The following is a 57,109-nucleotide window of genomic DNA, read 5'->3' as shown; positions in this document are numbered from 1 at the left end:
GATCACCAGACTGTACTGACTGGTTTGGATCAGACTCTGCGCCTCGGCCGCGGTTGACGCGCAGTCGCAGGCATAATTTTCACTGGTAAGTGCCAGCGTTAATCCCTGCCGTAAAAGTTCATCATCTTCAACTATCAGCAGTTTCATCGTCTGGCACTTCTCCGTGGTTAATTATTTTGGTAGATATCCCTGTAGAGACGGCTTTCAAAGCGCACCAGCGGCGCACGCCGTGTACGTTGATCTTCAGGGGGAACAGCATAGCCTGAAAGGAACTGCACAAAGGCCATACGCTGTCCGCTGGCTGTGGTGATGAAACCTGCCAGATTATATACGCCAGACAGTGAACCGGTTTTTGCCGATACTTTGCCGTCGACACCCGCTTCATGCAGACCACCGCGGTACTGTAAGGTTCCGTCATGGCCAGCTAAAGGCAACATCGAAATAAAATCTAATTCTTTATCGTGCTGGGCAATATATTGCAGCACCTGCATCATTGTGGCCGGTGACAATAAATCATGGCGTGAAAGGCCGGAGCCATCAACCTGAATCGAGTTACCCAAATCCACGCCTGCTTTCTGACGCAAAATTTGACGGATAGCATCTGAACCTGCCCGCCATGTTCCCGGTACGCCAAAACGCTGATGACCAATCGTACGGAAGACCGTATCAGCGATCATGTTGTCTGATTTCTTAAGCATCTGATGCAGCAAATCATGCAGGGGCGCTGATTGCGTTTGCGCCAGAACCGTACCTGCTGGTGTCGGCTGGGTTTGACGTTTCAGGGTGCCGTCAATCTGGATATCTGCCTGCAACAGCTCATCTTTAAGAATCGCACCGGCATAACTGGCACCATCCTGAATAGCAAAAGCCAGTGGCAGAGGCTCGCTGCGTTGAGTCAGACAACCAGTGAGTGTATATCGGTTGAATTCACCCGGGACGACATCCAGTTCGCAATACTGCGCATCCGGAGAGCCTTTTGCCAGTGTGCGGACTTCACTGAACATATGCACTGGATAATAAGAGGCTACGCGAATAAACGCGTTCTCGTCAGGTTTAGGCGCGCTATAGAGAGATACCGAGAAACAGTTTCTGTCGACAATTGCGGCTGCTGGGGGAGCGCTGAAGCACTGGGTGATATCGTTCCATGGCCATCCGGGAGCTTTGTCATGGCTTGCAAACACTGAGGTGTTAATGACCACATCGCCAGTGATTTCTTTGACGCCCTGTTTTTTCAAAACAGCGACCATATTCCGAATATTCTGGCGTTTCAGGGTCGGGTCACCAGAAAACCGAGCGACCAGATCTCCCTTGAGAACTCCGTCAGAAACAGAACCCGATGTTTCTAGTGTAGTGGTGAAACGGAAATCAGGCCCCAACTGCAACAGCGCAGCCAGCGCCGTCAGAATCTTCATAGTACTGGCAGGCAGTGCCATCTGGGTACCGTGATAATCGATCACAGGCGCAGGGGCGCCAATTTTCTGTACCAGCACCGCCAGATTCGTGCCATCAGGCAGATATTCTGTGTAATTTTCGATCTGAGCCGCATTTGTATTCAGAACAAACGCGCATGCTAATCCACTGACAATTCGTAAAAAACGCATTATTTTGAGTAAAGGCTCTGAGTAACGGCAGGATAATGTGGTGCCATACTACGATGCTACGAACCAAGGCGCAACGTGGCTGAAAGTAAACGATGATCCTCAAGGAACTCTACGTTAAAATACGAATCAAACTGCGAAATGATTCCTGGCCTGGTGGCAACGCCGGGTGAGGTTTTTTTTGTTTTTCGCCAGAGAGTCGGTCAGAAGAACTGGCTTAATTTCTTACCTGATTCAATCAGGACGGTGTTTACCGAAAGGACCAAGTTAGAGGTAATAAATATATGAAACCGATTCCGATGACGTTACGTGGCGCAGAAAGATTACGTGAAGAACTGGACCATCTGAAGAGCGTCCGTCGCCCGAAAATCATTTCTGATATCGCGACCGCACGTGAGCATGGTGATTTGAAAGAGAATGCTGAATACCATGCTGCGCGTGAACAGCAGGGTTTTTGTGAAGGCCGTATCCAGGAAATCGAAGCTAAGCTTTCGAATGCTCAGGTTATTGATGTGACCAAAATGCCCGAAACCGGCCGCGTCATTTTTGGTGCGACAGTGACTGTGATGAACCTGGACACTGAAGAAGAACAAAAATACCGCATCGTGGGTGATGACGAAGCAGATTTTAAGCAAAATCTGATTTCTGTGAATTCCCCGATTGCCCGCGGTTTGATTGGCAAAGAGCAGGATGATGTTGTTGTCATCAAAACGCCTGGCGGCGATGTTGAGTTTGAAGTATTGAAGGTCGAATACCTCTAAAATCTGCATTAAAAAGGGCGAAACGTGATGTTTCGCCCGATAATTCTCACATTCATGCAGTGAATTGCTTCACAGTAAATTGAAAACTAAAGTAAAAAGGCCTGCTCAGACCTTCCCCTGAACGTGATTTCGTGGCACCTTTCCGAAAATCTACAGCGCTTTTCGTTAAACCTTAATGGATTAACGCGGTAAGATAATTTTGCGGTCTTCGGTGGAAGGGCGATAAAGTACCAGCATATTGCCGATGACTTGCACATTACACGCCTTGGTTTCACGCACAATCGCGTCTACGATCAAAGACTTCGTTTCGCGTTCTTCTGCCGCGACTTTAACCTTGATCAGTTCGTGATGTTGCAGCGCCTGTTCGATTTCGGCGAGCACACCCTCAGTCAGCCCGTTGTTGCCCAGCATAACAACCGGTTTCAGGGGATGCGCGAGGCCTTTCAGGTACTGTTTTTGTTTATTGTTAAGATTCATCGTCTTTTTTGCTTAAGTTGGGATTGAAAACGGGTCATTCTACCGCCATCTCATGTATATCACCAACCCGGACTGCTTCGGGGAGGGAATAATACTGACTTAGCCATAGACGTCATGATGCTAACAGCTTGTTCCAAAAGCTCTAACTCAGGGTGGTTGGAAAACTATATGGTTACTAAATAATGTCTAATAAAAAGCGTTCTGCAAGTTCCAGTCGCTGGTTGCAGGAACACTTTAGCGATAAATATGTGCTACAGGCACAGAAAAAAGGGCTGCGTTCCCGTGCCTGGTTTAAACTTGATGAAATACAGCAAGGCGATAAGCTGTTTAAACCGGGTATGACGGTGGTTGATTTAGGAGCAGCTCCTGGTGGTTGGTCACAGTATGTGGCGACGCAGATCGGTAACAAAGGGCGAATTATTGCTCTTGACCTTTTACCTATGGATCCTATTGTTGGAGTCGACTTCCTTCAAGGGGATTTTCGTGATGAATTAGTTCTCAAAGCGCTGCTTGAACGCGTGGGAGAAAGTAAGGTTCAGGTGGTCATGTCCGATATGGCCCCTAATATGAGCGGTACTCCGGCAGTCGATATTCCAAAATCGATGTATCTGGTTGAATTAGCATTGGATATGTGTCGGGATGTATTAGCACCAGGCGGAAGTTTCCTGGTGAAGGTGTTTCAGGGAGATGGCTTTGATGAATACCTGCGGGAAATTCGCTCCCTGTTTACGAAGGTGAAGATTCGTAAGCCAGACGCTTCCCGAGCACGTTCGCGAGAAGTGTACATCGTAGCGACAGGGCGGAAACTGTAGTTCCCTAACGCTGTTTGTTAACACAGTTGTAATATGAGGTTAATCCCTTGAGTGACATGGCGAAGAACCTGATCCTCTGGTTAGTCATCGCAGTTGTATTGATGTCTGTATTTCAGAGTTTTGGTCCCAGCGAATCTAATGGTAACAAGGTAGATTACACTACCTTTACAACCGAAGTGGCCCAAGACCAGGTCCGTGAAGTACGTATCAATGGACGTGCGATTGACGTTATCAAAAAAGACAGCAGCAAATACACAACCTATATTCCGGTTAATGATCCTAAATTGCTGGATACGCTGCTGAGCAAAAACGTAAAAGTTGTTGGTGAACCGCCTGAACAGCAGAGTTTCCTGGCGACTATCTTCATTTCATGGTTCCCGATGCTGCTTCTGATTGGCGTCTGGATATTCTTTATGCGACAGATGCAGGGTGGCGGTGGCAAAGGCGCAATGTCCTTTGGTAAAAGCAAAGCCCGCATGCTGACGGAAGACCAAATCAAAACTACGTTTGCTGACGTTGCAGGTTGTGACGAAGCGAAGGAAGAGGTGAGCGAGCTGGTTGATTACCTGCGTGAACCAAGCCGTTTCCAGAAACTGGGCGGTAAAATTCCTAAAGGCGTTCTGATGGTGGGTCCTCCGGGTACGGGTAAGACCTTGCTGGCTAAAGCCATTGCCGGTGAAGCCAAAGTCCCGTTCTTTACGATTTCGGGTTCTGACTTCGTTGAAATGTTCGTCGGTGTGGGTGCATCACGTGTCCGTGACATGTTCGAACAGGCGAAGAAAGCGGCTCCATGTATCATCTTCATCGATGAAATTGACGCCGTTGGCCGTCAGCGTGGTGCAGGTTTAGGCGGTGGTCATGATGAACGTGAGCAAACCCTGAACCAGATGCTGGTTGAGATGGATGGTTTCGAAGGTAACGAAGGTATTATCGTTATTGCCGCGACCAACCGTCCGGATGTTCTGGACCCTGCGTTGCTGCGTCCGGGCCGTTTTGACCGTCAGGTTGTTGTCGGCTTGCCAGATGTCCGTGGCCGTGAACAGATCCTGAAAGTTCACATGCGTCGTGTTCCGCTGGCGACAGATGTTGATGCTTCTGTGATTGCCCGTGGTACACCAGGATTCTCTGGTGCTGACCTGGCTAACCTGGTCAACGAAGCTGCACTGTTCTCTGCTCGTGGTAACAAACGTGTGGTGTCGATGGTCGAGTTCGAAAAAGCCAAAGACAAAATCATGATGGGTGCTGAGCGCCGTTCCATGGTAATGACCGAATCGCAGAAAGAGTCCACTGCATATCACGAAGCGGGACACGCCATCATTGGCCGCCTGGTTCCTGAACATGACCCAGTGCACAAGGTGACCATTATCCCTCGTGGCCGTGCATTAGGTGTGACTTTCTTCCTGCCCGAAGGTGATGCGATCAGCGCCAGCCGTCAGAAACTCGAAAGTCAGATTTCTACCTTATATGGTGGCCGTCTTGCTGAAGAGATTATTTACGGTGTGGAAAAAGTGTCTACCGGTGCGTCTAACGATATCAAAGTAGCCACGTCGATTGCCCGTAACATGGTTACGCAGTGGGGCTTCTCAGATAAATTAGGTCCGTTGCTGTATGCGGAAGAAGAAGGCGAAGTCTTCCTCGGTCGTTCAGTCGCGAAAGCTAAGCATATGTCTGATGAAACCGCCCGTATCATCGATCAGGAAGTTAAGTCTCTGGTTGAACGTAACTACGTTCGTGCGCGTACTCTGCTGATGGAAAACATGGATATCCTTCATTCAATGAAAGATGCCCTGATGAAGTATGAAACCATCGATGCACCGCAAATTGATGACCTGATGAACCGTACTGAAGTTCGCCCGCCAGCTGGCTGGGACGATGCTAACGGCAAAAACGGTAACAGCAACTCCAATGACGGCGGTACGCCAAAAGCGCCAACGCCTGTCGACGAACCTCGTACGCCGAATCCTGGCAACACGATGTTTGAGCAATTCAGCGGCAAGTAAGAGGCTGATTGGAAAATAATGCTGATGACACTCAACCCCGGGCTTGCCCGGGGTTTTTTATGCGTGCATTCTTTGCCTCGGAATTTGAAAAGCCTTTATTGATTGATCAGAAGGGACGTGATTTATGCACCTCACAGCCAGAGAGTCCAGATTGGATCTCACTTTCCCCCAGGTTATGGGGATCCTGAACGTTACCCCCGACTCATTTTCCGATGGCGGGCGACATAACACGCTTGATCTTGCTCTCAGACATGCTCAGGCAATGGTTGATGCAGGCGCGACAATTCTCGACATCGGTGGTGAATCGACCCGCCCTGGTGCAGCAGAAGTCAGCGAAGATGAGGAACTGGCCCGTGTGGTGCCGGTAGTCGAAGCTATTGCGCGGCGTTTTGATGTCTGGATCTCCGTGGATACCTCAAAAGCCGCCGTGATCCGTGAAGCGGCAAATGCGGGCATGCATCTGATCAACGATATCCGTTCACTTCAGGAGCCCGGTGCGCTACAGGCTGCGGCCGAAACGGGTTTACCTGTTTGTCTGATGCATATGCAGGGTGACCCCAAAACGATGCAGCATGCCCCGCATTACGACAATGTCGTTGCGCAGGTGGATCAGTATTTTTTTGAGCAAATTGCCCGTTGTGTTAAAGCCGGCATTGCGAAAGAAAAATTGTTGCTCGATCCGGGCTTCGGTTTCGGTAAAAATTTGGAGCATAACTATCAGTTGCTCGCACGGTTGGCTGATTTTCATCACTTTGGCATGCCATTGTTAGTGGGGATGTCGAGGAAATCCATGGTGGGGCAACTTCTGCATGTTTCTCCTGAGAAACGGGTTACCGGAAGTGTTGCTTGTGCTGTGATCGCTGCCATGCAAGGTGCTAAGATCGTGCGTGTACATGATGTAAAAGAAACCGTTGAAGCGATGCGTATCGTGGAAGCGACACTTTCTGCAAGGGATAAAAACTAATTATGAGCAACCGTAAATACTTTGGGACAGATGGCATCCGCGGAAAAGTGGGCGATACCCCGATTACCCCTGATTTTGTTCTGAAACTAGGCTGGGCGGCTGGCAAAGTATTAGCACGCCACGGTTCGCGTAAAGTGATCATCGGTAAAGATACCCGCATTTCGGGTTATATGCTGGAATCAGCGTTAGAGGCAGGGCTTGCTGCTGCAGGTTTATCGGCTTCTTTCACCGGCCCGATGCCAACGCCTGCCGTGGCTTACCTGACACGTACTTTCCGTGCAGAAGCGGGCATCGTTATTTCAGCCTCGCATAATCCTTACTACGATAACGGCATTAAGTTTTTCACAATCGACGGGACTAAATTACCTGACGAAGTGGAAGAGGCGATTGAAGCTGAGCTTGAAAAACCACTGACATGTGTTGAATCTGCCGAACTGGGTAAAGCCAGCCGCATCGTGGATGCCGCCGGTCGTTACATCGAATTCTGTAAAGGCACATTCCCGACAGAACTGAGTCTGAACGGTCTGAAAATTGTGGTCGACTGTGCCAACGGCGCTACTTATCACATTGCACCTAGCGTTTTGCGCGAATTGGGGGCAAAAGTCATCGCTATCGGCTGTGAGCCGGATGGGATGAACATCAACGAAGAGTGCGGCGCAACGGATGTCCGTCAGTTGCAGCAGCGTGTTCTGGCTGAAAAAGCAGATGTCGGGCTGGCTTTTGACGGCGATGGTGATCGCCTGATCATGGTTGATCACGAAGGCAATAAAGTTGATGGCGACCAAATCCTCTACATCATTGCGCGTGAAGGGCTTCGTCAGGGCCAGTTGAAAGGCGGTGCTGTCGGCACGCTGATGAGCAATATGGGCCTCGAGCTGGCCTTAAAGCAACTGGGCATTCCCTTTACCCGTGCGAAAGTAGGTGATCGCTACGTACTGGAAAAAATGCAGGAAAAAGGTTGGCGGATCGGGGCTGAGAACTCAGGCCATATCATTTTGCTGGATAAAACCACTACCGGTGATGGCATTGTGGCAGGTTTGCAAGTGCTTACCGCGATGGTGCGCAATCATATGAGCTTGCATGACCTGTGCAGCGGCATGAAATTGCTTCCGCAGATCCTGATCAACGTCCGTTTTGCTGGTGAACATGATCCGCTGGAATCCGATGAGGTTAAGCAGGTCACGGCTGAAGTTGAAAAGCAGTTAGCGGGCCGCGGTCGGGTGCTGTTGCGTAAATCAGGTACCGAACCTCTGCTGCGCGTAATGGTCGAAGGGGAAGATGCCGAACTGGTGGAAAAACTGGCCAACCGTATTGCGGATGCCGTCAAAGCGGTCAAAGCGTAAGCCGATAAAAAACGGTAAATTTTCGGTGAGTTTCTCGCTGCCGGACCTCCTGGCAGCATGTTTTATCCCGATTTGCCGTTTTTTTCCGCAAACGAACAGTTTGATGAAAATTGCCCTTGCACGGTAATACGGCTTTGGTTAGTATTCACACCCGCTTCAGTGGGTCCTTTGATGACCTGCTAAATGGTGAGAAGCAATTGGCATGCGGTGAACCCGCGAGGATACAGGTACTACTATGTACGACGCTCTTCTGGTGATTTTCCTTATCGTAGCAATTGGGCTTATCGCTCTGGTTATGCTGCAACAAGGTAAAGGCGCTGATATGGGAGCCTCTTTCGGGGCAGGTGCTTCTGGCACATTGTTCGGTTCGAGTGGTTCCGGTAACTTCATGACCCGCATGACCGGCGTTTTGGCAGCATTGTTCTTTATCATTAGTTTGATTCTCGGGAACATGAGCACCAATAAAGGCCAAAAAGGCAGTGAGTGGGAAAACCTGAGTCAGCCAGCTAAAACTGAGCAGACGACTGCACCGGCAGCTCCAGCAGCGCCTAACAGTGACGTTCCTCACTAAGCAGTAAACTTCTTATCAAAGAAGCTAAGTTTTCAAACAGTGGCTTATGCTTGGACAGTATAAGCGATTGTGAAAAAAAAGAGTGCCGAGGTGGTGGAATTGGTAGACACGCTACCTTGAGGTGGTAGTGCCCGAATGGGCTTACGGGTTCAAGTCCCGTCCTCGGTACCAATCTTTATGATAATTTGCTTTTTAGCGGTTATCGGCGTAGTATTTGCCACGTTTTCGGACGCGGGGTGGAGCAGCCTGGTAGCTCGTCGGGCTCATAACCCGAAGGTCGTCGGTTCAAATCCGGCCCCCGCAACCACTTTCCCTAAGTGTTTATTTCAAATAGACTTTCAGTATCTTCCTGTGATGTTCTGCAGCTTCAATTTGAAAACAACACTTCGCGAAAGTTGTACCGAAGCCGCTATGCGGCGAATAGGGTCCAGTTGCATAAAGCCCCGATTTATCGGGGTTTTTTGTTATTTGGCAACAGAATCACTGGGCTATTTAGCCCTTTTTTTATGTCTTGGGGGTGGGCTTGTCCACATTAGAACAAAAATTAACAGAGCTGATTACAGCACCAGTCGAGGCACTTGGCTTTGAGCTGGTGGGCATCGAGTTCGTTCGGGCTCGCCAATCGACGTTGCGCATCTATATTGATAGTGACGCCGGGATCAATGTTGATGATTGTGCTGATGTCAGCCACCAGGTGAGCGCTGTGCTGGACGTTGAAGATCCAGTCACTGTCGCCTACAACCTGGAAGTTTCCTCTCCAGGCCTTGATCGTCCTATGTTCACCGCTGAACATTATCAACGTTTTCTTGGCGATGAAGTCAGTGTTGTTTTGCGCATGGCAGTGCAAAACCGCCGCAAATGGCAAGGCATCATTAAAGCTGTCGAAGGCGAGATGATCACGGTGACAGTGGAAGGGAAAGATGAAGTGTTCGCACTGAGCAACATCCAGAAAGCGAACCTGGTACCCCACTTTTAAAGAGTTTGGAAGAGGCAACTAGGATGAACAAAGAGATTCTGGCTGTTGTAGAAGCAGTTTCTAATGAAAAATCCCTCCCGCGCGAGAAGATTTTTGAAGCGCTGGAAATTGCATTATCAACGGCGACCAAGAAAAAATACGAGCAGGAAATCGAAGTCCGCGTCAGCATTGACCGCAAAACAGGCGACTTCGATACTTTCCGTCGCTGGGTAGCAGTCAACGAAGTGACTCAGCCGACCCGTGAAATCACCCTCGAAGCTGCACAATACGAAGATCCGTCAATCGACCTCGGCGGATATATTGAAGATCAAATTGAGTCGGTCACTTTCGACCGCATCACTACGCAGACTGCTAAACAAGTTATCGTACAGAAGGTACGTGAAGCAGAACGCGCGATGGTGGTTGATCAGTTCCGTGAGCAGCAAGGTGAAATTGTTACTGGCGTCGTTAAGAAAGTTAACCGTGACAGTATTGCGCTGGATTTAGGCAGCAACGCTGAAGCTGTTATCCTGCGAGAAGACATGCTTCCTCGTGAAAACTTCCGCTCCGGCGACCGTATTCGTGGGGTGCTGTATGATGTTCGCCCTGAAGCACGTGGTGCTCAGCTGTTCGTCAGCCGTTCACGAAACGAGATGCTGATTGAACTGTTCCGCATCGAAGTGCCGGAAATTGGCGAAGAACTGATCGAAATTAAAGCGGCAGCTCGTGATCCGGGTTCCCGTGCAAAAATCGCTGTAAAAACTAACGACAAACGTATCGACCCGGTCGGTGCTTGTGTCGGCATGCGTGGTGCACGCGTTCAGGCCGTTTCCAGTGAACTGGGCGGTGAACGCATTGATATCATCCTTTGGGATGACAATCCTGCGCAATTTGTTATCAACGCAATGGCACCGGCAGACGTCGCTTCCATCGTAGTTGATGAAGATAAATGCACCATGGATATCGCCGTTGAAGCCAGCAATCTGGCACAGGCGATTGGCCGCAATGGCCAGAACGTGCGTTTGGCCTCCCAATTGTTGAAACAGCATCGTGGTGATGACAAGTGGGAACTGAACGTGATGACAGCAGACGACCTGCAAGCCAAACATCAGGCTGAGGCACACGCTGCGATTGATACCTTTACCAAATATCTGGCCATCGATGAAGATTTCGCCACGGTTCTGGTTGAAGAAGGTTTCTCTACGCTTGAAGAACTGGCTTACGTGCCAGTTAACGAACTACTTGAAATCGACGGCCTGGATGAAGACACCGTGGATGCGCTGCGCGAACGTGCGAAAGAAGCGCTGACCACACTGGCTTTAGCTCAGGAAGAAAGTCTCGGTGACAAAAAGCCTGCTGACGATCTGCTTAATCTGGCGGGTCTGGAACGTAGCATGGCATTTAAACTGGCTGCACAAGGGGTTTGTACGCTGGAAGATCTTGCCGAGCAGGGTGTCGACGATCTGGCTGATATTGAAGGTCTTACTGACGAGCAGGCTGGTGAACTTATCATGGCCGCGCGCAATATCTGCTGGTTTGGCGACAACGCGTAATAAACTGTAGCAGGAAGGAACAGCATGACAGATGTAACTGTAAAATCGCTGGCGGCAGAGATTCAGACTCCGGTAGATCGCCTGGTACAGCAATTTGCTGATGCAGGGATCTCGAAGTCCGAAGCTGACTCTGTGACCCAGCAAGAAAAAGAAACTTTATTGTCGCATCTGAATGGTGGAAATTCAGGTGCGTCAAACAAACTGACGTTACAACGCAAAACGCGTAGTACACTGAATATTCCGAGCACCGGCGGGAAGAGTAAATCGGTGCAAATCGAGGTCCGCAAGAAACGCACTTATGTTAAACGTGATATGACCGAGGCAGAACTTGCCCAGGCCGAAGCGGAAGAGCAGGCGAAGCGTGACGCGGAAGAACAGGCACAGCGTGCAGCAGCGGAGCAAGCCCAGCGCGAAGCTCAGGAAAAAGCCAAACGCGCCGCCGAAGAGCAAGCTAAACGTGAGGCCGCTGATAAAGCTAAGCGTGATGCAGCGGAAAAAGATAAAGTGACCAACCAAAATACCGATGAAGTAACTAAACCAGCTCAGGCAGAGAAAGCACGCCGTGAAGCTGAAGCCGCAGAGCTGAAACGCAAAACGGAAGAAGAAGCCCAGCGTAAGATTGAAGAAAACGCCAAGCGCATCGCAGAAGAGGCCCGTAAAATGGCTGACTCTGGTGTCTGGACTGAAGCTACTGCACCAAGCGAATCAGAATCTGCTGACTATCATGTCACCACTTCTACCCATGCTCGTGCTGCTGAAGACGAAAATGACGCCAAAGTTGAAGGCGAACGTCGCAGCCGTACTCGCGGTGGCAAAGCAACCAAACAGAAAAAAGGCAACAAGCTGTCCGAATCTAAAGCGGATCGCGAAGAAGCCCGTGCTGTTGGCCGTAACGGTAAAGGTAAGCGTAAGCCAAGTACCTTACAGCAGAGCTTTAACAAGCCTGTTGTTGCCGTGAACCGTGATGTTGTAGTGGGTGAAACCATTACTGTTGCTGAGCTGGCAAACAAAATGGCAGTTAAAGGTTCTCAGGTCATCAAAACCATGATGAAACTGGGCGCCATGGCCACCATCAACCAGGTCATTGATCAGGAAACTGCTCAACTGGTTGCAGAAGAAATGGGTCATAAAGTTATCCTGCGTCGTGAGAACGAGCTGGAAGAAGCGCTGATGAGCGATCGTGACACGGGTGCTTCTGCAGCCGCTGAGCCACGCGCTCCGGTTGTGACCATCATGGGCCACGTTGACCACGGTAAAACCTCATTGCTTGACTACATTCGTTCAACGAAAGTGGCAGCAGGCGAGGCCGGTGGTATTACCCAGCATATCGGTGCTTACCACGTAGAAACCGAAAACGGCATGATCACCTTCCTGGATACTCCGGGACACGCCGCGTTTACCTCAATGCGTGCTCGTGGTGCTCAGGCAACGGATATCGTTGTACTGGTTGTTTCTGCAGATGATGGCGTGATGCCACAAACCATCGAGGCCGTACAGCATGCGAAAGCTGCTGGCGTGCCAATCGTGGTTGCAGTGAACAAAATTGATAAGCCAGATGCTGATCCGGACCGTGTTCGTACCGAACTGTCTCAATACGGCGTTATGCCGGAAGAGTGGGGCGGCGAATCTCAGTTCATCCACGTTTCTGCAAAAGTCGGTACCGGTATTGACGATTTGCTGCAAGCTATCTTGCTGCAAGCCGAAGTTCTGGAACTGAAAGCAGTTCGCACCGGTATGGCAAGCGGCGTTGTGATCGAGTCCTTCCTGGACAAAGGTCGTGGCCCGGTTGCTACCGTACTGGTTCAGGAAGGTACGCTGAACAAAGGCGACATCATTCTGTGTGGCTTTGAATACGGCCGTGTCCGTGCGATGCGTGACGAAATGGGGCGTGATATTACGTCTGCGGGTCCTTCTATCCCTGTCGAAGTACTGGGTCTGTCCAGTGTACCGGCTGCGGGGGATGAAGTTACCGTTGTACGTGATGAGAAAAAAGCCCGTGAAGTTGCTCTGTATCGTCAGGGTAAATTCCGCGAAGTTAAACTGGCTCGCCAGCAGAAATCTAAACTGGAAAACATGTTTGCGAACATGACTGAAGGTGAAGTTTCTGAACTGAACATCGTTCTGAAGTCAGACGTTCAGGGTTCTTGTGAAGCGATTTCCGATGCATTGCAAAGCCTTTCTACTGACGAAGTTAAAGTTAAGATCGTCGGTATGGGTGTCGGTGGTATCACTGAAACTGATGCGACACTGGCCGCTGCTTCTAACGCGATCATTCTGGGCTTCAACGTCCGTGCAGATGCTTCTGCCCGCCGCGTCGTAGAAAGCGAAAGCCTGGATCTGCGTTACTACTCTGTCATCTATAACCTGATTGACGAAGTCAAACAGGCGATGAGCGGTATGTTGGCGCCAGAATACAAACAGCAAATCATCGGCCTGGCTGAAGTTCGTGACGTGTTCAAGTCACCTAAATTCGGTGCTATCGCAGGTTGTATGGTGACTGAAGGTATGATCAAGCGTAACAACCCAATCCGTGTACTGCGTGAAAACGTGGTGATCTACGAAGGCGAACTGGAATCCCTGCGTCGCTTCAAAGATGACGTTGCTGAAGTGCGTAACGGCATGGAATGTGGTATTGGCGTTAAGAACTACAACGATGTGCGTACTGGTGATGTGATCGAAGTCTTCGAAATCATCGAGATCAAACGTACTATCGCTTAACGTTTGCGAAGTAGCTGATATCCAGATGGGGGCCTTGCGCCCCCTTATTTATCTGGAGCAAGTGAGGAGAAAAGCATCATGGCAAAAGAATTTAGCCGTACTCAACGTGTCTCCCAGGAGATGCAAAAAGAAATCGCCATCATCTTACAGCGTGAAGTCAAAGACCCGCGCGTAGGCATGGCGACAGTTTCAGGCGTAGAAGTATCACGCGACCTGGCGTATGCCAAAGTGTTCGTCACCTTCCTGGACGTGCTGACGACTGACAATCACGATCCTGATCGTGTCAAAAATGGCATCAAAGCTTTGCAGGACGCGTCAGGTTTCATCCGTACCCTGATCGGTAAAGCGATGCGTTTACGTGTCGTACCAGAACTGACTTTCGCTTACGACAACTCTTTGGTTGAAGGTATGCGTATGTCCAATCTGGTGACCAATGTCGTGAAGAACGATGCTGAACGCCGTTCAGCTGCAGGCGATGACGAGGAAGCATAATGAGTCGCCCACGTCGCCGCGGCCGTGACATACACGGCGTTCTGCTACTGGACAAATCTTTAGGCTTGTCTTCTAACGATGCCCTGCAAAAGGTTAAACGCCTTTATAACGCTAACCGCGCAGGCCATACCGGTGCGCTCGATCCTTTAGCCACCGGTATGCTGCCGCTGTGCCTGGGTGAAGCGACCAAGTTTTCCCGGTTCCTGCTTGATTCTGACAAACGCTATCGCGTGATTGCCCGCATGGGACAACGTACGGATACGTCAGACGCCGAAGGTGCCATCATTTCCGAACGTGAAATGACTTTCACTCAGCAGCAACTGGACGACGCACTCGACAGTTTCCGCGGAGAAACTCAGCAAATTCCTTCCATGTATTCAGCATTGAAATATGAAGGGAAAAAACTGTACGAATATGCACGTCAGGGCATCGAAGTCCCGCGAGAATCACGCAGCATTACCGTGTATGAATTGCAGTTTATACGCTGGGAAGGCTTTGATGTTGAGCTGGAGATTCATTGCTCAAAAGGCACTTACATCCGCACGATTGTCGATGATCTTGGTGAGAAACTGGGCTGTGGTGCGCACGTGACTTATCTGCGTCGTTTGCAGGTGGCAACTTATCCTTCAGAGCGAATGGTCACTATGGAAAAACTCCATGAGCTGATCGCTCAGGCAGAAGAGCAGGGCATTGAGCCGCGCTTGCTGCTGGATCCTTTGTTGTTGCCGATGGATAGCGCATGTGAAGATTTCCCGGAAGTGAATCTGTTGCCTGTGGTGGCCGGATATGTCAAACAGGGTCAACCTGTTCAGGCATCTGGTGCGCCCGTCAGCGGTATGGTTCGCATCACTGAAGGCGAAGAACGTAAGTTTATCGGTGTAGGAGAAATTGATGATGATGGCCGCATTGCGCCACGTCGTCTGGTCGTTGAATACACCGACTAAGCGCTTTCTGCCCACCTTGCGATCATATATAGCAAAGGGTAGAATAGCGCAGCTTATGCATTGGGTTGCTGAATTAGAGATCGGCACCCGTTTAATTATCTATAATATTTTGGAGTAAGATTATGTCTCTAAGCGTTGAAGCTAAGGCTCAGATCGTTTCCGACTTCGGTCGCGGCACTAACGACAGTGGTTCTACCGAAGTTCAGGTTGCTCTGCTGACTGCTCAAATTAACCATCTGCAAGGTCACTTTGCAGAACACAAAAAAGATCACCACAGCCGTCGTGGTCTGCTGCGTATGGTTTCTCAGCGTCGTAAACTGCTGGACTACCTGAAGCGTAAAGATGTAGCGCGTTACACCGGCCTGATCGAACGTCTGGGTCTGCGTCGCTAATCAAGCGAGTTTCAGTGTAAAGGGGCCAATAGGCCCCTTTATTCTAGGAAGCTCAGCCAAATCAGGGTACTGTATGGCTGCGGTTTCTACTGTTATTCTAAGAACATGAACTTCCGTTACAGATGTTTTCGCGCGGCTAATGAGAGACTTTATTACCACATTGCCAGGTATATAAGGATTGTCATTAGTCGCGAGAATGTAGTGAGAAGCTCGGATATTTATCGGCGTGAACTGCTGTCATAACAGCTGCGCGTCATACAAAAGGACATTACATTGCTTAATCCGACTATTCGTAAATTCCAATACGGCCAGCACACCGTTACGCTGGAAACTGGCATGATGGCTCGTCAGGCAACTGCCGCTGTTATGGTTAGCATGGACGACACCGCGGTATTCGTTACCGTTGTTGGCCAGAAAAAAGCTAAACCAGGTCAGAGCTTCTTCCCGCTGACTGTTAACTATCAGGAGCGTACTTACGCTGCTGGTCGTATCCCGGGTAGCTTCTTCCGTCGCGAAGGCCGTCCAAGTGAAGGCGAAACACTGACTTCACGTCTGATTGACCGCCCGATTCGCCCGTTATTCCCGGACTCTTTCCTGAATGAAGTTCAGGTTATCGCGACGGTAGTTTCTCTGAACCCACAAGTTAACCCTGACATCGTTGCGATGATCGGTGCGTCTGCTGCCCTGAGCCTGTCTGGTATTCCATTCAATGGCCCGATCGGTGCTGCACGCGTTGGTTACATCAACGATCAGTATGTTCTGAACCCAACCGCAGATGAGCTGAAAACAAGCCGTCTGGACCTGGTTGTTGCCGGTACTCAGGGCGCGGTTCTGATGGTTGAGTCTGAAGCTGAAGTGCTGAGCGAAGATCAGATGCTGGGCGCAGTGGTATTCGGCCACGAACAACAACAAATCGTTATCGACAACATCAACTCACTGGTTGCTGAAGTTGGTAAGCCGAAATGGGACTGGCAGCCAGAAGCGGTTAACGCAGAGCTGCACGCTCGCGTCGCTGCCTTGTCTGAATCCCGTCTGGGTGATGCGTACCTGATCACCGAGAAACAAGAACGTTACAACCAGATTAATGTGATCAAAGCTGACGTTGTTCAGGCTCTGCAGGCTGAAGACGAATCCCTGGACGCTGGTGAAATCTCTGACATTCTGGGCAGCATCGAGAAGAATGTGGTTCGTAGCCGTGTGCTGCGTGGCGAGCCGCGTATTGATGGTCGCGAAAAAGACATGATCCGTGGTCTGGACGTGCGCACTGGCGTTCTGCCACGTACTCACGGTTCTGCTTTGTTCACCCGTGGTGAAACTCAGGCGCTGGTCACTGCCACTCTGGGTACTGCGCGTGATGCACAGAACCTGGATGAGCTGATGGGCGAGAAAACTGACAGCTTCCTGTTCCATTACAACTTCCCTCCGTACTCAGTAGGTGAAACTGGGATGGTGGGTTCGCCAAAACGTCGTGAGATTGGCCATGGCCGTCTTGCTAAGCGTGGCGTGCTGGCGATGATGCCAAAACCAGAAGACTTCCCGTACACCGTACGTGTGGTTTCTGAAATCACTGAATCCAACGGTTCATCTTCAATGGCTTCTGTTTGTGGCGCATCTCTGGCCCTGATGGACGCAGGTGTTCCGATTAAAGCCGCTGTTGCGGGTATCGCAATGGGTCTGGTTAAAGAAGGCGAAAGCTTTATCGTTCTGTCCGACATTCTGGGTGACGAAGATCATCTGGGCGACATGGACTTTAAAGTGGCCGGTAGCCGCGACGGTATCACCGCGCTGCAAATGGACATTAAAATCGAAGGTATCACCCGCGAAATCATGCAGGTGGCTCTGAATCAGGCTAAGGGTGCACGTCTGCACATTCTGGGCGTGATGGAACAAGCTATCAGCATTCCACGTGGCGATATCTCTCAGTTTGCTCCGCGTATCCACACCATCAAGATCAGCCCGGACAAAATCAAGGACGTGATCGGTAAAGGTGGTTCTGTGATTCGTGCGCTGACCGAAGAAACCGGCACCACGATCGAAATCGAAGATGACGGTACTGTGAAAATCGCAGCCACCGACGGCGAGAAAGCGAAATACGCTATTCGTCGTATCGAAGAGATCACTGCTGAAATCGAAGTTGGCCGTATCTATCAGGGTAAAGTGACCCGTATCGTAGACTTTGGCGCATTTGTTGCCATCGGCGGCGGTAAAGAAGGTCTGGTGCATATTTCTCAAATCGCTGACAAGCGTGTAGAGAAAGTGACTGATTACCTGCAGATGGGCCAGGAAGTTCCGGTTAAAGTTCTCGAAGTTGACCGTCAGGGTCGTGTGCGTCTGAGCATCAAAGAAGCTACCGCACCTTCTCAGGACGAAACAACTGAGCAACCTACAGCAGAATAATCTGTAACAGAAGTTTTACAGCTCCTTTCCATTTGGGAAGGAGCTGTTCGTCTCACGGACGCAGGACGCGTTTGTGTTAAGCAAGCGGATGACAGGATGTTCATCCAATGTTTGTCTCCGGGAGTAGAAATGAAGCCTTTCTTGCGCTGGTGTTATGTTGCGACAGCACTTATGTTGGCAGGATGCAGCAACCATGATTGGCGTAAAAATGAAGTTCTGGCGATTCCGTTGCAGCCGACGTTGCAGCAGGAAGTCATCCTGGCACGCATGGAACAAATACTTGCCAGTCGGTCATTAACCGATGATGAGAGAGCACAGCTATTATATGAACGCGGTGTGCTGTATGATAGTCTCGGGCTAAGAGCACTGGCGCGAAATGATTTTTCACAAGCGCTGTCTATTCGTCCTGATATGCCAGAAGTTTTTAACTACCTGGGGATTTACCTAACGCAGGCAGGCAATTTCGATGCTGCCTATGAAGCGTTTGATTCTGTACTAGAGCTTGATCCAACTTACAACTACGCGCGTTTGAACCGAGGTATCGCCCTGTATTACGGTGGCCGATTCTCGTTAGCGCAGGATGATCTGCAGGCGTTTTATCGAGACGATCCAAATGATCCCTTCCGTTCGTTATGGCTTTATCTTGCGGAGCGAGAAATCAATCCAAAGAATGCCGACGTAGCGCTTCAACAGCGTTATGACAAAGCGGACAGAGGGCAATGGGGATGGAATATCGTCGAATTCTACCTGGGCAAAATCAGCGAATCTACGCTGATGGAACGCCTCAAGGCAGAAGCAACGGATAACACTTCGCTCGCTGAGCATCTCAGTGAAACTGACTTCTATTTAGGTAAACATTACCTAAGTCTGGGGGACAAGAACAGCGCCGCGGCACTGTTCAAACTGACGGTAGCTAACAACGTCCATAACTTTGTTGAGCACCGCTATGCATTGTTGGAATTGGCGCTTTTGGGCCATGAGCAAGACGACCTATCAGAATCGGACCAGCAATAGCTGACGACACCAATCAGCCTTTTAATCATGGTATTTACCATTTTTAAGCGCCTTAACGGGCGAGGGTTGCTTTGTTCGTTTTATAATCTAATTTGAGCCGGTTCACACTTTTCAATGAAAATGACTGAAAATTTTCTCGACGAGTTATGTAGACTGGCTGCCATTATTAATGAGGCACGTGTACATGACTACTGAGTTTGAAACCTCTTTTGCTGACCTGGGGCTGTCTGCTCCGATCATTTCTGCCCTTACTGATTTGGGCTACGAAAAACCTTCACCAATCCAGGCTGAGTGTATTCCTCACCTGTTAAGTGGCCGCGACGTTCTGGGTATGGCTCAGACAGGTTCCGGTAAAACAGCCGCATTCTCTTTACCGCTGCTGCACAATATTGATGCTTCACTGAAAGCACCACAAATTCTTGTTCTGGCACCTACCCGCGAACTGGCGGTTCAGGTTGCTGAAGCAATGACTGATTTCTCTAAACACATGCATGGCGTGAATGTGGTTGCCCTTTATGGCGGCCAGCGCTATGACGTCCAGTTGCGCGCACTGCGTCAGGGACCACAAGTTGTTGTGGGTACACCGGGCCGCCTGCTGGACCACCTGAAACGCGGCACCCTGAACCTCTCTAACCTGAGTGGCCTGGTGCTGGACGAAGCTGATGAAATGCTGCGTATGGGCTTCATCGAAGACGTCGAAACTATCATGGCGCAGATCCCGGCTGAACATCAGACCGCGTTGTTCTCTGCAACTATGCCAGAAGCTATCCGTCGCATTACCCGTCGCTTCATGAAAGATCCTCAGGAAGTGCGTATCCAGTCAAGCGTGACCACGCGTCCTGACATCAGCCAGAGCTACTGGTCTGTCTACGGTCTGCGCAAAAACGAAGCGCTGGTGCGTTTCCTGGAAGCAGAAGATTTTGATGCGGCGATCATCTTCGTTCGTACCAAAAACGCAACGCTGGAAGTGGCTGAAGCGCTGGAACGCAGTGGCTACAGCAGTGCTGCACTGAACGGTGACATGAACCAGGCACTGCGCGAGCAGACTCTGGAACGTCTGAAAGATGGCCGTCTGGACATTTTGATCGCAACCGACGTGGCAGCACGTGGCCTCGATGTAGAACGTATCAGCCTGGTTGTTAACTACGACATCCCGATGGACTCAGAATCTTACGTTCACCGTATCGGTCGTACCGGTCGTGCTGGCCGTGCGGGTCGCGCACTGCTGTTCGTTGAGAACCGTGAACGTCGTTTGCTGCGTAACATTGAACGCACCATGAAGCTGACCATTCCAGAAGTTGAAATCCCAACTGCAGAAGTTCTGGGCGAACGTCGTCTGGCTAAGTTTGCAGCGAAAGTTCAGCAACAACTGGAAAGCAGCGATCTGGATCAATACCGTGCGCTGCTGGCGAAACTGCAACCTGCAGAAGAGCTGGACATTGAAACACTGGCGGCGGCACTGTTGAAAATGGCACAGGGCGAACGTCCTTTGATCGTTGCAGCGGATCCGGTCTTCAAAAGCCGTCCACCACGTCGTGAATTCGAAGAACGTGGTGACCGCGGTGATCGTGGCGATCGTCGTGACCGTCCGGTACGTAGCAATGATCGTCCTGCACGTGATGGCGACAGCCCACGTCGTGAGCGTCGTGACGCTGGCGAAATGGAACTGTATCGCATCGAAGTGGGTCGTGACGATGGCGTTGAAGTTCGTCACATCGTTGGCGCTATCGCTAACGAAGGCGACATCAGCAGCCGTTACATCGGTAACATCAAGCTGTTCGGTACGCACTCTACTATCGAATTGCCGAAAGGTATGCCGGGCGAGATCCTGTCTCACTTCACCCGTACACGTATCCTGAATAAACCGATGAACATGCAGTTGATCGGTGATGCGGTGCCACAGGCTCCACGTCGTGATCGTCCGGCCGGTGCTGGCGGTGAGCGTCGTGGTAACGGTGCTCCGCGTCCGTTCAACGGTGAACGTCGTGAAGGTGCCCGTGGTACTGGTGCTCCACGTACTTTCAGTGGTGACCGTCGTGAAGGCGCTTCAGCCGCAGGTGACCGTCGTCCGCCAAGCCGCGCACCACGTCGTACTTCTGACGCATAATCTGATTTCAGTTCGCTGATCTTAAGATAATAAAAAACCAGCCTTCATCAGGCTGGTTTTTTTTTCGTCTGCAATTTACGGGGCCGGTTAGCCAATACGCTGCGCTTTAACCAGTTCACCTTGAAGCTGTGAAACAATCTCGAATGAATGCAGGCGTGCCTGATGATCAAAAATCTGGCCGTTGATCATCAGTTCATCGGCTTCGGTTTCACGCAGAATATTTTGCAGACCCTGACGCACCGTTTCTTTATTGCCGACCACCGACATACGCAGCGCATTATCCACGCCAAAACGTTCCTGAGCGGACCATAAGCTTTCGATGTTATCGACCGGCGCAGGCAGTTTGCCCGGCATGCCGCGACGCAAATTGATGAACTGCTGCTGATTAGAGGTGAACATCCGGCGCGCTTCTTCATCCGTATCGGCAGCAATGGCATTGATACAGACCATTGCGTGCGGTTTCTCAAGCTGCGCGGAAGGCTGGAACTTGCTGCGGTAAATCGCTAACGCCTGATACAGCATGTCTGGTGCGAAATGTGAGGCGAAGGCAAATGGCAGGCCGAGGGCCGCCGCCAGTTGAGCGCTGTACAGGCTGGAGCCGAGTAACCAGATCGGCACATGCAAACCCTGGCCGGGCACGGCCTGAACCGGCTGCTGAGGCTGAACATCACCGAAGTACATCTGCAATTCCTGCACATCCTGCGGGAAGTTATCGATTTCACCGGAAAGATGGCGGCGCAGGGCAATCATGGTGCGCTGATCGGTACCCGGCGCACGGCCCAGCCCCAGATCCACACGGTTCGGATAGAGCGTGGCGAGCGTACCGAACTGTTCTGCAATCACCAGCGGTGAGTGGTTTGGTAGCATCACGCCGCCGGAACCCACACGAATCGTTTTCGTCCCACCCGCGATATACCCCAGCAGCACAGAGGTTGCCGCACTGGCGATGCCGGTCATATTGTGGTGCTCTGCCATCCAGTAACGCTGGTAGCCCCATTTCTCGGCATGCTGTGCCAGTTCCAGTGAACACTGGAATGCGCGGGCAGGATCCGCGCCTTGCGGAACCGGTGCCAGATCGAGAACGGAAAGGGGAACGGTGTTTTTATCAGACATAATCGCAGCTCACTCTTAATGGAGGTGAGGGGAGAAAGTATTCACTCCGCTCATAATTAGAACGAGTATTACCCAATGCTGACGTATTGAATACGGCATTTGTGCTCTTAAATGCCGTTTAAACATCCTAAAATCAGATTGAAATAACTTAAACTATCATTTCAGCCAATATGTTGTTTTGTGTTAAAAACGGGCAAACAAAAAGGGTGTCGCACCGATGAGTAAACGAATTTTATTGACCCTCCTGCTGGTCGCCGTTGCGGTTTCTCTGGCGGTGCTGTTTCGGGCGCACAATCAGGATCTCTTGTTACAGGGCGAAGTTGACGCGCCGGAAGTGATTGTGGCGTCGAAAGCTAAGGGCCGCGTCATAGAACGCCATGTGGAACGCGGCGACGATGTCAAAGCCGGGCAGCTATTGATCACCCTCGACAGCCCCGAGCTGATGGCGCAGTTGCGCGCGGCCGAAGCGGCGCGCGATCAGGCAAAAGCCCAGCTTGATCTTTCCGTTAACGGCACCCGTGAAGAAAGTATCCGTAACCTGAAAGCCACGCTGGCGCAGTCGCAGGCGGAATACATTAATGCACGTGATCTTTATAACCGTAATGCCAAAGTGGCGACTAAAGGCTTTATTTCTGCTTCTGATTTAGAAGATTCCCGCCGTGCCCGCGACAGTGCTTATCAGCAGGTATTAGTCGCCAAAGCTAATCTGGATGAAGGCGTCAACGGCGACCGCGTTGAGCAACGTGAAAGCTATGCCGCCCAGTTGCGTCAGGCGGAAGAAGATCTGCTGGAAGTGAAAGCGCAAACCGATGATTTGCAGGTTAAAGCACCGGTTGATGGTGAAGTCGGGCCAGTTCCCGTGGAAGTCGGCGAGCTGCAAAATGCCTCGAGTCCGTTACTGACGTTAGTTCGTCTGCCTGATGCGTATTTCGTGTTTAACCTGCGGGAAGATATTCTGGCGGGCGTGCGTAAAGGCGATAAAGTCCAGATGCGCGTTCCGGCGCTGAATAACCAGATGATCGAAGCTGAAGTGCGCTACATTGCACCGCTCGGCGATTATGCGACCAAACGTGCCACGCGTGCGACCGGCGACTTTGATTTAAAAACCTTTGAAGTGCGTCTGTACCCTGCGAAACCGGTGCCCGGATTACGACAGGGCATGAGCGCGTTGTGGCAATGGAAAGCTAAGTGAGACCGGTCAAAGCGCCGCGCAGTGAAAGGGTAAAAGCCGCATGGCGCTGTTTCAGTCGGGCTTTTACCCGCGAGACCCGGCACGCTTTCCGCAAGCCGGTGATTCACTGGTTGTGCTGGATTTTCCCTTTGCTGCTTTTCGGGCTCATCAGCAGCAACTTTTCGGAAGGCACTTTGCTGGATTTACCGGTTTCTGTGGTCGACAACGATCACAGCCCGCTGTCCAAAACGCTGATCCGTAAACTGGACGCCGGTTCCCATGCGCACGTGCAGGCTTTCGAAGGCGGCTTACCGGAAGCGGAATACCGTCTGCGTACCGCGCAGGATTACGCGCTTTTGTATATTCCCAACGACTTCGAAGCCGACGTGCTGGCTGGAAAACAGCCCAGTGCGGTGCTCTATTACAACGCTTTATTCTATGGTGCCGGACTGTACTCCACTCAGGATTTCAGCGGACTGATCACCGAACTTAACACCCGTTACCGTTCAATCATTGCGACAGAAATGGGCAAAACGCTGCCGTCGCTGGCAAGCGTCGATGTCTCTTATGGCAGCTTATTTAACGCCAGCGGCAGCTACATCTATTACCAGCAATTTGCCGCGACCATTCACCTGCTGCAATTGTTTACAGTAACCTGCATGATCTACGTGATGGCGCGCAGTCAGGCCTTACTCAGCGCGCCTTCTTTCACTCTGGCATTGCTCGGCAAACTCGCACCGTATACGTTGTGTTTCACCACTTTGCTGATGGTGGAAATCGCTATGCTGGTCGGGTTCTTTGACGCACGTGTCAGCGGTAATCCCTTATATATGCTGCTGATCGGTTTTTTCTATGTGATCGCCGCACAAAGCCTTGGATTGCTGCTTTTCACCTTCACCAAAACCACGATCACGGCTTACACCATGATGGGGATTTTCGTCAGTATCGCGCTGACATTCTCGGGAATGGCGGTACCGGTACTGTCGATGCCACTGCCCGCCCGTATTATCTCCGGCATCGAACCCCTGAGTTACGCACTGGCCGCCATGTTTGACGTTTTCCTGCGCGAAGTGTCGGTGCGCGGCATCCTGATGGTGTGCTGCATCCTGCTGGTCTATCCGCTGCTGACCAGTTTGCTGGTACGTAAACGCCTGTATATGCGGATGAAACAACAGGAGCCAGGACAATGACCGGTCGCGAATGGGTTAAAACCTGGTGGAAAACCTTCGGTAAAGTGCTCACCGGTTTGCTCGATAAACCGATGTGGATGATGTTGCTGCTTTCACTGTGCGTGATGAGTCTGGTGTATGCCAACCGTACGGTGTGGGATTTGCCCGTCGCGGTGATCGACCAGGATCACAGCACCGCCAGTCGCATGCTGGCCCGTCAGCTTGATGCGGGATCGAAAATTGCCACTGTCGCTTATGACAATCTGGCGGAAGCGGAACACGATCTGGCGCTGCGAAAACTGTTCGCGGTGATCATCATGCCGGTCGATCTGGAGAAGAAGATCCTCGCCGGACAAAACATCGTGATCCCGGTGTACGGCGATGCGACTAACCGGCTGGCAAACGGGCAAATCCAGCAGGATGTGCTCGCGGCGTATCAGTCGATCCTCACGCAGTACAATACGGATTTGCTGCTCAGTAACGGTTTCAGTGAGCGTCAGGCCAGCGTGGTGCTTTCGCCGATCCTCGGCCAGTCGCTTGACGTGTTTAACCCCGGCATCAGTTTTGCCGCGATTATTTTCCCCGGCTTGCTGGTGATGTTATTGCAGCACTCGCTGCTGATCGCCAGCGTGCGTGTCAGTATTGTGCTCAATAGCGGGCCTGCCGGGAAACCTTCGATCCCGGCTTTTCTGGGGGGGATTTCAGCGCTGATCCCGGTCTGGCTGTTTCTGTCGATCGTATTGTTTGTGCTGTGGCCGTGGGTATTGGGTTACCGGCAAACGGCCACCATTCCTGAAATTTTGCTGCTGACCTTCCCGTTCCTGCTGGCGGTTCTGGGCTTAGGAAAACTGGTGACGGAATGCCTGCGCAGCGTGGAGCTGATTTACCTGACGCTGGCCTTCCTGACTACGCCAGTGTTCTATATTTCCGGTACCATCTGGCCGTTGCAGGCGATGCCCGCGTGGGTTCGGGCCATTTCTTCGATGCTCCCTTCAACGTGGGCGACTAAAGCGATTGCCGGTGTGAATCAGATGGGATTGCCGTTTAAAGACGTTGGTGGCGACATTATGATGCTGCTGATCCTCTGCGTGTTTTACACATTCATCGGCATTGCTGTGGGCATGCTGCGCGATGGTGTCCGGCTGCGCGCGATGTTTCGGCCGAAGCATCCCCGCGCATAAAAAAAAGGGATATGACCGCAACGTCATATCCCCTTTTAATTTTGTCTGCGTGCGGTTACTGACGCAGTTCCAGTCCGGCGACGCGCTGCCAGTAGCCGTTACAGTCGGCTTTATCGGTGAGCGTCAGCGGATGCAGACCACGTTCGTTAGTACGAAACGCTTCGAGTGTGGCGAGCGTGCCGATGGTTTCCGGCGACAGACGCACAATATCCACCAGTCCCTGCATAGACGTCAGTTCATTGCCGAGGTTATAGCAATACCCGCTCTGCGTCTGAATGCCGTTGAGCACGAACACTTGCTGATTTTCCTGAGACAGCATTTTGCGGCCCTGCGGATAATTGATGCAGCAGGTTTCACATTCATCCTTCGCCCGGTTTTCTGAGCGTGCGGTAAAACAGCGCGCCGAATACGCCAGCGGCAGATGTCCGTAGGACAACACTTCCACTTCAAACTTATCGCGGATGCCCAGATCCTGACACTGGTTCAGCAGGTTCACCAGCCAGTCGCGGGAAAGCTCGACCGGCATACACCAGCGCACCATGCCCTGTTTTTGCAGGATTTTCAGCGTGACCGCGTTATAGCAGTTCAGCGCATGGCCGACGACAAACGGCAGGTTACGCTCAGCCGCCATATTCACCGCGCCGAAATCATTGGCTTCCAGCAAAAACTCGCCATTCTCCACATAACGTTTCAGTTCGTTAAGCTCGGACGGTGCCTGTAACAACGCCAGCGTGGAAATCACCACCTGTTTGCCGGTTGCTGCCAGCTGACGGGCGATCTCCAGCCAGTCGTTCACTTTCATTTCACGGCGTTTAGTACACACATTTTCGCCGAGGTAAATCACATCCGCACTGCTGGCCGCCGCGGCCTGATAAAAATCTTCAACCTGTGCTTTCGGCCAGTAATAAAGGATGGCGCCTAAAGAATATTTCATCATCGTCTCTTCAGTTACTGCCACTTGCGGTGATAGGCACCGAGCGTCGTTTGTGTGCCCTCAGACATGGAACCCAGCGTGTTCATCCAGGCTTCATCGGTTTTGAAGTTTTGCGGATCGGCCATACAGCGGTCGATGGCCGCACGCCATACGCGCGCGACCTGGCTGACGTACGCCGGGCTGCGCTGGCGTCCTTCAATTTTCACCGAGGCAATATTCGCGGCGAACAGTTCCGGTAATAATTCCAGCGTATTCAGGCTGGTCGGTTCTTCCAGCGCATGGTATTTCGCGCCATCCACCAGATAACGACCTTTGCACAGCGTCGGATAACCGGCGTTTTCGCCTTCTTCATAACGGTCGATCAGGACATCATTCAGCCGTGATTCCATGCCCTGTGCGGTCTGTTGCCAGCGCACGAATCGCGCCGGAGAACAGGCACCGACGGTATTTGGCGATTCACCGGTCAGATAAGACGAAAGATAGCAGCGGCCTTCGGCCATAATGCACAAACTGCCGAACGCGAACACTTCCAGCGGCACAACGGTAGTACGGGAAAGCTGACGCACCTGATGCATGGAAAGCACACGCGGCAATACCACACGGGCGACATCAAAGTTGCGTTTATAAAAACGAATGGCTTCGTCATTGGTGGCGGAAGCCTGCACCGACACATGGCGCTCAACGTGGGGATATTTATTCGCCGCGTAATCCAGCATCGCCAGATCTGCCAGAATCAGCGCATCAGCGCCGAGCTGTGCCGCCATATCCACCGCGCGTTCCCAGCGCTGATAGCCGTCAGGATGTGCAAACGTATTGATGGCGATATGCAGTTTACGGCGGTGGCGGTGAACATAACTGGCGGCTTCCTGCAGCTTTTTTTCTGTAAAATTCAGGCCGGCGAAATGGCGCGCATTGGTGTCATCTTTCAGACCGATATAAACCGCATCAGCGCCATTGTCGATTGCCGCTTTCAGCGCAGGTAAATTTCCTGCCGGGCAAAGTAGCTCCATTCTCGTTCCTTACTGCAACCGGTCAGCCAAAGCTGAAAAGTTGGGGTGATGAAAAGCCAGTTGCCGACGTCATTCATTCATCAGTCAGGGCTTTGATTGGTGAACTATTTTAGAGAAGGCAGGGATGCAATATTTTGATTTGAGGCAGTTTCTGCGGCGTTGAAGGGCTTCCCGCCGTCGGGGAGGTTGTACGTGGCGTTTTTCTGTTGCAGTATTTATTGATGTAGACCGCTGAACGTTCCCGGCAATGTGTCAAAATAGGCCGTATAACTGCCTTAAAACTTGCCGAAAAGTTACCGAAAGGAGTAGTGCCAGTGTTGCAAAAACTACGTGCACGTTTGGTCCGCCAGGGCCCATCCCTGTTGAGTGTGCCTTTGAAATTTACGCCGTTTGCGTTGCAGCGTCAGGTTGTGCAACAGGTGCTGAGCTGGCAGCTTCGTCAGGCGCTGGCTGATGGCGAACTGGATTTCCTCGAAGGTCGATGGCTGAAAATTGATGTCAGCGATCTGAATCTGAGCTGGCTGATGTCGGTGGACGAAGGCAAGCTGGTGATCGCTGAACACGGCGAGGCGGATGTCAGCTTCAGCGGAAGTGCCAACGACCTGATCCTGATCGCCGCACGCAAAGAAGACCCGGATACGCTTTTCTTCCAGCGACGTCTGCGCATTGAAGGTGACACCGAGCTCGGTCTGTATGTGAAAAATCTGATGGATTCTATCGATCTCGATACCATGCCGCTGTTGCTGAAAAACGGTCTGCTGCGTCTGGCCGATTTCGTTGAAGCGGGACTGCAGGAGGACCGCGGGTCAAAAACTCCGGTAGCTGAGCCATGTTAATCCGTACTGAAATTCCGGTCGATGCTGCGGGCATAGACCGTCTGCTGCGCGCCTCATTCCCGACCGGCGCAGAAGCTGATCTGGTGCAGGAATTGCGCGAAGATGGTCTCCTGACGCTTGGCGTGGTCGCGACCGACGATGAAGGTGGCGTGGTGGGTTATGTGGCGTTCTGTCCGGTGGATATCCAGGGCGAAGACCGCAACTGGGTCGCGCTGGTACCGCTGGTGGTAGAGCAATCTCTGCGGGGGCAGGGGCTGGGCGAAAAACTGGTATACGAAGGGTTAGATTCCCTGAATGAATTTGGTTACGCCGCCGTCGTGGTATTGGGTGATCCCGCCTATTACAACCGTTTCGGTTTTAAACCTGCTGCCGTTCACGGGCTGCATTGCCGTTGGATTGGTACCGAAGCGGCGTTCCAGTTGTTCACCTTATCAGACGATGCGTTGTCTGACGCCAGCGGGGAAGTGGTTTTCCCTTCAGCATTTAACCGTTTCTGATTTTACTCAGAGGCAGTAAAGGCCGGTTTCCGGCCTTTTTTATTTCCCGCTTTCCGCTAATCCCAGATAATTTTCCAGGCATTCCGGCGCGTTTCTCACCAGCAGCTCTTTCTGCGCCTTACTCAGTTTTTTGACTTTTATTTCCAGCTTTGATGCCAGCGAGCGGTCACCCGCAGGGCACTGGAATGCCAGCTGTAATTCCCCTTTTCCACGCAACGATTTCGCCCCTTTACCCGACTGATGCTGGCCGAGACGCCTCTGCACGTCTGTCGTGATGCCGGTATACAACATCCCGGTGGGGGTTCTCAGCATATATAAAAACCAGTTGGCGGCGGTGGGCATAAGCTCGGGTATGGGAAAGAAAAGGTTGTGTAAGTTTACCCGAAAGGCACAACAGAGTGAGGCAAAACATCGGCATACCGCGTTAAACTGCGAGAAATGAAAATAAGGATCGGCGATGAATAACCCTGATGACCTGAAACATATCCTGAAATTTCTGAAAAAGAACCATGTGCTGGCGCTGTGTGCCTCTGCTGACGGTGAAATGTGGAGCGCTAATTGTTTTTATGTCACCGACGGGGACAGCATGACGCTGTATTTCATGACGGAACTTAAAACCCTTCATGGTTCGCTGATGTCCCGATCGCCCCACATCGTGGGGACGATTGCGCCACATCCGAAAACCATCGCGCTGATTAAAGGCATTCAGTATCGCGGCAAAGCGACCGTTCTTGAGGGTGAGGAAGAAAGCCGTGCACGCAGTCTGTATTGCAAACATTTCCCCGTCGCCATCGCGATGAAAGCGCCGGTCTGGGCGCTGAAACTCAGTCATATAAAAATGACGGATAACGCGCTGGGATTTGGTAAGAAACTGCTGTGGGATCGGCAGTGAGTCTGACTGTCAGCAGTAACAGGAACTGTCTTATAGCGTGATATTCACATTCAGGTAACACTTCAATTCTCTGTATTTGTATGCCGTTATTTAAAAGGAAGTGATATGGCAAAAGCTCTTCTGCTGGGTGGAAGCGGGCTGATCGGGCGGGAGCTTTTACGCCTGCTACAACTGGATCCACGTGTCAGCCGTATTGTCGCGCCGAGCCGCCGTCCGCTACCACCGGGCAATAAACTGATTAATCCGCTGGGCGCGAATCTGACCTCGCTGGTTGTCGCACTCGATGAACCGATTGATTTGCTGTTCTGCTGTCTGGGGACCACGCGTAAACAAGCGGGCAGTGCACAGGCATTTCGGGCAGTCGATTACGATCTGGTGGTCGATTGCGCCAAAGCAGCGCGGGAGCTGGGCGCACGCCATTGTCTGGCCGTCAGCGCCCACGGTGCGGATGCGCATTCGCGTTTCCTCTATAACCGTACTAAAGGGGAAATGGAACTGACGCTGATGCAGCAGGGCTGGCCGTTGCTCACGCTGGTCAGGCCGTCTCTGCTGGTTGGCCAGCGTCATCCGCCGCGCCTGCTCGAACAACTGAGTGCGCCGTTATTCAAAATGTTGCCAGGAAAATGGAAAGCCGTTGAGTCTGATGTCGTGGCAAAAGCCTTGCAGGAACAGGCCTTTAACGCCGGTCTGGGCGGGATCACCGTGCTGGAGTCCGATCAGATTGCCGCCAGCATTGAAGAACTTTAATTGGTGTGATCCGCTGAAGCGGATCCTTGTGATAAGGTATCAGGCAAAAAACGCAAATTTTCTGCCTGCCCGACCTTAAGCCCGATCCCTGTCGATCTTCACAGATATTTTTCCGCAAACACCGCCAGATCTCTGAAGTCTGGCATCCTTTCTTTCAGCGTTTCATGATCCCAGTTCCACCACTGACTTTTCTCGATCCTGGCGATCATATTGTCGTCAAAACGCATGCCAATCTTCTTCGCTGCCACACCCGCGACGATGGAGTATGGCCCGACGTCTTTGGTCACCACCGCCGACGTGCCGATTACTGCACCATTGCCGACGGTCACACCAGGCATCAGCACCGCGTTATGGCCAATCCACACATCGTTACCGACCGTGACGTGATGCTCACGCCGCCAGTCAAAGAAATCCTGATCGTCTTCACCGAGTCCGTACGCCGAACTGCGGTAAGTAAAATGGTGCTGCGCCACACGCTGATAAGTCGGATGATTGCCGGGATTGATCCGCACATAGGTGGCGATTGACACAAATTTGCCGATCGTCGCGTAGAAGATCTGATTGTTTCCGGCAGTGTAGGAGTAATCACCGATCTGCGTTTCTTCGATGATCGCGTTATCTGCAATATGCACATACTGTCCGAGTTGCGATCCGTTCAGCTCGACCTGCTGACCGATTTTAGGCTGGGCGTAATTTTGTTCCTCAGCCAGTGAAAAGGGAGAAATAATGTCTGTCATAGGATCCTTCATCGCGAAGTTACGGAATAAACGGGCACACTGACCGGTAATGAAAGGACAGCCAGAAGATGCTGTAAAGTTTCCTGCAATGCGCCATCGTTGTTTAGCAGATGGCAGCCGGCGGGCAGCGCGCTGGCATATTCTCTGGCGCGCTGAAGACGACAGGCAATTTGCGCCGCGTCTTCGCGCCCGCGCTGCGAAAGGCGCGAGGCCAGCACATCGTCTGAGACCTGTAAACACACCGGCAGCAGGCGCTGACCATAACGCTGACGGGCTTTTTCCAGATGCGCGCGCGAGCCGTTCATGACCACATGACAGCCCAGTTGCATCCAGTGGTCTATCTCAATGCCCACGCCATACCGGCACTGATGCGCGTGCCATTCCAGCGCGAACAACCCCTGCTGGCGACGCTGAAGAAATTCGGCTTCGCTCAGCGCAATATGGTTTTCCGAACCGGCGTCTGCGGGGCGCGTAATATAACGATGTGCCACGGTGACGCTGGCCGGTAAATGCTGGCGCAGGGCGTCCAGCAGACTGTCCTTTCCCGAACCCGAAGCGCCCATCAGATAGAGTAAACGGCTCATTTTTTCTCCCTTGCTGAGTAAGAATTCGGCCTGCTCCCTCCCCTGTGAAGAGGGAGGAGCAAGACTTTTATTCCCTCAGAACACCTGAATGCCCTGACGCCAGACGTTTTGCACGTAGTGATGATCGCCATGCGCCCGTGCCAGCACCAGATCAGCGCGCTTGCCTTCTGCGATTTCACCACGATCCTGCAATCCGAGCGCATTGGCCGGATTACGTGTCACCAGCTTCACCGCCTGCGGCAGGCTGAAAGCGTTATTGTCGTCAGTTGCAATGCGGAAGACCGCATCGAGCAGGCTGGCGGGATAGTAATCGGAAGAGAGAATATCCAGCAGGCCGAGCGAGGCCAGATGGTGCGCCGCGACGTTGCCGGAATGCGACCCGCCGCGCACGATATTCGGTGCGCCCATCAGCACCTGCAAACCGTTGGCGTGCGATGCACGCGCGGCTTCTTCAGTGGTCGGGAATTCGGCGATTACGCTGCCGAGTGCCAGTGATTCTTCAACATGCGCGGCAGTCGCATCGTCATGGCTGGCCAGCGAAATATTGCGCTCGCGGCAGTGTGCGGCAATCGCTTCACGGTTTGGCTGCGCCCAGCGGCGCGAGAGGGCTATTTGCTCTTCCTGATAGTCGTCCATCTGCTCGTCGTTAAGGTTGTACTTGCCCTGATAATACTCACGATACTTCTGCGGTGTGGCGAACTGGCGCTGGCCGGGCGAATGGTCCATCAGCGAAACCAGTGACAGTATTGACGTATCCATCAGCTTCTCGAACAACGGCAATGTGGTTTCATGCGGCAGTTCGCAACGCAGATGCAGCCGGTGTTCGGCGCGGTTCAGTCCGGCATTCTGGCTGTTGATGATGGCGTCGATCATCTTTTGCAGATTATCCAGACGATGCCCGCCGTCGCGCACATCGCCGACAGCGACGGCGTCCAGTACCGTGGTAATGCCGCTGGCGACCATCAGCGCATCGTGGCTGCTCATGGCAGAATGCGCGGGCCAGTCCACTTTCGGTCGCGGCGTGAAAAACTTATCCAGATTGTCGGTGTGCAGTTCGATTAAACCCGGCAGCAACCAGCCTCCCTGCGCATCCAGCGCTTGCGGCAACTGACTGCTGCTGTCTGCGAAGGCGCTGATCACGCCATTTTTCATCTCAAGCGATCCTTCAACAACCTGATCGTCGAGTACCAGTCTGACGTTATTGATGATCATACGGACATCTCCGGCGCCGTTTCCGGGCTCATTTCATACAAACGATCGGCAACACGTTGGCGCACATCTTCATCGTGGAAAATCCCGACTACTGCTGCTCCGCGCGCTTTGGCCTGTTCAATCAGCGTGACCACGGCGGCGCGGTTGGTCGCATCCAGCGAGGCGGTCGGTTCATCGAGCAACAGCACCGGATAATCCACCACAAAGCCGCGGGCGATATTCACGCGCTGCTGTTCGCCGCCGGAAAACGTTGAGGGCGCAAGATGCCACAGGCGTTCCGGCACATTCAGATGGCGCAGCAACGCGCTGGCGCGGGCTTCGCTTTGCGCTTTATCCACACCCAGTTCCAGCAGCGGCTGCATCACCAGATTCAGTGCGCTGATACGTGGGATCACCCGCAGAAACTGGCTGACCCAGCCGACCGTATGGCGGCGAACGGCCAGGATCTCGCGCGCTTCGGCGCTGACCATATCAATCTGCTGACCCTGATGTTCGACCCAAATTTTGCCGCTGTCCGGCAAATAGTTGCCGTATAACGAGCGCAAAAGGGTAGATTTCCCGCTACCGGAATGGCCGTGCAGCACCACGCATTCCCCGGCATCGACCGTCAGGCAAGCGTGGCTGAACACCGGTAATCTGGCGCTGTTCTGGTTATGCAGAACGAAAGTTTTACTGAGATTTTCGACCCTGAGCTTCGTCGTCATTTTGGTCACTCTTTCTCTGGAATTAGATTCAGGACAGCACGGAAGAAACCAGCAGCTGCGTATATGGATGATGCGGATCGTCGAGCACGCGGTCGGTTAAACCACTTTCCACCACCTGACCTTGCTTCATTACCAGCAAACGGTGTGCAAGCAGGCGGGCAACGCCGAGGTCATGGGTGACAATCACCACCGCCAGCTGCATTTCCACCACCAGCGTGCGCAGCAGATCCAGCAGACGCGCCTGAACGGACACGTCCAGGCCACCGGTCGGTTCATCCATAAACACCAGACGCGGATGCGTCACCAGATTGCGGGCGATTTGCAGACGTTGCTGCATCCCACCCGAAAACGTGGTCGGCAGGTCATCAATACGTGAAACGGGGATTTCGACATCTTCCAGCCACTGACCGGCTTTCTTGCGGATATCGCCGTAATGACGTTCACCGACCGCCATCAGACGCTCGCCGATATTGCCACCGGCAGAAACCTGGCGGCGCAAGCCGTCCATCGGATGCTGATGCACCACGCCCCAGTCAGTGCGCAGCAGACGGCGGCGGTCACTTTCTGGCATGTCATACAGCGACTGCGCAGTGGTCTGGCCGTTGTTGTAGATGACCTGTCCTTCCTGCGGCGCAAGACGGGCGGAAATCGACTGCAACAGCGTGGTTTTGCCGGAACCGGATTCGCCGACAATACCCAGCACTTCACCGGGATACAGATTGAATGACACATCGCAAAAGCCTTTACCCGGCGCATAAAGATGGGTCAGGTTATTCACCGACAGCAGCGGTTCGGCGGCGAGATTTAACGGAGTGTTCATCAGCGGTTACCCTCGTTTGAAGCCTGTTGCTCAACCTGCTGAGCACAAAAGTCAGTGTCGGAGCACACGAACATGCGGTTGCCCTGATCGTCGAGCACCACTTCATCGAGATAGCTGTGGTGCGAACCGCAGATCGCACAAGGTTCATCCCATTGCTGAACGGTGAACGGATGATCGTCGAAATCCAGGCTTTCGACTTTGGTGAACGGCGGCAGGGCGTAAATGCGTTTTTCGCGTCCGGCACCGAACAGCTGCAATGCGGGCATCATGTTCATTTTCGGGTTATCAAATTTCGGGATCGGCGACGGATCCATCACGTAGCGGTCATTCACTTTCACCGGATAGGCGTAAGTGGTGGCGATATGGCCGAAGCGGGCGATGTCTTCATACAGTTTCACCTGCATCACGCCGTATTCTTCCAGCGCGTGCATTTTGCGGGTTTCGGTTTCACGCGGTTCGATAAAGCGCAGAGGCTCAGGGATCGGCACCTGGAAAATCAGGATCTGATCTTCCTGCAACGGCGTTTCCGGAATGCGGTGACGGGTCTGGATCAGGCTGGCTTCCACGGTTTTCCCGGTCGTTTTCACTCCCGCGACGCTCTGGAAAAATTTGCGGATCGACACGGCATTGGTGGTGTCATCCGCGCCCTGGTCGATCACCTTCAGCACATCTTTTTCGCCGATCACGCTGGCCGTGAGCTGGATCCCGCCGGTGCCCCAGCCGTAAGGCATCGGCATCTCGCGACCGGCGAACGGCACTTGATAACCGGGGATCGCCACGGCTTTGAGGATCCCACGTCGGATCATGCGTTTGGTCTGTTCGTCGAGATAACCGTGGTTGTAGCCGGTGATCGTTTGGGCTGCATTATTGTTCATTGGCGGAGTCCTGTTCTTTCGCGGCGCGCAGGCGTTTTAACAACTCCAGTTCGGCCTGGAAATCGACGTAGTGCGGCAATTTAAGATGCGAGACAAAACCGGCAGCTTCGACGTTATCGGCGTGGGACAAAACGAATTCTTCATCCTGCGCCGGGCTGCTGATCTGCTCGTTGTATTCACGGGTTTGCAGTGCGCGATCCACCAGAGACATCGACATCGCTTTGCGTTCGGCGCGACCAAACACCAGCCCGTAGCCACGGGTAAAGTGCGGCGGTTTGTCTTCCGGCGCGACAAAGCCGTTCACCATTTCGCATTCAGTCAGCAGGATTTCGCCGATATCAATCGCAAAACCCAGCTCTTCCGGCACGATTTCGACGGTGAGCCAGCCGGTACGGATTTCACCGGCGAACGGGTGATTGCGTCCGTAACCGCGCTGGGTGGAATAACTCAGCGACAGCAGGAAACCTTCATCACCGCGCACCAGTTGTTGCAGGCGCGCTGCACGGGAGGCCGGAAACACCGGCGGCGTACGGGTGATATCTTCCGGTTCGGTGCCGTCATCTTCTTCACGAACTGCCAGTTGCTGATTCGTCAGCAAATCAAACACATGGCCGCACTCTTCCTGCTGGGGTTCATCGGCTATGGGTGTGAACGGCGCTTCACCTTCGGCCAGTAGCGCGAAATCCAGCAGACGGTGGGTGTAATCGTAAGTCGGGCCGAGCACCTGTCCGCCGGGCAAGTCTTTATAAATGGCGGAAATCCGGCGTTCGAGGCGCATCGATTTTGTGTTCAGCGGCTCGCTGGTGGCCAGACGCGGCAAGGTGGTGCGGTAAGCGCGCAGCAGGAAAATGGCTTCAACCAGATCACCGCCGGACTGCTTAATCGCCAGCGCGGCCAGTTCACGGTCGTAAATCCCGCCTTCGCTCATCACACGGTCAACGGCTAAGCCCAGTTGTTGTTCGATCTGGTCACAACCGAGTTCATTTACCCCGGTATTGCCACGGCGCTCGTGCGCCAGCAACTGGTGAGCGGCGGCAATCGCCTTCTCACCCCCTTTAACGGCGACGTACATCAGCACACCTCCACGCGCGTGGTGCGCGGTATGGCAATCAGTTCTTCGCCGCAGGTGAACATAAAGTCCAGTCCCAGCGGGAAACGGTGAGGGCGGTTGAGCAGATAGTCGCGTACGCAATCAGGCAACAGCGGAGAAAGGGTCCGGCTGTTTTCAATACCCGGCCCGCGCAGACGCAGCGGGGTGCCGCCGGTCAGGCTGTCCAGCTGAACAATCACGCTGGTGGCCAGCTCCGGCGACATCTCATCACCGCAGGGGAAAGCCAGCAGGGTGGCGCTGTCGAGCGCCGGATCGGCCAGCGCAAAACTGACAGAGGACGGGTCATCGGTGAGCACTGCGCCGGTATGAAAGCGCAGGTTTTTACGCAGGATTTCATCGTTGAGCGAGGCGCTCAGCCACAGCGGCGTGTCGTTATCGATAAGTGTCAGCAGCACGCAGGCGCTGGCGGAACCTAAAGCGCCGAAACCAGGCATGGCGGGGAGTTGCACGCTGACGCCAGGCTCGCTTAACGCTTTGAGGATACGGCGAAAACTGTACTGCGCATCGGCAACCGGATGTTGAAAACTGGCAACAAGTGACATGAGTTATTCTCCGCGAACCAGAGTAAAGAAATCGACGCGGCTGGAAGCCACCTCGCGGGCGCGTTGCTGGCGGCGTTCCTGTTGCAGCGCGGCCAGAGGCGCTATCACGCGTTTATGCAGCAGTTCATCCATGCCCTGTATTTGCAGCAGGCCGTCAATAACCGCGCACAGTTCGGCGTGCGGTTTATTGCGACCGCTGACGTAGCTGTAGCCGTAGACGCCACCGTCTAACTGAATGACGGCGCGGGTGACAGTCATATCGCCCATCACAAAACGTTTACCGGTTCCGCCCATGCGCCCCTGAAGCTGGGTCAGACCGGTTTCAGCGGCGCGGATGCGCTCAAATTGCGGGGACAAATTCAGCGGCTGCCAGTGGGCGAGCAGCTCATCGGGACGGCTGTGAGCCAGCACCGACATCCAGCGCTGGCGGGTTTGCAGGTGATCCATTCAGTGCTCCATGGTCAGTTCGATCATGTCGGCGCGCGTCAGGCTGACGGAGTATTCCGCCACCGTATCGCTGCCTTCACAAATGTTCAGGGTGCGGACACACAGCAGCGGTGCCTGCGGGACGATTTCGAGTAATTTGCTCTCTTTTGCCAGCGCGCGGCGGGCATTGATGCGGGTGGTGCGGCGGCTGAGCTTTTGCTTAATTTCTTCACGGATAAAATCGTGCAGCGAGCCGTTATGGAAATTTTGCAATGCAGGCCACCAGTCGAGATCGGGCAAATAGTGGTCAATCACACAGACCGGCACGCCGTTAACGCGGCGCAGCGTACGCAGGTGAATAATTGTGTCGCCTTCCTGCCGTGACAGCGCCGCCGCGACGTGATCGGTCGCCGGACGCAGCACCGCCAGCAGACGTTCGCTGGTCGGATGGCTGCCCTGATCCAGCAGGTTCTGGCTGAACCGTGCCTGCGAATGCAGCGGATAATCGTAAGGACGCATCAGCACCAGCGTGCCAATGCCCTGACGGCGTTGCAGCCAGCCGCGATCCACCAGTTCATCCACCGCACGGCGCAGCGTATGGCGATTTACCTGAAAACGTTCGGCAAGTTGTTGTTCCGGCGGCAGATAATCGCCGCAGCGGTAACCGTTACGCAGTTCCTGTTCCAGTTCGGCAGCGATTTGCTGATACACCCTGGCGTGACTGGTCGGATGTCTAGATAAGTTCATCACAATGAATACCTCGCGCGGTAGAAACGGGCAGTAGCAGGGGAAATTTGAAAGCGGTATGAAAGGGTCATGATGCAAACCTCAGTGTGGCGTTGGCATCATCTTGGGCGCGCTAAGTGACAATTGGGTGAAGGTCTGGTTGCAGGAAAGTGAAGAGTTGGAAGACGTCCCGCAGGAATGAAAGCGGGTGATTTACGGGATGAACAGTACAAATTACACTCTGGTTGTCGGATGTATTTTTAAACATTAATTACAAAAGGACTTTGTATGTCAGAAGCACTCAATCGTGAATTCAATGATTTACCTGTTACGTTAATACCCGAAACACCTGCGCAGAAATGGAGGCGTGAAAATCAAAAAGGAATTGAGGTGATAAATAAATACGTCGAAGAACATGGTTCGTTTTCTGATTATCAGCGTGTATTTTAGAAAAGTGAGGGGAGTGATTTCCCCTCTGAAAGCATTAACGCAAATAATGAATCACCTGATTGCCGCTGCCGCGCCAGATAAGTGACGGGTCTTTCAGTTCCTGCACGAACTTCCCGTCGACCAGCACGTTGATTAACGCGGTGACTTCCTGCTGTTCAGCGCTCAGTTCCCCGAGCGTATAACCTGTCCACATCCACACATCTTTGCCAGGGCATTCCGTCTGTACGCGCACTAACAACTGGCGCACCGCCGACAGATTTTGCGGATGCAGCGGATCGCCGCCGGAGAGCGTCAAACCCTGACGCGGGATCACCGTGTTTTGCAGATCGGCGATGATGCGGTCTTCATCTTCCTGCGTAAACGGTTTGCCGGAATCCAGCCGCCAGGTGCTTTTGTTATAGCACCCGCGGCATTCGTGGACGCAGCCGGAAACGAACAGCACGCAGCGTGTTCCCGGCCCGTTCACCACGTCGATTGGATAATATTGATGGAATCTCAAAACATTAACCCAGCTGACCGTTACCCAGATGTTTTATCCGGCGCTTCACTTCTTCCTGCTTACCGGCGTTAAACGGACGCGCATCCGGGCTGCCGAGATAACCGCACACGCGGCGGGTGACCGACACGCGGGAAGGCTCGTGATTGCCGCATTTCGGGCAGGTGAAGCCTTTGCTGGTGCATTCGAATTCACCGGTATAGCCGCAGTCGTAGCATTCATCAATTGGCGTATTGGTACCGTAATACGGCACGCGGGTGTAACTGTAATCCCACACGTCTTCCAGCGCTTTCAGGTTGTGCTGCAGGTTCGGGTATTCGCCGTAGCAGATGAACCCGCCGTTGCTCAGTGGCGGATACGGTGCTTCGAAATCGAGTTTTTCATACGGATTGACTTTCTTCTCGACGTCAAGATGGAAGCTGTTGGTGTAATAACCTTTATCGGTGACACCGGCCACCAGGCCGAATTCGGCTTTATCCAGACGACAGAAACGGTCGCACAGGTTTTCGCTCGGCGTGCTGTACAGGCTGAAGCCGTAGCCGGTTTCATCTTTCCAGCTGTCGGTGGCGGCTTTCAGGCGGGCGACAATCGCCACGGCTTTTTCGCGTAACTGACTGGCATCGAACACGTGGGTCTGATCGCCGAACAGCGCGTTAATGGTTTCATGCACGCCGATGTAGCCGAGCGAAATCGAGGCACGACCATTTTTGAATATGCCGGAAATATCGTCGTCGGCTTTCAGACGCACACCGCAGGCGCCTTCCATGTACAGGATCGGCGCAACGCGAGCCTTGATGCCTTCGAGACGCGCAATGCGGGTCATCAGCGCTTTTTTCGCCAGCAATAAACGCTCGTCGAGCAGTGTCCAGAACGCCGCTTCATCGCGTTTGGCTTCCAGCGCGATACGCGGCAGGTTCAGGCTGATCACGCCGATATTGTTGCGGCCTTCGTGGATCATTTCGCCGTTCTCTTCGTAAACGCCCAGGAAACTGCGGCAGCCCATCGGGGTTTTGAACGAACCGGTGACTTTCACCACCTGATCGTAATTAAGAATGTCCGGATACATGCGCTTGCTGGCGCATTCGAGAGCCAGTTGCTTGATGTCGTAATTGGCATCGCCGGCTTTATGGTTCAGGCCGTCGCGGATGGCAAACACCAGTTTCGGGAACACGGCGGTTTTGCGGTTTTTACCCAGCCCGGCAATGCGGTTACGCAAAATAGACTGCTGGATCAGGCGTGATTCCCACGACGTGCCGAGACCGAAACCGAAGGTAACAAACGGCGTCTGGCCGTTGGCGGTGTGCAGCGTATTGACTTCATATTCCAGCGACTGGAATGCGTCATAACACTCTTTCTCGGTACGGTTACGGGCGAACGCTTCGGCATCGGCAATCTGCCATTCTTCAGCGGTCTGACGATGTTTGTTGAAGCTGGCGGTAACAAACGGCGCCAGCACTTCGTCGATGCGGTTAATGGTGGTGCCGCCGTAAATGTGGCTGGCGACCTGCGCGATAATCTGTGCGGTGACGGCGGTTGCCGTTGAAATCGACTTTGGCGTGTCAATTTCAGCATTGCCCATTTTGAAACCGTGATTCAGCATGCCTTTCAGGTCGATCAACATGCAGTTAAACATCGGGAAGAACGGCGAATAATCCAGATCGTGATAATGAATTTCGCCGCGTTCATGCGCCAGCACCACGTCACGGGGTAAAATATGCTGTTTGGCGTAATGCTTGGCCACAATCCCGGCGAGTAAATCGCGCTGGGTCGGGATAACTTTGCTGTCTTTGTTGGCGTTTTCGTTGAGCAGCGCCATATTGCTTTGCTCAACCAGACCACGGATTTCCTGATTCAGGCGTCCGCGCATTTCACGTTTCACGTCGCGGTCATGGCGGTATTCAATATAGGCACGCGCCAGTTTCTTGTGCGGCCCCGCCATCAGCTGGTTTTCAACCGCATCCTGAATTTCATGGATATCGACGCGCGCCTGATCTTGCAGATTCTCTGCCACAATACGGGCAACCTGCGCGCAATAACCAATGCTGTCGATACCGGCGGCTTCGGCTGCGCGTTGCACCGCTTGTTTGATCAGAACTTCATCGAAAGGGACCTGACAACCATCCCGCTTAATCACGATGGGCTGCATTTTGGTGGATTTTGCGGGTACGGTTTCCTGTCTGTCTGCCTTCACAATGATACTCCTTTTGGACGGATCCCGCGCCCCACAAGGCTTACAGGCCGGTTGTGTGGCATTTGCGGAAAACCGCTATATATTGGGTTGGGTGTGTACTATACACACTAGATGTAGGATCTGCGCGAGCGTTAATTCTCATTTTATTGACCTGAAACAAAGAATTTTTTCGGCGGAGGAATTGATGACCAAATGTAAATTCTGGCCTGAATTTTGCCTGTTGTTTTATAAGGGGATGCATACAAAATAAACGGGTCAGCCACGACTGTGACCGACCCGACAGAAGGGGGAATTCAGACTATCCGGCGAGTTGCCAGAGACATTCGTACGGACGAAGCGTGCCGGAAATGGCAGGCGAGGCGTAATTACTCAGCAGCGTGTTGCCATCTAATTCTGCCAGCGTAAGTGTCTGCTCCTGCCCGCTCAGGTTTGCCACCACGCGCAAGGTTTTGCCTGACGCCTGACGGGTATAACACCACAACTGCGGATGTTCTGGCAGCAAATCCTGATAATCGCCATCGGTCAGTACCGGCAGCGTTTTGCGCAGGCGGATCAGTTGCTGATACAGATAAAATACCGAGTCTTTATCCGCCAGTGCCTGTTCGGTATTGATGTCCTGCGCGTTGTGGCTGACGGAAATCCACGGCGTGCCGGAAGTAAATCCGGCCTGTTCCCCGGCATTCCACTGCATCGGCGTACGCGAGTTGTCCCGTGATTTCCTCGCCAGAATACGCAACAGTTCTTCGTTGCTGCGCCCGTCAGTTTTCAGTTCGGCAAACATATTCAGGCTTTCCACATCGCGATATTGTTCGAGATGTTCAAAGCCCGGATTGGTCATGCCGATTTCCTCGCCCTGATAAATATACGGCGTACCCTGCAGGCCGTGCAGCACCATTGCCAGCATTTTGGCAGACGTCGTGCGCAGCGCGCCTTCATCGCCAAAGCGCGACACAATGCGCGGCTGATCGTGATTACACCAGAACAGCGCATTCCAGGCGTGACCGTGCATTCCCTGCTGCCACTCGCGGAAAATCTGCTTGAGCTGCACGAAATCCGGCGGTGCATCGGCCCATTTTTCACCGTTCGGATAATCGACTTTCAGGTGATGGAAGTTAAAGGTCATCGACAGTTCGCTGCCGTCATTGGCGGCGTAACGGCGACAATGCTCCAGCTTCGTTGAAGACATTTCGCCGACGGTCATCAGCCCCAGCGGCTTAAATACGTCACGGCTGAATTCCTGCAGGAACTCATGAATACGCGGACCGTCAGTGTAAAAGCGCCGGCCATCACCGGCATCGTCGGTCGGGAAATCCTGTTGTTTCGACACCAGATTGATCACGTCCAGCCGCAGCCCGTCGACGCCCTTATCCGCCCAGAACTGGCAGACTTTTTTCAGCGCCTCGCGCACCGGTGGGTATTCCCAGTTCAGATCGGCCTGCTCGGTGGCGAACAGATGCAGGTAATACTGGCCGCTGGTTTCGTGCCATTGCCAGGCACCGCCACCGAATTTGGAGCGCCAGTTATTCGGCGGTCCGCCCTCCGTTGCCCCATCACGCCAGATATAGAAAGGCCGGAACGGGCTGCCCGCATCCTGCGACTGGCGGAACCACTCGTGATGCGTCGAGGTATGATTAAACACCATATCCATCACGATGCGGATCCCACGCTGATGCGCTTCTGCAGTCAGCCGTTCAAAGTCTTCGAGCGTGCCGTAAGCCGGGTCAATCTCGCAGTAATCGGCCACGTCGTAGCCGTTATCAATCTGCGGCGACAGGTACATCGGCGTCAGCCATATCGCATCAACGCCAAGGGTTTTCAGGTAATCCAGACGCTGTGTGATGCCGTTGATATCACCGGTGCCGCTGCCCGTGGTGTCCTGAAAACTCTTGGGATAAATCTGGTAAATCACGCCGTTTTTCCACCACGGCAATTCGCTGTTCATTCCATTTTCCTTCTTGAATGTCTTACACCACTGCCAGTTCACCCCGGCGGGCTTTCCGCTGATAAACCAGCACGGTCAGGATAATCGGCACCACGATCGCCACCAGCATGGCCAGTGCGTAAATACTCCAGAACTGCGGTTTGATGGACAAAATACCCGGTAAGCCGCCGACGCCGATGCCGTTGGCCGTGACGTGGAACAGGCCGCAAATCAGGCCGGCAAACGCTGAGCCAATCATCGCGCACAGCATCGGGAAGCGGTATTTCAGGTTGATGCCGTACATCGCCGGTTCGGTTACGCCGAGGAACGCGGATATCGCTGCGGGCACGGAGATCTCGCGCTCATTATGTTTGCGGCTGACGATAATCACGCCGACGACCGCAGCGGCTTGCGCAATATTGGACAGGGCGATCAGCGGCCACACCGGGGTTCCGCCGGTGCTTTGCACCATCTGCATGTCGATGGCAAGGGTGGTCTGATGCACGCCGGTGATGACCAGTGGCGCATAGAGGAAACCAAACAGCGCGGCACCGATGGGTGCGAGGCTGCCGGTCATGATGAATTTCACCGCGAATGCCACGCCGTCGCCCACCATGCGGCCAAACGGCCCGATCAGCGTATGCGCCAGGAATACGGCAATAATCAGCGAGCTGACGGGCACAATCACCAGATACAGATAATTAGGCACGATGCGTTTCAGGCCATTTTCGATCATCGCCAGCGCCATACCGGCGAGAACGGAAGGAATGACCTGCGCCTGATAACCGACCTTTTCGATGGTGAACCAGCCGAAATTCCATACTTCAGGGATTTGCTGCCCGAGGTTGTAGGAGTTCATCAGTTGCGGCGATACCAGCGTTATGCCAAGCACAATCCCGAGGATTTCGGTGCCGCCCATTTTTCTGACCGTCGACCAGCACACCGCCACCGGCAGGAACATAAACACGGCTTCGCCAAGCAGCCAGAGGAAGTCGTAAATGGATTGCCACAGCGGGTGCATCTGCGCCAGCGTCTGGCCGCCGCTCATCGGAATTTCGCCGATAACATTGCGGAAACCGAGAATTAAACCGCCGCTGATCAGCGCCGGTAACAGCGGGAAAAAGATTTCCGCAAAGTGAGAAATGCTGCGCTCAAACCAGCTCATATTCTGGCGGGCGGCAACTTTTGCCTGTTCTTTTCCGGCCGCACTTTTACCGGTGCTGGCGATCAGAACTTTGTAGTAATCATCCACTTCCGGGCCGATAACCACCTGGAACTGACCGGCGTTGGTGAAGCAGCCTTTGACCATCGGCAGGGCTTCGAGACCTTTCGGGTCGGCTTTGGACGGGTCATTGAGGACAAAACGAAGACGCGTAATGCAGTGAGTCACCATCGCGATATTGTCGCTGCCGCCAACGAGGGCGATCAGCTGATCAACATCCTGTTGCTTAACTTTGCTCATGGGAAGTGGCCTGTGATTTTGCGTAAGAGTGTAGGGTACGGTTCAAGCATAGCGAAGGCGGTGGGAACTTGTCCGGGAACGTTCCCGGTTTTGCCGGGACGATCACAAAGTTTCTGCTTTTTAGAAAGTCAAAGGTCAGAAAGGCGGGGGATTCAGAAAGCAAGCTTTCCGGGGATAATCAGCTGCCGCACCGTCGTGGAACCGCTGAGCTGCGCCAGCAGTTGCTTCGCCGCTGCTTCGCCGCCCGCGCCATAGCCGAGTTCTACGGAATACGATTCCGGGAACAGGAAATGCAGCAGCGGGTTGTTGCCGATACCGCACACCTGCACGCCACGGATTTGCTGTTGTTGCAGGTATTTTTGTGCGCCGATGGCAATGGTGTCGGACGCGCAGACGACGGCCTGAATGTTATTTTTCAGCAACTGCGGGATCAGGTCGAAGCCGCTCTGATAAGTTAGTTCGCCCAGCGCAATGTGTGGTGTCAGGCCATGCTCTTTACAAAAAGTCCGAAAGGCCGCGCTGCGGCGCTGGCCGGTGGTGGTGTCCTGCGGCGACACACCGATAAAGCCAATCTCCCGTATGTTCTGCGCCAGCAGTTTTTGCATCAGCAGTTGCACCGCACCCGCATCGTCATAACACACCGAAGATAGCCCCGGCATATCGCGTGCCAGCACCACCATTTTATCCTGCCAGGGCGTCAGCATTTGGGCTGAAAGTCCGGTGAAACCAAACAGCACAATGCCATCGATATTGCGCTGTTTCAGCACCTGCAAATGCTCTTTCACGCGCTCTGCGCTGAACTGACTTTCCAGCACAATCGGGTCATACCCTTGCTGATAAAACAGCGGCAACATGGCGCGTACGGCCAGATTTTCCGAAGGAGAGTCGAGACGCGACACGATGATCGCCACAATTTTGTCGCTGAACCCGCGCATGGCCCGCGCCGATTTCGACGGACTGAAATGCTGTTGTTCAATCACCTGCAACACCCGTTCGCGGGTTTGCGGGCTGACGTTGCCTTCGTTATTCAAAACGCGGGAAACCGTGGATTTTCCGACACCGCTCAGGCGGGCAATATCATTAATGGTCAGGCGATTTTGCTGGGTCATGTTTTAAGGTGAATGAGGGTCAGGTTTAAAATTGGTTGTAGTTAACCGGCGTATACTGCGCTCGCCGGAGATGATGTACGCGTCATCCCGTGCCGTTACCCTAACGGATTTTTATACCCGATGCGTATGAATTTCCAAACCGTTCCTTACCGGAGGTGAAAACCCATGGAACCCGACCCCAATTCTGTAGGTCCGTTGTGATCCGGTAAGCACCCGCATTTTTGCCGCTGCTTGCCGTGACTTTACCTGGCAGGCAGTGGCGCACGTCTTTTCGTTCGCCCTGTTTTTAACAACCCTTTTGCCATGCTCATGGCGGCTTCGCTGTGGGCGCAACAAAGGTGCGAATGATGTTTAAAAATTTCACTTCCCGGCTGCTCAGTGCGCTCAGCCGTAATTTACCGCGCCGCTTAGTCCGCCGCGATCCGATGCTGGAAAACGTATCTGCCCGTGCAGTGCAGGCCATCCCTGCCGCTATGTCGGCGCATTGTCAGGCCTGTGCCCGCGCCACCGAAGACCAGCTTTACCTGCAATTTTCCAGTCATCCGGAAGGGCTGACTGCGCAGGAAGCCGATGCAATCCGCGAAGTTTCCGGCCTGAATCAGACCGGCGATCAGCAACCGGCACCCTGGTGGCTGCATCTGTGGCACTGCTACCGCAATCCGTTCAATCTGCTGCTGACCGTGCTCGGGCTGGTGTCTTACGCCACCGACGATTTAACGGCTGCGCTGGTGATTGGCGCGATGGTGTTTATTTCTACTTTCATGCATTTCATTCAGGAGGCGCGTTCCAATAAAGCCGCCGATGCGCTGAAAGCGATGGTCAGCAACACCGCGACCGTGCTGCGCAGTGACGCGCAAACCGGCCGCAGCGAAACAGTGGAAATCCCGATCAGTCAGCTGGTGCCGGGTGACCTGATCAAATTGTCAGCGGGCGATATGATCCCGGCAGACCTGCGCATTCTTTCGGCCAAGGATTTGTTTATCAGCCAGGCGGCGCTGACCGGTGAATCCCTGCCGGTGGAAAAACACGCCTGCGAGAAGAAACCGGTTGCGGCTGATCCGCTTGAACTGAACACCCTGTGTTTTATGGGCACCAACGTGGTGAGCGGCACGGCGATTGCGATGGTGATCGCCACCGGCAGCAAAACCTGGTTCGGTCAGCTTGCCGAACGTGTGGTACAGGAAGATACACAGCCAAACGCGTTCCAGGCCGGGATCAGCAAAGTCAGCTGGCTGCTGATCCGCTTTATGATGGTAATGACACCTGTGGTGCTGGTGATCAACGGTTACACCAAAGGCGACTGGTGGGAAGCCGCACTGTTTGCGCTCTCCGTGGCGGTCGGGTTGACGCCGGAAATGCTGCCGATGATTGTGACGTCCACGCTGGCCAAAGGCGCGGTAAAACTCTCCCGCCAGAAGGTGATCGTCAAACGTCTGGATGCGATACAGAACTTCGGCGCAATGGATATCCTCTGCACGGATAAAACCGGCACGCTGACGCAGGATAAAATCGTGCTCGAGCGCCACACCGATGTGCTGGGCGTGACCAGTGATGAGGTGCTGCATCTGGCGTGGCTGAACAGCCATTATCAAACCGGCCTGAAAAACCTGCTGGATGTTGCGGTGCTGGAAGCAGGCGATGCCGGTCCGGCGCATAACTCGCTGAAAGTGGATGAAATTCCGTTTGACTTCGACCGTCGCCGTATGTCTGTCGTCGTCGCCGAAAACGACCAGAATCACCGCCTGATTTGCAAAGGCGCGCTGGAAGAAATGCTGTCGATTTGTACGCTGGTGCAGCTCAACGGTGAGATTGTGCCGCTGACCGATGTGCTGCTGGCGCGCATCCGCCGCATTACTGACGATCTCAATCAGCAGGGGCTGCGCGTGGTAGCCGTGGCGCATAAAGTGATGCCATCGCGCACGCAGGGCTACGGCGTGACCGATGAATCCAGCCTGATCCTGGCCGGGTATATCGCATTCCTCGATCCGCCAAAAGAAAGCACCGCACCGGCGCTGGATGCACTGCAACGCAAAGGCGTGACGGTGAAAATCCTCACCGGCGACAATCCGCTGGTGGCGCGTAAAGTCTGCAAAGATGTCGGATTACAGGCCGATAACGTCGTGATCGGCAGCGATATCGATGCGCTTGACGATGTGCAACTGCTGAACGTCGCCCGCGAAACCACGGTGTTTGCCAAACTGACACCGATGCACAAAGAACGCATTGTGCGCGTACTGCGCGGCGAAGGGCATGTGGTTGGCTTTATGGGTGACGGCATTAACGACGCGCCTGCGCTGCGTGCGGCGGACATTGGGATTTCCGTGGATTCTGCGGTGGATATCGCCAAAGAGGCGGCCGATATTATTCTGCTGGAAAAAAGCCTGATGGTGCTGGAGCAGGGCGTGACGGAAGGGCGCAGAACTTTCGCCAACATGCTGAAATACATCAAAATGACTGCCAGTTCCAACTTTGGTAACGTGTTCAGCGTGCTGGTCGCCAGCGCCTTTTTGCCGTTCCTGCCAATGTTGCCGCTGCATCTGCTGATTCAGAACCTGATTTACGATGTGTCTCAGGTGGCGATCCCGTTTGATAATGTGGATGAAGAGCAACTGGCGAAACCGCAGCGCTGGAACGCCGGGGATATTGGCCGCTTTATGGTGTTCTTCGGGCCGATCAGTTCCGTATTCGACATTCTGACTTTCAGCCTGATGTGGTGGGTGTTTAAAGCCAATACGGTGGAGGCGCAGACGTTGTTCCAGTCCGGCTGGTTCATTGAAGGGCTGCTGTCGCAGACGCTGATTGTGCACATGATCCGCACCCGCAAAGTGCCGTTTATTCAAAGCCGCGCGTCCTGGCCGCTGTGCATCATGACGCTGATGGTGGTGATCACCGGTATTTCACTGATCTACTCGCCGGTTGCCGGATTCCTGCAATTGCAGGCATTGCCGCTGAGCTACTTCCCGTGGCTGATCGCCATTCTGGCGGGCTACATGGTGCTGACGCAGTGCGTGAAAGGCTGGTTCGTGCGCCGTTACGGCTGGCAGTAATCTTTAAAATTCTATCCTGAACGCTAAAAAGCGCGACCGGTGAAGCGGCCGCGCTTTGCATTAATCAGTTCGAAATATTACGACTGTGCGTTGTTCTTGCGATCGTTACGACGGTTCACCCAGGTGTTAATCAGCAGGGTGATGATCAGAATCGACGCAATCACGCCCAGCGAAATACCGACCGGAATGTGGAACACGTCGAGCAGCAGCATCTTGATACCGATGAAAATCAGGATCACCGCCAGACCGTATTTCAGCATCGAGAAACGTTCCGCCACGCCCGCCAGCAGGAAGTACATCGCGCGCAGGCCGAGGATCGCAAACAGGTTAGAGGTCAGGACGATGAACGGGTCGGTGGTTACCGCAAAGATAGCCGGAATACTGTCGACTGCGAAAATCACGTCGCTCAGTTCCACCATAATCAGCACCAGCAACAGCGGAGTAGCGAACAAAATACCGTTACGGCGCACAAAGAACTTCTCACCCTGCAACTCGTCGGTCATGCGCATTTTGCTGCGCAGCCAGCGGATCATCGGCTTCTCGCCAACTTCACCGTCGTCTTCTTTCGCCAGCGCCATCTTGATACCGGTGAACAGCAGGAATGCGCCGAACACGTACAAAATCCAGCTAAATTGCCCCACCAGCCAGCTACCGGCGAAAATCATGCCGGTACGCAGGACGATGGCGCCGAGCACGCCGTAGACCAGTACGCGGCGTTGCAGGCTGGCAGGAATAGAGAAGTAACTGAACAGGATCAGCCAGACGAAGACGTTATCCACCGCCAGCGCTTTTTCCAGCAGATAGCCGGTCAGGAACATGGTGGCCTTGGCGTCGGCCACTTCACGGCCAAACTCGCCGTTGAGATACCACCAGAAGCCGAAGTTGAACAGCAACGACAGGCCTATCCACACCAGCGACCACATCGCGGCACTTTTCATACTCATGGTTTGCGCGCCTTTTCGACCCTGCAACAGCAGGTCGAACGCGAGCATAATTATCACTACCACGGCAAAGGAGCCCCACAACATCGGGTTGCCTACGGAGTTCATCATTGCGATATCCTCGAAAAAACATCAAAAAAAAACGGCCAGCGTCGGAAGACGTTAGCCGCTCATTTTTTGAGCTGTGAGCAAACCTCGCCTTCCGGCAAGGTCTCACTTACAAAGATAAGTATTCATCTTGTGAATGCTTATCTTTGCCCCGGTAACCGGGTGGCTGAGACGGCGCTGCATGAGCGCGGGTCCAGACACCGTAATGACGATTATCCGACGAAGAAGTTACTCCCCTTTGCAGTTCGCAAATTAATGCAAAATGTGTCCGGTGTCAAACATTCAGAAACATTATGGAGCATTAACCCGCCAGTGCCTGACGTTTGCCGAGTGCGCCGACGAAGGCCAGCAGCAGGCTACGGCTGAGGGGTGTTTCGCTAAGTTGCTGAGCCTGATGCGCAAAATCTATCGTATCGTCTTCGGAGATAGAGCCCAGCCATGACAGATACGTTTTCATTACCGCCAGACTGAATTCCGGATGGAACTGCGTGCTGATGGCATTCGGGCCGTAGCGCAGGATCTGATGCGGATCGTGCCGCGTTTTCGCCAGCACCGTCGCTGTCGCAGGCGGCGTAATGACGGTTTGCAGGTGGATCAGATTGGCCGCGAACTGTGCGGGAAGCTGCGACACCAGCGGATCAAGATGCCCGTCCGGCGTCAGCGTCACCTCGTGCGTACCGACTTCAATGCCTTGCGGATGGTAATCCACCTCGCCACCCAGCGCGTATGCCATCAGCTGATGACCGTAGCAGGCACCAAACATGGGTAATTCCTGCAACATGCCCAGCCGCACCCAGTCCGCCGCTTCTTCGCTCCACGCCAGATGCTCGGTGACCATGCTGCGCGAACCGGTAATGATCGCGCCGCAATAGTTTTCCGGCGGCAGCGGGCGTTCACCCGCCTGCAAATCCACAATCACCACCTGCTGCGCGTCGATATCGCCCTGACGGATAAACATTTGCGGAAAGTTATCGTGCGCACGACGGATAGGTTCCGGCGCGTGGCCGGTCTGTAAAATCAACAGCGATTTCTGGCTGGGTGCAATCATCTGTTACTCCCGATTTTTACTTAATATTAAGGCTGGTTATCGGCCGGGAATACCACGCCGGTCTGACGACGGATTTCCGTCAGCACTTTGGCCGTGATACGCGAGACTTCCAGCCCGGGGTGCGCGACAAACTGGCTGTCGACCAGAATCGCAAAAGTTTCTGCTTCATACAGCATGGTGTTGATGTGCTGGGGCTGCGTCAGATCCAGCTTCTGGCTGCCGCGTGGCGTCAGGCTGAGCGTCTGGCATTCAGACAGTTTTTCCATCTGCAAGGTGCCGTCTTCGCCCTGAATCTCACTGGGTAACAGGGAGTCGCTGATTTTGGAATGGTTGATAACCACTTCGAAATCATCCGCATAAGACAAGATCACCGTGCCCTGACCGTCAACGCCGCTTTCCAGCAGGGTTGCCGTGGCTTTCACCGATTCCGGTTCGCCAAACAACGAAATAGCACTCGCCAGACAGTAATAACCGATATCCATGATCGAGCCATTGGAAAACGCCGGGTTAAAGGTATTCGGGTTTTCACCGGCCAGATAGCGCGGATAACGTGAGGAATACTGGCAGTAATTCAGAATGGCTTTACGCAGTTTACCGATGCGGTTCAGCGCGCCTTTCATGTGCAGGAAGTTGGGCAGATACGCGGTTTTAAACGCCTCGAACAGGACTACGTTGTTTTCTTTTGCACAGGCGATCAGGCTTTCCGCTTCACGCAGATTGGAAGCCAGCGGCTTTTCGCAAATCACGTGCTTTTTATTGCTGAGGAACAACAGCGACTGCGGGTAATGCAGGGAGTTCGGGCTGGCAATATAGACCGCATCAATCAGATCAGAGGCGGCCATTGCTTCAAGGGAATCAAAGTAATGTTCAACCGGATAATCTTCGCCGAGCTTTTTAGCGCCTTCCAGCGTGCGGGAATAAATCGCGGTCAGCTTCATTTTACCGCTCTCGTGGGCGGCATCAATAAAACGCTGGGTGATCCAGTTGGTGCCCACAACGCCAATACGAATCATGAGAAATCCCTATAGTTAATTATTATTGATACAACTTACCGAATATTTCCAGATGCGTCAGATACATGCGCGTGTCGAATTCTAACTGATGATAGTCGGGCGTCATATGACAGCACAGGCTGTAGAATGCTTTGTTGTGTTCTTTTTCTTTCAGGTGCGCGAGTTCATGCACCACGATCATTTTCAGAAACGCTTCCGGCGCGCTTTTAAACACCGTTGCCACGCGGATTTCCGCTTTGGCTTTCAGCTTGCCGCCCTGAATACGGGATATTGCCGTATGCAGCCCCAGCGCGTGCTTCATCACGTGGATTTTATTGTCGTAAGCCACTTTGCTTAACGGCGATGAACTGCGCAAAAACTGATTTTTCAGGTCCAGCGTATACTGATAGAGCGATTTGTCAGTGGTCAGCTCGTGCGGTTCGGGATATCGCGTCAGCAAGACTTTACCTAAACGTTCCTGGTCGATTAACTGACGCACCTGAGCCTGAAGCGACTCCGGGTAGCCTTGCAGATAGGTCAATTCAGGCATAACTGTTTGCTTTGTCTCTTATTGCCGGGGAAAAGATGCCGAAACGGGGTGCGGGGTTTTTACCACGATCGCGTCGATCCGGCAGATAAACCCCTTTTTAACTGAAAAAACGTTTTACTGATAGACCAAATTAAGGGATAAACAGCGCAAATTGAATATGAGGAGGGCCAATGAGCCAATTTGAAACCGAAACCGGTGGTCAGTTATTGCAACTGCGTCTGGAACGTTATCCGCTGGAAGAAGCGGCAACGCAGTTACAGGCATGGGAAGCGGCCGATGAATATCTGCTGCAAAACCTGAACACCGACGCGCTCAACGGCCGTCCGCTGCTGATTTTCAACGATGCTTTCGGCACGCTGGCCTGCGCCTTGCAGCCGCACAACCCGACCAGCGTCAACGACTCCTTTATGAGTCAGCTGGCGATGCGCCACAACCTGCGCCTTAACGGTTTTGACGAAGACAGCGTGGCGGCGCAAAGCAGCCTGGTGCCGTTGCCGATCAATCCGGGTCTGGTGATCATCAAAGTGCCAAAAACGCTGGCACTGCTGGAACAACAACTGCTGGCGCTGCGTGAAGTGGTGACGCCTGACACGCAGATTATCGCCGGCGCGAAAGCCCGTGATATTCACACGTCAACGTTGCAACTGTTCGAGAAAATCCTCGGACCGACCAAAACCAGTCTGGCGTGGAAAAAAGCCCGTCTGATCCATTGTGAAGCCACCTTGCCTGCGCAAACCGCAGAGCCGGTGATTTCTGAGTGGGCGCTGGATGACAGTGAATTCCGTATTTCCAACCACGCGAACGTGTTCTCACGCGGCGGTCTGGATGTCGGCGCTCGCTTTTTCATGCAACATCTGCCGGAAGGCATTGAAGGGCGCATGGCGGATCTGGGCTGTGGTAACGGTGTGATCGGCATGACCGCACTGGCGCTGAACCCGGATGCGGAAATGCTGTTCGTCGATGAATCTTATATGGCGGTAGAATCGAGCCGTATTAACGTCGAAAACAATTTGCCGCAGGATGTCAGCCGCTGTCATTTCGAAGTGAACAACATGCTGGCTGGTGTCGAGCGAGAAACCCTGCACGCCGTGCTGTGTAACCCGCCGTTCCATCAGGGCACGGTCATCAGTGATGACACCGCGTGGCGCATGTTCTGCGATGCCAAACGCTGCCTGCAAACCGGCGGCGAGCTGCGTATCGTCGGCAACCGTCACCTGGATTACTACCAGAAGCTGCGTCGCCTGTTCGGCAACTGCACGACGATCGCCACCAATCAGAAATTCGTGATTTTGCGTGCCGTGAAAACAGCTGCACATCATTGATAGCTGAATTAGTCTGAAGTGCTGAAATGAAAAAGCCGCTTATCGCGGCTTTTTTTTTCGTCTGTCGGTTTCTGAAATAGTTTTCTAAATTTTCAGCGCCAGCCGCGTGCCCTGATCGATAGCGCGACGCGCATCCAGTTCGACGGCGACGTCGGCACCGCCAATCAGGTGTACGATTTTTCCGGCCTCCTGCAACGGCTGATACAGCGCGCGTTGCGGTTCCTGTCCGGCGCAGATAATCACGTTATCCACTTCCAGACATACCGGTTCACCGTTCATGATCAGGTGCAGCCCCGCGTCGTCGATGCGTTCATAGCTGACACCACTTTGCATTTTCACGCCACGCTGCAACAGGCTGGTGCGGTGGATCCAGCCAGTGGTTTTCCCCAATCCTGCGCCGACTTTGGTGGTTTTGCGTTGCAGCAGAACGATATCCCGCGCGGCAGGTTCGGGCTGTGGCCCAAGTGGTGCCAGACCGCCACGGTGCGTCAGGCTCTGGTCGATCCCCCATTCGTGGCTGAAAGCCTGAGTGCTGAGGCTCGATGACGGGCCGGTGTGGATCAGGTATTCGGCGGTATCAAAACCAATGCCGCCCGCGCCAATAATGGCGACGCACTGTCCGACCGGTTTTTTATCCCGCAGTACGTCGAGATAGGTCAGCACGATCGGATGATCAATGCCCGCAATATCCGGCAGGCGCGGTGAAATACCACAGGCGAGGATCACTTCGTCATAACCCGTTAACTGGCTGGCGCTGACGGTTTCGCCCAGGCGCAGCGTTACGCCCAGTAATGTCAGCTGGCGCGAGTAGTAACGCAGCGTCTGATAAAACTCTTCTTTGCCGGGGATCTGTTTGGCGACATTAAACTGCCCGCCGATTTCATTGTGTGCATCAAATAATGTGACGTGATGCCCGCGGCTGGCGGCGGTAGTGGCAAACGCCAGCCCGGCTGGACCCGAGCCGACAACGGCCAGACGTTTGGTGATTTCCGCACGGGTAACCGGTAACTGCGTTTCACGGCAGGCGCGCGGATTGACCAGACAGGAAGTGACTTCACCGGCGAATATCTGATCCAGACAGGCCTGATTACAGCCGATGCAGGTGTTGATTTCATCAGCACGTCCCTGCGCGGCTTTTTCGACAAACGCAGGATCGGCAAGAAACGGGCGTGCCATCGACACCATATCCGCACAACCTTCGGCGAGAATTTTCTCCGCCACGTCAGGGTCGTTAATGCGGTTGGTGGTAATCAGCGGAATCCCCACTTTGCCCATCAGTTTTTGCGTCACCCAGCTGAACGCCGCGCGGGGCACCATGGTGGCTATGGTCGGAATGCGCGCTTCATGCCAGCCAATACCGGTGTTGATAATGCTCGCGCCTGCCTGTTCAATGCGCTGCGCCAGCATTTCGACTTCATTCCAGTCCGAGCCTTCTTCGACCAGATCCAGCATGGATAAGCGATAAATGATGATGAATTCCCGGCCACAGGTTTCGCGCACGCGGCGTACGGCTTCGGTGGCAAACCGCATGCGGTTATCGGCACAACCGCCCCAGCTGTCCGTGCGCTGATTGGTGCGTGCGGTGAGGAACTGGTTTATCAGATAGCCTTCGGAGCCCATGATTTCCACGCCGTCATAACCCGACTCTTTGGCAAGCTGCGCACAGCGGGCGAAATCCGCCAGTGTGGATTCAATTTCCTCTTCACTCAAAGCATGTGGCGTAAAACGGTTGATCGGTGCCTGCAGGGCGGAGGGCGCGACGGGGTGGGGCTGATAACTGTAACGTCCGGCGTGAAGGATCTGCAGGGCAATTTTGCCGCCAGCGGCATGCACCGCGTCAGTCACCACGCGGTGATGTGTGATGTGTTCCTGTTCAGCGAGAATCGAACCGCCCTGATAAACCACGCCCTGCGCGTTAGGGGAAATGCCGCCGGTGACAATCAGCCCGACGCCTGCGGCGGCACGTTCTGCATAAAAGGCCGCCAGACGTTCCGGCCCGTCCTCCCGTTCTTCCAGCCCGGTGTGCATGGAACCCATCAGCACGCGATTTTTCAGTTGGGTAAAACCTAAATCCAGCGGCGCCAGCAGGTGCGGATAAAAAAGCGAAGCGCGTTCAGTCATGGAATTCTCTTAAGTGGTCGGAGGAGATGAATTCAATTTAGCTGCTGGCAGAACAATTGGAAAGTCAGTGTGTAATGACTGTGATATGTATCACTCTGAGGAATTCGCTGAGCGTTAATTAACTATTACGCTTCTTATTACTCGCGGTTTATTAATTGGCAGAGGTGACTTTTGTCGCCGGAAAACAGCACAAGATAGCAGATGAAATACCTATTTCTTTGTTTTTACACACAATGATCTTATTGCAGGTTGTTTATTTTTAACATTTTTTTCAGAGATTGTGGTCGTTAGGATTATTTTTAGAAAACCATATCGAATCGATTCAGTTCGGGTTAGAGCTGGACTAGGCTGGAGTTGCTTCACCCTAAAAATTCAATTCTAACCTGGATATATACTATGAATCTTATTGACCATACAGCCTGCCGCCCGTTCACCGAAGCCGGGCATTTGTCCCAGATTGCAGCCTATTATGAAGAGGGTCGTAACGTCATGTGGATGATGCTCAGGTCTTATCCACGTCCCTGTTTTAATCAGGAGCTTATCGAAGACATTATGACGCTGATGTATGCCGCGAAGGCATCCGGTCTGCGTTTTGATTTTTGGGTCACCGGCTCTTTGGTGCCCAATATGTATAATGTCGGCGGTGATCTGAGCTTCTTTGTTGATTCCATCGTCAATAATAAACGCGAAGCGTTACGTGCTTACGCCAGAGCCTGCGTGGATTGCGTTCACGCTGCCGCGCGTGGTTTTGATGTAGGCGCGATCAGTTTATCGATGATAGAAGGCACGGCGCTGGGCGGCGGCTTTGAAGCCGCACTGGCACACCATTACGTGCTGGCGCAGAACACCGCCCGGATGGGGTTCCCTGAAATCGCGTTTAACCTTTTCCCGGGAATGGGCGGTTATTCGCTGGTGTCACGCAAAGCGGGGATGAAGCTGGCGGAGGAACTGATTTCCACCGGGGAG

At 53.3% G+C, this 57,109-nt stretch carries 54 protein-coding genes and 2 tRNA genes (2 of these 56 cut by a window edge); 29 read left to right on the top strand and 27 right to left on the bottom strand.

Annotated features, from left to right (window positions below; translation table 11 throughout):
* Both pmrA and dacB read right to left on the bottom strand, forming a co-directional pair.
* A protein-coding gene (pmrA, locus tag AACU55_RS25700; RefSeq protein ID WP_013573810.1) for a two-component system response regulator PmrA crosses the window boundary here: on the bottom strand, positions 1–147 show its start. Its footprint begins 516 nt before the window's first position; only the first 147 of its 663 coding nucleotides appear in the window; it begins with the start codon at positions 145–147; its stop codon lies beyond the left edge, outside the window.
* A 20-nt stretch (positions 148–167) separates the two neighbouring features.
* On the bottom strand, positions 168–1,601 hold the full coding sequence (dacB, locus tag AACU55_RS25695) for a serine-type D-Ala-D-Ala carboxypeptidase (protein ID WP_134706418.1): 1,434 nt from the start codon (positions 1,599–1,601) through the stop codon (positions 168–170).
* Positions 1,602–1,882: 281 nt separating this feature from the next.
* Between dacB and greA the strand changes: the two genes are divergently transcribed.
* Complete coding sequence (gene greA, locus AACU55_RS25690; RefSeq protein WP_134706417.1) at positions 1,883–2,359, top strand: transcription elongation factor GreA; 477 nt, start codon at positions 1,883–1,885, stop codon at positions 2,357–2,359.
* A gap of 180 nt (positions 2,360–2,539) precedes the next feature.
* Here greA and yhbY read toward each other — a convergent pair whose 3' ends face one another.
* Positions 2,540–2,836: a ribosome assembly RNA-binding protein YhbY gene (yhbY, locus tag AACU55_RS25685; protein WP_013573813.1), complete on the bottom strand. Its 297-nt coding sequence runs from the start codon at positions 2,834–2,836 to the stop codon at positions 2,540–2,542.
* A gap of 182 nt (positions 2,837–3,018) precedes the next feature.
* Between yhbY and rlmE the strand changes: the two genes are divergently transcribed.
* The 17 genes from rlmE (at position 3,019) to AACU55_RS25605 (ending at position 21,098) form a co-directional block, all read left to right on the top strand.
* A complete protein-coding gene (gene rlmE, locus AACU55_RS25680; protein ID WP_013573814.1) occupies positions 3,019–3,648 on the top strand; it encodes a 23S rRNA (uridine(2552)-2'-O)-methyltransferase RlmE in 630 nt (209 codons plus the stop codon).
* A gap of 56 nt (positions 3,649–3,704) precedes the next feature.
* Entirely contained in the window at positions 3,705–5,648 is a 1,944-nt protein-coding gene (ftsH, locus tag AACU55_RS25675) for an ATP-dependent zinc metalloprotease FtsH (RefSeq protein ID WP_037034239.1), read from the top strand.
* A gap of 124 nt (positions 5,649–5,772) precedes the next feature.
* On the top strand, positions 5,773–6,612 hold the full coding sequence (folP, locus tag AACU55_RS25670; protein ID WP_134706415.1) for a dihydropteroate synthase: 840 nt from the start codon (positions 5,773–5,775) through the stop codon (positions 6,610–6,612).
* 2 nt (positions 6,613–6,614) lie between these two features.
* Positions 6,615–7,955: a phosphoglucosamine mutase gene (gene glmM / locus AACU55_RS25665; RefSeq protein ID WP_134706413.1), complete on the top strand. Its 1,341-nt coding sequence runs from the start codon at positions 6,615–6,617 to the stop codon at positions 7,953–7,955.
* Positions 7,956–8,190: 235 nt separating this feature from the next.
* Positions 8,191–8,526 carry a preprotein translocase subunit SecG gene (secG, locus tag AACU55_RS25660; protein ID WP_013573818.1) on the top strand — a complete coding sequence of 112 codons (336 nt, stop codon included), beginning with the start codon at positions 8,191–8,193 and terminating at the stop codon, positions 8,524–8,526.
* 84 nt (positions 8,527–8,610) lie between these two features.
* Positions 8,611–8,697: transfer RNA gene (locus AACU55_RS25655), tRNA-Leu, on the top strand.
* Positions 8,698–8,756: 59 nt separating this feature from the next.
* Positions 8,757–8,833 (top strand) — tRNA-Met (locus tag AACU55_RS25650).
* Between the two features lie 216 nt (positions 8,834–9,049).
* Positions 9,050–9,502: a ribosome maturation factor RimP gene (gene rimP, locus AACU55_RS25645; RefSeq protein ID WP_014411570.1), complete on the top strand. Its 453-nt coding sequence runs from the start codon at positions 9,050–9,052 to the stop codon at positions 9,500–9,502.
* Between the two features lie 23 nt (positions 9,503–9,525).
* On the top strand, positions 9,526–11,034 hold the full coding sequence (gene nusA / locus AACU55_RS25640; RefSeq protein WP_013573819.1) for a transcription termination factor NusA: 1,509 nt from the start codon (positions 9,526–9,528) through the stop codon (positions 11,032–11,034).
* A 24-nt stretch (positions 11,035–11,058) separates the two neighbouring features.
* Positions 11,059–13,752 carry a translation initiation factor IF-2 gene (gene infB / locus AACU55_RS25635; protein WP_013573820.1) on the top strand — a complete coding sequence of 898 codons (2,694 nt, stop codon included), beginning with the start codon at positions 11,059–11,061 and terminating at the stop codon, positions 13,750–13,752.
* Between the two features lie 78 nt (positions 13,753–13,830).
* On the top strand, positions 13,831–14,244 hold the full coding sequence (gene rbfA, locus AACU55_RS25630; RefSeq protein ID WP_014333704.1) for a 30S ribosome-binding factor RbfA: 414 nt from the start codon (positions 13,831–13,833) through the stop codon (positions 14,242–14,244).
* A complete protein-coding gene (gene truB, locus AACU55_RS25625) occupies positions 14,244–15,188 on the top strand; it encodes a tRNA pseudouridine(55) synthase TruB (RefSeq protein ID WP_013573822.1) in 945 nt (314 codons plus the stop codon). The genes rbfA and truB overlap by 1 nt, the downstream gene beginning before the upstream one ends.
* Positions 15,189–15,310: 122 nt before the next feature.
* The gene (gene rpsO / locus AACU55_RS25620; RefSeq protein ID WP_013573823.1) at positions 15,311–15,580 is read left to right on the top strand and encodes a 30S ribosomal protein S15; all 270 of its coding nucleotides are present in this window, start codon (positions 15,311–15,313) and stop codon (positions 15,578–15,580) included.
* A 273-nt stretch (positions 15,581–15,853) separates the two neighbouring features.
* Positions 15,854–17,977, top strand: a complete 2,124-nt coding sequence (pnp, locus tag AACU55_RS25615) for a polyribonucleotide nucleotidyltransferase (RefSeq protein ID WP_134706411.1) — start codon at positions 15,854–15,856, stop codon at positions 17,975–17,977.
* Positions 17,978–18,106: 129 nt separating this feature from the next.
* Positions 18,107–18,991 carry a lipoprotein NlpI gene (nlpI, locus tag AACU55_RS25610; RefSeq protein WP_014333708.1) on the top strand — a complete coding sequence of 295 codons (885 nt, stop codon included), beginning with the start codon at positions 18,107–18,109 and terminating at the stop codon, positions 18,989–18,991.
* Between the two features lie 114 nt (positions 18,992–19,105).
* Positions 19,106–19,186, top strand: a complete 81-nt coding sequence (yrbN, locus tag AACU55_RS25805; RefSeq protein ID WP_096335046.1) for a protein YrbN — start codon at positions 19,106–19,108, stop codon at positions 19,184–19,186.
* Positions 19,176–21,098, top strand: coding sequence for a DEAD/DEAH family ATP-dependent RNA helicase (locus AACU55_RS25605; protein WP_134706409.1), 1,923 nt, complete (start codon positions 19,176–19,178; stop codon positions 21,096–21,098). The genes yrbN and AACU55_RS25605 overlap by 11 nt, the downstream gene beginning before the upstream one ends.
* An 87-nt stretch (positions 21,099–21,185) precedes the next feature.
* Here AACU55_RS25605 and AACU55_RS25600 read toward each other — a convergent pair whose 3' ends face one another.
* Complete coding sequence (locus AACU55_RS25600; RefSeq protein WP_121020150.1) at positions 21,186–22,211, bottom strand: luciferase-like monooxygenase; 1,026 nt, start codon at positions 22,209–22,211, stop codon at positions 21,186–21,188.
* Positions 22,212–22,428: 217 nt separating this feature from the next.
* On the opposite strand from AACU55_RS25600, the gene AACU55_RS25595 reads away from it, so the two are divergent.
* The 3 genes from AACU55_RS25595 to AACU55_RS25585 are packed head-to-tail and all read left to right on the top strand — an operon-like array spanning position 22,429 to position 25,732.
* The gene (locus tag AACU55_RS25595) at positions 22,429–23,403 is read left to right on the top strand and encodes an HlyD family secretion protein (RefSeq protein WP_037034231.1); all 975 of its coding nucleotides are present in this window, start codon (positions 22,429–22,431) and stop codon (positions 23,401–23,403) included.
* Positions 23,400–24,572: an ABC transporter permease gene (locus AACU55_RS25590; RefSeq protein ID WP_134706407.1), complete on the top strand. Its 1,173-nt coding sequence runs from the start codon at positions 23,400–23,402 to the stop codon at positions 24,570–24,572. Before AACU55_RS25595 ends, AACU55_RS25590 begins: the two co-directional genes overlap by 4 nt.
* Positions 24,569–25,732 (top strand): ABC transporter permease, encoded by a 1,164-nt coding sequence (locus AACU55_RS25585; protein WP_013573830.1) that lies wholly within the window; start codon positions 24,569–24,571, stop codon positions 25,730–25,732. Before AACU55_RS25590 ends, AACU55_RS25585 begins: the two co-directional genes overlap by 4 nt.
* 55 nt (positions 25,733–25,787) lie before the next feature.
* Here the strand turns inward: AACU55_RS25585 and AACU55_RS25580 are convergent, their stop codons facing one another.
* Positions 25,788–26,666 (bottom strand): U32 family peptidase, encoded by an 879-nt coding sequence (locus tag AACU55_RS25580; RefSeq protein WP_037034224.1) that lies wholly within the window; start codon positions 26,664–26,666, stop codon positions 25,788–25,790.
* A gap of 14 nt (positions 26,667–26,680) precedes the next feature.
* Positions 26,681–27,676 carry a ubiquinone anaerobic biosynthesis protein UbiU gene (ubiU, locus tag AACU55_RS25575; protein ID WP_013573832.1) on the bottom strand — a complete coding sequence of 332 codons (996 nt, stop codon included), beginning with the start codon at positions 27,674–27,676 and terminating at the stop codon, positions 26,681–26,683.
* Positions 27,677–27,990: 314 nt separating this feature from the next.
* Here ubiU and ubiT point away from each other — a divergent pair, with 314 nt between their 5' ends.
* Together ubiT and AACU55_RS25565 are read left to right on the top strand one after the other, a co-directional pair.
* A complete protein-coding gene (gene ubiT, locus AACU55_RS25570) occupies positions 27,991–28,512 on the top strand; it encodes a ubiquinone anaerobic biosynthesis accessory factor UbiT (RefSeq protein ID WP_013573833.1) in 522 nt (173 codons plus the stop codon).
* Complete coding sequence (locus AACU55_RS25565) at positions 28,506–29,009, top strand: GNAT family N-acetyltransferase (protein WP_134706405.1); 504 nt, start codon at positions 28,506–28,508, stop codon at positions 29,007–29,009. The genes ubiT and AACU55_RS25565 overlap by 7 nt, the downstream gene beginning before the upstream one ends.
* 39 nt (positions 29,010–29,048) lie before the next feature.
* Here the strand turns inward: AACU55_RS25565 and AACU55_RS25560 are convergent, their stop codons facing one another.
* The gene (locus AACU55_RS25560; protein ID WP_013573835.1) at positions 29,049–29,351 is read right to left on the bottom strand and encodes a GIY-YIG nuclease family protein; all 303 of its coding nucleotides are present in this window, start codon (positions 29,349–29,351) and stop codon (positions 29,049–29,051) included.
* A 115-nt stretch (positions 29,352–29,466) separates the two neighbouring features.
* Between AACU55_RS25560 and AACU55_RS25555 the strand changes: the two genes are divergently transcribed.
* Both AACU55_RS25555 and AACU55_RS25550 read left to right on the top strand, forming a co-directional pair.
* Positions 29,467–29,901 (top strand): YhbP family protein, encoded by a 435-nt coding sequence (locus AACU55_RS25555; RefSeq protein WP_013573836.1) that lies wholly within the window; start codon positions 29,467–29,469, stop codon positions 29,899–29,901.
* 105 nt (positions 29,902–30,006) lie between these two features.
* The gene (locus tag AACU55_RS25550; RefSeq protein ID WP_013573837.1) at positions 30,007–30,648 is read left to right on the top strand and encodes a hypothetical protein; all 642 of its coding nucleotides are present in this window, start codon (positions 30,007–30,009) and stop codon (positions 30,646–30,648) included.
* A 98-nt stretch (positions 30,649–30,746) separates the two neighbouring features.
* Here the strand turns inward: AACU55_RS25550 and AACU55_RS25545 are convergent, their stop codons facing one another.
* The 10 genes from AACU55_RS25545 to phnF form a co-directional block, all read right to left on the bottom strand.
* The gene (locus AACU55_RS25545) at positions 30,747–31,385 is read right to left on the bottom strand and encodes an acetyltransferase (protein ID WP_013573838.1); all 639 of its coding nucleotides are present in this window, start codon (positions 31,383–31,385) and stop codon (positions 30,747–30,749) included.
* An 8-nt stretch (positions 31,386–31,393) separates the two neighbouring features.
* Positions 31,394–31,969 (bottom strand): ribose 1,5-bisphosphokinase, encoded by a 576-nt coding sequence (gene phnN, locus AACU55_RS25540; protein ID WP_134706403.1) that lies wholly within the window; start codon positions 31,967–31,969, stop codon positions 31,394–31,396.
* Between the two features lie 75 nt (positions 31,970–32,044).
* Positions 32,045–33,181, bottom strand: coding sequence for an alpha-D-ribose 1-methylphosphonate 5-triphosphate diphosphatase (gene phnM / locus AACU55_RS25535; protein ID WP_013573840.1), 1,137 nt, complete (start codon positions 33,179–33,181; stop codon positions 32,045–32,047).
* Positions 33,178–33,885, bottom strand: a complete 708-nt coding sequence (gene phnL, locus AACU55_RS25530) for a phosphonate C-P lyase system protein PhnL (protein ID WP_112197547.1) — start codon at positions 33,883–33,885, stop codon at positions 33,178–33,180. The genes phnM and phnL overlap by 4 nt, the downstream gene beginning before the upstream one ends.
* Positions 33,886–33,913: 28 nt before the next feature.
* Positions 33,914–34,705 carry a phosphonate C-P lyase system protein PhnK gene (gene phnK, locus AACU55_RS25525; protein ID WP_013573842.1) on the bottom strand — a complete coding sequence of 264 codons (792 nt, stop codon included), beginning with the start codon at positions 34,703–34,705 and terminating at the stop codon, positions 33,914–33,916.
* The gene (locus AACU55_RS25520) at positions 34,705–35,580 is read right to left on the bottom strand and encodes an alpha-D-ribose 1-methylphosphonate 5-phosphate C-P-lyase PhnJ (protein ID WP_013573843.1); all 876 of its coding nucleotides are present in this window, start codon (positions 35,578–35,580) and stop codon (positions 34,705–34,707) included. The genes phnK and AACU55_RS25520 overlap by 1 nt, the downstream gene beginning before the upstream one ends.
* Entirely contained in the window at positions 35,570–36,652 is a 1,083-nt protein-coding gene (locus AACU55_RS25515) for a carbon-phosphorus lyase complex subunit PhnI (protein WP_134706401.1), read from the bottom strand. Before AACU55_RS25515 ends, AACU55_RS25520 begins: the two co-directional genes overlap by 11 nt.
* Entirely contained in the window at positions 36,652–37,233 is a 582-nt protein-coding gene (phnH, locus tag AACU55_RS25510) for a phosphonate C-P lyase system protein PhnH (RefSeq protein WP_037034216.1), read from the bottom strand. Before phnH ends, AACU55_RS25515 begins: the two co-directional genes overlap by 1 nt.
* A 3-nt stretch (positions 37,234–37,236) precedes the next feature.
* Complete coding sequence (gene phnG, locus AACU55_RS25505) at positions 37,237–37,680, bottom strand: phosphonate C-P lyase system protein PhnG (RefSeq protein ID WP_037034214.1); 444 nt, start codon at positions 37,678–37,680, stop codon at positions 37,237–37,239.
* Positions 37,681–38,406, bottom strand: coding sequence for a phosphonate metabolism transcriptional regulator PhnF (phnF, locus tag AACU55_RS25500; RefSeq protein WP_013573847.1), 726 nt, complete (start codon positions 38,404–38,406; stop codon positions 37,681–37,683).
* A 267-nt stretch (positions 38,407–38,673) separates the two neighbouring features.
* Between phnF and AACU55_RS25495 the strand changes: the two genes are divergently transcribed.
* A complete protein-coding gene (locus AACU55_RS25495) occupies positions 38,674–38,835 on the top strand; it encodes a type II toxin-antitoxin system CcdA family antitoxin (protein WP_131638608.1) in 162 nt (53 codons plus the stop codon).
* 34 nt (positions 38,836–38,869) lie between these two features.
* Here AACU55_RS25495 and nrdG read toward each other — a convergent pair whose 3' ends face one another.
* The 5 genes from nrdG to treR all read right to left on the bottom strand — a co-directional run bounded on the left by nrdG (position 38,870) and on the right by treR (position 46,014).
* Positions 38,870–39,334, bottom strand: a complete 465-nt coding sequence (gene nrdG, locus AACU55_RS25490; protein WP_134706399.1) for an anaerobic ribonucleoside-triphosphate reductase-activating protein — start codon at positions 39,332–39,334, stop codon at positions 38,870–38,872.
* Between the two features lie 4 nt (positions 39,335–39,338).
* Positions 39,339–41,477: an anaerobic ribonucleoside-triphosphate reductase gene (gene nrdD, locus AACU55_RS25485; RefSeq protein WP_037034337.1), complete on the bottom strand. Its 2,139-nt coding sequence runs from the start codon at positions 41,475–41,477 to the stop codon at positions 39,339–39,341.
* Between the two features lie 343 nt (positions 41,478–41,820).
* Positions 41,821–43,464 (bottom strand): alpha,alpha-phosphotrehalase, encoded by a 1,644-nt coding sequence (gene treC / locus AACU55_RS25480; RefSeq protein ID WP_134706397.1) that lies wholly within the window; start codon positions 43,462–43,464, stop codon positions 41,821–41,823.
* Positions 43,465–43,486: 22 nt separating this feature from the next.
* Positions 43,487–44,905, bottom strand: coding sequence for a PTS trehalose transporter subunit IIBC (gene treB / locus AACU55_RS25475; protein ID WP_037034210.1), 1,419 nt, complete (start codon positions 44,903–44,905; stop codon positions 43,487–43,489).
* Between the two features lie 152 nt (positions 44,906–45,057).
* The gene (treR, locus tag AACU55_RS25470) at positions 45,058–46,014 is read right to left on the bottom strand and encodes a trehalose operon repressor TreR (RefSeq protein ID WP_013573855.1); all 957 of its coding nucleotides are present in this window, start codon (positions 46,012–46,014) and stop codon (positions 45,058–45,060) included.
* A 344-nt stretch (positions 46,015–46,358) separates the two neighbouring features.
* On the opposite strand from treR, the gene mgtA reads away from it, so the two are divergent.
* On the top strand, positions 46,359–49,061 hold the full coding sequence (mgtA, locus tag AACU55_RS25465) for a magnesium-translocating P-type ATPase (protein WP_134706396.1): 2,703 nt from the start codon (positions 46,359–46,361) through the stop codon (positions 49,059–49,061).
* Between the two features lie 77 nt (positions 49,062–49,138).
* Here the strand turns inward: mgtA and AACU55_RS25460 are convergent, their stop codons facing one another.
* The 4 genes from AACU55_RS25460 to AACU55_RS25445 all read right to left on the bottom strand — a co-directional run bounded on the left by AACU55_RS25460 (position 49,139) and on the right by AACU55_RS25445 (position 52,700).
* A complete protein-coding gene (locus AACU55_RS25460) occupies positions 49,139–50,110 on the bottom strand; it encodes a TerC family protein (protein ID WP_037034335.1) in 972 nt (323 codons plus the stop codon).
* A 301-nt stretch (positions 50,111–50,411) separates the two neighbouring features.
* Complete coding sequence (locus AACU55_RS25455; protein ID WP_134706394.1) at positions 50,412–51,158, bottom strand: glutamine amidotransferase; 747 nt, start codon at positions 51,156–51,158, stop codon at positions 50,412–50,414.
* 26 nt (positions 51,159–51,184) lie between these two features.
* A complete protein-coding gene (locus AACU55_RS25450; RefSeq protein ID WP_013573859.1) occupies positions 51,185–52,171 on the bottom strand; it encodes a Gfo/Idh/MocA family protein in 987 nt (328 codons plus the stop codon).
* A gap of 22 nt (positions 52,172–52,193) precedes the next feature.
* A complete protein-coding gene (locus tag AACU55_RS25445; RefSeq protein WP_013573860.1) occupies positions 52,194–52,700 on the bottom strand; it encodes a M48 metallopeptidase family protein in 507 nt (168 codons plus the stop codon).
* 170 nt (positions 52,701–52,870) lie between these two features.
* Here AACU55_RS25445 and rlmG point away from each other — a divergent pair, with 170 nt between their 5' ends.
* Positions 52,871–54,022 carry a 23S rRNA (guanine(1835)-N(2))-methyltransferase RlmG gene (rlmG, locus tag AACU55_RS25440; RefSeq protein ID WP_013573861.1) on the top strand — a complete coding sequence of 384 codons (1,152 nt, stop codon included), beginning with the start codon at positions 52,871–52,873 and terminating at the stop codon, positions 54,020–54,022.
* Between the two features lie 84 nt (positions 54,023–54,106).
* Here rlmG and AACU55_RS25435 read toward each other — a convergent pair whose 3' ends face one another.
* Positions 54,107–56,143, bottom strand: coding sequence for an NADPH-dependent 2,4-dienoyl-CoA reductase (locus tag AACU55_RS25435; RefSeq protein WP_134706392.1), 2,037 nt, complete (start codon positions 56,141–56,143; stop codon positions 54,107–54,109).
* Positions 56,144–56,539: 396 nt separating this feature from the next.
* Here AACU55_RS25435 and AACU55_RS25430 point away from each other — a divergent pair, with 396 nt between their 5' ends.
* Positions 56,540–57,109: the 5' portion of a crotonase/enoyl-CoA hydratase family protein gene (locus AACU55_RS25430; RefSeq protein WP_013573863.1), read on the top strand. 297 nt of this gene lie beyond the right edge of the window; the window shows 570 of its 867 coding nt (coding positions 1–570); its start codon is at positions 56,540–56,542; the stop codon falls past the right edge of the window.

Origin of the sequence: Rahnella sp. CJA17(1/100), assembly GCF_963881615.1 — a bacterium.
GTDB classification, from domain to species: domain Bacteria; phylum Pseudomonadota; class Gammaproteobacteria; order Enterobacterales; family Enterobacteriaceae; genus Rahnella; species Rahnella aceris.
Note: the sequence above shows the minus strand (reverse complement) of the source record. Positions and strands in the feature narration are given on the sequence as shown.

What these genes read in the sequence shown, in the direction of transcription:
- dacB (WP_134706418.1), bottom strand. Translation starts at nt 1,601, where the DNA reads ATGCGTTTTTTACGAATTGTCAGTGGATTAGCATGCGCGTTTGTTCTG.
- greA (WP_134706417.1), top strand. Translation starts at nt 1,883, where the DNA reads ATGAAACCGATTCCGATGACGTTACGTGGCGCAGAAAGATTACGTGAA.
- yhbY (WP_013573813.1), bottom strand. Translation starts at nt 2,836, where the DNA reads ATGAATCTTAACAATAAACAAAAACAGTACCTGAAAGGCCTCGCGCAT.
- rlmE (WP_013573814.1), top strand. Translation starts at nt 3,019, where the DNA reads ATGTCTAATAAAAAGCGTTCTGCAAGTTCCAGTCGCTGGTTGCAGGAA.
- ftsH (WP_037034239.1), top strand. Translation starts at nt 3,705, where the DNA reads ATGGCGAAGAACCTGATCCTCTGGTTAGTCATCGCAGTTGTATTGATG.
- folP (WP_134706415.1), top strand. Translation starts at nt 5,773, where the DNA reads ATGCACCTCACAGCCAGAGAGTCCAGATTGGATCTCACTTTCCCCCAG.
- glmM (WP_134706413.1), top strand. Translation starts at nt 6,615, where the DNA reads ATGAGCAACCGTAAATACTTTGGGACAGATGGCATCCGCGGAAAAGTG.
- secG (WP_013573818.1), top strand. Translation starts at nt 8,191, where the DNA reads ATGTACGACGCTCTTCTGGTGATTTTCCTTATCGTAGCAATTGGGCTT.
- nusA (WP_013573819.1), top strand. Translation starts at nt 9,526, where the DNA reads ATGAACAAAGAGATTCTGGCTGTTGTAGAAGCAGTTTCTAATGAAAAA.
- infB (WP_013573820.1), top strand. Translation starts at nt 11,059, where the DNA reads ATGACAGATGTAACTGTAAAATCGCTGGCGGCAGAGATTCAGACTCCG.
- rbfA (WP_014333704.1), top strand. Translation starts at nt 13,831, where the DNA reads ATGGCAAAAGAATTTAGCCGTACTCAACGTGTCTCCCAGGAGATGCAA.
- truB (WP_013573822.1), top strand. Translation starts at nt 14,244, where the DNA reads ATGAGTCGCCCACGTCGCCGCGGCCGTGACATACACGGCGTTCTGCTA.
- rpsO (WP_013573823.1), top strand. Translation starts at nt 15,311, where the DNA reads ATGTCTCTAAGCGTTGAAGCTAAGGCTCAGATCGTTTCCGACTTCGGT.
- nlpI (WP_014333708.1), top strand. Translation starts at nt 18,107, where the DNA reads ATGAAGCCTTTCTTGCGCTGGTGTTATGTTGCGACAGCACTTATGTTG.
- yrbN (WP_096335046.1), top strand. Translation starts at nt 19,106, where the DNA reads ATGAAAATGACTGAAAATTTTCTCGACGAGTTATGTAGACTGGCTGCC.
- AACU55_RS25605 (WP_134706409.1), top strand. Translation starts at nt 19,176, where the DNA reads ATGACTACTGAGTTTGAAACCTCTTTTGCTGACCTGGGGCTGTCTGCT.
- AACU55_RS25600 (WP_121020150.1), bottom strand. Translation starts at nt 22,211, where the DNA reads ATGTCTGATAAAAACACCGTTCCCCTTTCCGTTCTCGATCTGGCACCG.
- AACU55_RS25595 (WP_037034231.1), top strand. Translation starts at nt 22,429, where the DNA reads ATGAGTAAACGAATTTTATTGACCCTCCTGCTGGTCGCCGTTGCGGTT.
- AACU55_RS25585 (WP_013573830.1), top strand. Translation starts at nt 24,569, where the DNA reads ATGACCGGTCGCGAATGGGTTAAAACCTGGTGGAAAACCTTCGGTAAA.
- AACU55_RS25580 (WP_037034224.1), bottom strand. Translation starts at nt 26,666, where the DNA reads ATGAAATATTCTTTAGGCGCCATCCTTTATTACTGGCCGAAAGCACAG.
- ubiU (WP_013573832.1), bottom strand. Translation starts at nt 27,676, where the DNA reads ATGGAGCTACTTTGCCCGGCAGGAAATTTACCTGCGCTGAAAGCGGCA.
- AACU55_RS25565 (WP_134706405.1), top strand. Translation starts at nt 28,506, where the DNA reads ATGTTAATCCGTACTGAAATTCCGGTCGATGCTGCGGGCATAGACCGT.
- AACU55_RS25560 (WP_013573835.1), bottom strand. Translation starts at nt 29,351, where the DNA reads ATGCCCACCGCCGCCAACTGGTTTTTATATATGCTGAGAACCCCCACC.
- AACU55_RS25555 (WP_013573836.1), top strand. Translation starts at nt 29,467, where the DNA reads ATGAATAACCCTGATGACCTGAAACATATCCTGAAATTTCTGAAAAAG.
- AACU55_RS25550 (WP_013573837.1), top strand. Translation starts at nt 30,007, where the DNA reads ATGGCAAAAGCTCTTCTGCTGGGTGGAAGCGGGCTGATCGGGCGGGAG.
- AACU55_RS25545 (WP_013573838.1), bottom strand. Translation starts at nt 31,385, where the DNA reads ATGACAGACATTATTTCTCCCTTTTCACTGGCTGAGGAACAAAATTAC.
- phnN (WP_134706403.1), bottom strand. Translation starts at nt 31,969, where the DNA reads ATGAGCCGTTTACTCTATCTGATGGGCGCTTCGGGTTCGGGAAAGGAC.
- phnM (WP_013573840.1), bottom strand. Translation starts at nt 33,181, where the DNA reads ATGATCATCAATAACGTCAGACTGGTACTCGACGATCAGGTTGTTGAA.
- phnL (WP_112197547.1), bottom strand. Translation starts at nt 33,885, where the DNA reads ATGACGACGAAGCTCAGGGTCGAAAATCTCAGTAAAACTTTCGTTCTG.
- phnK (WP_013573842.1), bottom strand. Translation starts at nt 34,705, where the DNA reads ATGAACACTCCGTTAAATCTCGCCGCCGAACCGCTGCTGTCGGTGAAT.
- AACU55_RS25520 (WP_013573843.1), bottom strand. Translation starts at nt 35,580, where the DNA reads ATGAACAATAATGCAGCCCAAACGATCACCGGCTACAACCACGGTTAT.
- AACU55_RS25515 (WP_134706401.1), bottom strand. Translation starts at nt 36,652, where the DNA reads ATGTACGTCGCCGTTAAAGGGGGTGAGAAGGCGATTGCCGCCGCTCAC.
- phnH (WP_037034216.1), bottom strand. Translation starts at nt 37,233, where the DNA reads ATGTCACTTGTTGCCAGTTTTCAACATCCGGTTGCCGATGCGCAGTAC.
- phnG (WP_037034214.1), bottom strand. Translation starts at nt 37,680, where the DNA reads ATGGATCACCTGCAAACCCGCCAGCGCTGGATGTCGGTGCTGGCTCAC.
- phnF (WP_013573847.1), bottom strand. Translation starts at nt 38,406, where the DNA reads ATGAACTTATCTAGACATCCGACCAGTCACGCCAGGGTGTATCAGCAA.
- AACU55_RS25495 (WP_131638608.1), top strand. Translation starts at nt 38,674, where the DNA reads ATGTCAGAAGCACTCAATCGTGAATTCAATGATTTACCTGTTACGTTA.
- nrdD (WP_037034337.1), bottom strand. Translation starts at nt 41,477, where the DNA reads ATGCAGCCCATCGTGATTAAGCGGGATGGTTGTCAGGTCCCTTTCGAT.
- treC (WP_134706397.1), bottom strand. Translation starts at nt 43,464, where the DNA reads ATGAACAGCGAATTGCCGTGGTGGAAAAACGGCGTGATTTACCAGATT.
- treB (WP_037034210.1), bottom strand. Translation starts at nt 44,905, where the DNA reads ATGAGCAAAGTTAAGCAACAGGATGTTGATCAGCTGATCGCCCTCGTT.
- treR (WP_013573855.1), bottom strand. Translation starts at nt 46,014, where the DNA reads ATGACCCAGCAAAATCGCCTGACCATTAATGATATTGCCCGCCTGAGC.
- mgtA (WP_134706396.1), top strand. Translation starts at nt 46,359, where the DNA reads ATGATGTTTAAAAATTTCACTTCCCGGCTGCTCAGTGCGCTCAGCCGT.
- AACU55_RS25460 (WP_037034335.1), bottom strand. Translation starts at nt 50,110, where the DNA reads ATGAACTCCGTAGGCAACCCGATGTTGTGGGGCTCCTTTGCCGTGGTA.
- AACU55_RS25455 (WP_134706394.1), bottom strand. Translation starts at nt 51,158, where the DNA reads ATGATTGCACCCAGCCAGAAATCGCTGTTGATTTTACAGACCGGCCAC.
- AACU55_RS25450 (WP_013573859.1), bottom strand. Translation starts at nt 52,171, where the DNA reads ATGATTCGTATTGGCGTTGTGGGCACCAACTGGATCACCCAGCGTTTT.
- AACU55_RS25445 (WP_013573860.1), bottom strand. Translation starts at nt 52,700, where the DNA reads ATGCCTGAATTGACCTATCTGCAAGGCTACCCGGAGTCGCTTCAGGCT.
- rlmG (WP_013573861.1), top strand. Translation starts at nt 52,871, where the DNA reads ATGAGCCAATTTGAAACCGAAACCGGTGGTCAGTTATTGCAACTGCGT.
- AACU55_RS25435 (WP_134706392.1), bottom strand. Translation starts at nt 56,143, where the DNA reads ATGACTGAACGCGCTTCGCTTTTTTATCCGCACCTGCTGGCGCCGCTG.